The sequence below is a fragment of the Corallococcus sp. AB045 genome (genome assembly GCF_003668895.1).
Classification (GTDB): domain Bacteria; phylum Myxococcota; class Myxococcia; order Myxococcales; family Myxococcaceae; genus Corallococcus; species Corallococcus coralloides.
On sequence record NZ_RAWN01000004.1, the window covers coordinates 1 to 55,301 of the forward strand.

At 70.0% G+C, this 55,301-nt stretch carries 54 protein-coding genes and 1 tRNA gene (1 of these 55 running past the window's edge); 17 read left to right on the top strand and 38 right to left on the bottom strand.

The genetic code is table 11. From position 1 onward, the window contains the following. Positions 1-329: 329 nt before the first annotated feature. The 8 genes from D7Y21_RS01400 to D7Y21_RS01435 all read right to left on the bottom strand — a co-directional run bounded on the left by D7Y21_RS01400 (position 330) and on the right by D7Y21_RS01435 (position 6,419). Positions 330-893, bottom strand: coding sequence for a chalcone isomerase family protein (locus D7Y21_RS01400; protein WP_120564097.1), 564 nt, complete (start codon positions 891-893; stop codon positions 330-332). Positions 894-1,026: 133 nt separating this feature from the next. Continuing rightward, the gene (locus tag D7Y21_RS01405; protein ID WP_121710757.1) at positions 1,027-1,764 is read right to left on the bottom strand and encodes a DUF2063 domain-containing protein; all 738 of its coding nucleotides are present in this window, start codon (positions 1,762-1,764) and stop codon (positions 1,027-1,029) included. Further along, entirely contained in the window at positions 1,761-2,609 is an 849-nt protein-coding gene (locus D7Y21_RS01410; protein WP_120564095.1) for a DUF692 domain-containing protein, read from the bottom strand. The genes D7Y21_RS01405 and D7Y21_RS01410 overlap by 4 nt, the downstream gene beginning before the upstream one ends. Before the next feature lie 107 nt (positions 2,610-2,716). Further along, on the bottom strand, positions 2,717-2,968 hold the full coding sequence (locus D7Y21_RS01415; RefSeq protein ID WP_120564094.1) for a hypothetical protein: 252 nt from the start codon (positions 2,966-2,968) through the stop codon (positions 2,717-2,719). Positions 2,969-3,025: 57 nt separating this feature from the next. Then, positions 3,026-3,652, bottom strand: coding sequence for a YceI family protein (locus D7Y21_RS01420; RefSeq protein ID WP_121710759.1), 627 nt, complete (start codon positions 3,650-3,652; stop codon positions 3,026-3,028). Between the two features lie 94 nt (positions 3,653-3,746). Continuing rightward, entirely contained in the window at positions 3,747-5,168 is a 1,422-nt protein-coding gene (locus D7Y21_RS01425; RefSeq protein WP_233611907.1) for a hypothetical protein, read from the bottom strand. A 73-nt stretch (positions 5,169-5,241) separates the two neighbouring features. After that, on the bottom strand, positions 5,242-5,889 hold the full coding sequence (locus tag D7Y21_RS01430) for a TetR/AcrR family transcriptional regulator (protein WP_121710761.1): 648 nt from the start codon (positions 5,887-5,889) through the stop codon (positions 5,242-5,244). Between the two features lie 5 nt (positions 5,890-5,894). Continuing rightward, positions 5,895-6,419, bottom strand: coding sequence for a PaaI family thioesterase (locus D7Y21_RS01435; protein WP_120564091.1), 525 nt, complete (start codon positions 6,417-6,419; stop codon positions 5,895-5,897). 80 nt (positions 6,420-6,499) lie between these two features. Between D7Y21_RS01435 and fabF the strand changes: the two genes are divergently transcribed. The 3 genes from fabF to D7Y21_RS01450 all read left to right on the top strand — a co-directional run bounded on the left by fabF (position 6,500) and on the right by D7Y21_RS01450 (position 10,541). Beyond that, on the top strand, positions 6,500-7,750 hold the full coding sequence (gene fabF, locus D7Y21_RS01440) for a beta-ketoacyl-ACP synthase II (protein ID WP_120564090.1): 1,251 nt from the start codon (positions 6,500-6,502) through the stop codon (positions 7,748-7,750). 315 nt (positions 7,751-8,065) lie between these two features. Next, entirely contained in the window at positions 8,066-9,670 is a 1,605-nt protein-coding gene (locus D7Y21_RS01445) for a short-chain fatty acyl-CoA regulator family protein (RefSeq protein WP_121710763.1), read from the top strand. Position 9,671: 1 nt separating this feature from the next. Then, positions 9,672-10,541, top strand: a complete 870-nt coding sequence (locus D7Y21_RS01450; protein WP_121710765.1) for a tetratricopeptide repeat protein — start codon at positions 9,672-9,674, stop codon at positions 10,539-10,541. 35 nt (positions 10,542-10,576) lie between these two features. On the opposite strand, the gene D7Y21_RS01455 is transcribed toward D7Y21_RS01450, so the two are convergent. From D7Y21_RS01455 to D7Y21_RS01465, 3 genes are all read right to left on the bottom strand, one after another. Continuing rightward, the gene (locus D7Y21_RS01455) at positions 10,577-11,056 is read right to left on the bottom strand and encodes a hypothetical protein (RefSeq protein ID WP_233611909.1); all 480 of its coding nucleotides are present in this window, start codon (positions 11,054-11,056) and stop codon (positions 10,577-10,579) included. Continuing rightward, positions 11,053-11,835 carry a sulfite exporter TauE/SafE family protein gene (locus D7Y21_RS01460; RefSeq protein WP_120564086.1) on the bottom strand — a complete coding sequence of 261 codons (783 nt, stop codon included), beginning with the start codon at positions 11,833-11,835 and terminating at the stop codon, positions 11,053-11,055. Before D7Y21_RS01460 ends, D7Y21_RS01455 begins: the two co-directional genes overlap by 4 nt. A gap of 128 nt (positions 11,836-11,963) precedes the next feature. Continuing rightward, positions 11,964-12,860: a hypothetical protein gene (locus D7Y21_RS01465; RefSeq protein ID WP_121710769.1), complete on the bottom strand. Its 897-nt coding sequence runs from the start codon at positions 12,858-12,860 to the stop codon at positions 11,964-11,966. A 138-nt stretch (positions 12,861-12,998) separates the two neighbouring features. Here D7Y21_RS01465 and D7Y21_RS01470 point away from each other — a divergent pair, with 138 nt between their 5' ends. Beyond that, a complete protein-coding gene (locus D7Y21_RS01470; protein ID WP_121710771.1) occupies positions 12,999-14,618 on the top strand; it encodes a leucyl aminopeptidase in 1,620 nt (539 codons plus the stop codon). A gap of 57 nt (positions 14,619-14,675) precedes the next feature. Here D7Y21_RS01470 and D7Y21_RS01475 read toward each other — a convergent pair whose 3' ends face one another. From D7Y21_RS01475 to ruvB, 6 genes are all read right to left on the bottom strand, one after another. Continuing rightward, a complete protein-coding gene (locus D7Y21_RS01475; RefSeq protein ID WP_120564193.1) occupies positions 14,676-15,314 on the bottom strand; it encodes a hypothetical protein in 639 nt (212 codons plus the stop codon). A gap of 126 nt (positions 15,315-15,440) precedes the next feature. Beyond that, positions 15,441-16,679 carry a DUF4388 domain-containing protein gene (locus tag D7Y21_RS01480; RefSeq protein ID WP_121710773.1) on the bottom strand — a complete coding sequence of 413 codons (1,239 nt, stop codon included), beginning with the start codon at positions 16,677-16,679 and terminating at the stop codon, positions 15,441-15,443. A 28-nt stretch (positions 16,680-16,707) separates the two neighbouring features. Beyond that, on the bottom strand, positions 16,708-17,802 hold the full coding sequence (locus D7Y21_RS01485) for a thioredoxin domain-containing protein (protein WP_121710776.1): 1,095 nt from the start codon (positions 17,800-17,802) through the stop codon (positions 16,708-16,710). 56 nt (positions 17,803-17,858) lie between these two features. After that, positions 17,859-18,803 (bottom strand): UDP-3-O-acyl-N-acetylglucosamine deacetylase, encoded by a 945-nt coding sequence (lpxC, locus tag D7Y21_RS01490; RefSeq protein ID WP_120564081.1) that lies wholly within the window; start codon positions 18,801-18,803, stop codon positions 17,859-17,861. A gap of 448 nt (positions 18,804-19,251) precedes the next feature. Further along, complete coding sequence (locus D7Y21_RS01495) at positions 19,252-20,736, bottom strand: hypothetical protein (RefSeq protein ID WP_121710778.1); 1,485 nt, start codon at positions 20,734-20,736, stop codon at positions 19,252-19,254. 18 nt (positions 20,737-20,754) lie between these two features. After that, positions 20,755-21,792, bottom strand: coding sequence for a Holliday junction branch migration DNA helicase RuvB (gene ruvB / locus D7Y21_RS01500; protein ID WP_121710780.1), 1,038 nt, complete (start codon positions 21,790-21,792; stop codon positions 20,755-20,757). A 119-nt stretch (positions 21,793-21,911) separates the two neighbouring features. On the opposite strand from ruvB, the gene D7Y21_RS01505 reads away from it, so the two are divergent. Continuing rightward, positions 21,912-22,997, top strand: a complete 1,086-nt coding sequence (locus D7Y21_RS01505) for a hypothetical protein (RefSeq protein WP_121710781.1) — start codon at positions 21,912-21,914, stop codon at positions 22,995-22,997. Between the two features lie 9 nt (positions 22,998-23,006). Here D7Y21_RS01505 and D7Y21_RS01510 read toward each other — a convergent pair whose 3' ends face one another. From D7Y21_RS01510 to D7Y21_RS01530, 5 genes are all read right to left on the bottom strand, one after another. Then, positions 23,007-24,491: an ELWxxDGT repeat protein gene (locus tag D7Y21_RS01510; RefSeq protein ID WP_120564077.1), complete on the bottom strand. Its 1,485-nt coding sequence runs from the start codon at positions 24,489-24,491 to the stop codon at positions 23,007-23,009. A gap of 286 nt (positions 24,492-24,777) precedes the next feature. After that, positions 24,778-25,392 carry a Holliday junction branch migration protein RuvA gene (gene ruvA / locus D7Y21_RS01515; protein ID WP_120564076.1) on the bottom strand — a complete coding sequence of 205 codons (615 nt, stop codon included), beginning with the start codon at positions 25,390-25,392 and terminating at the stop codon, positions 24,778-24,780. After that, the gene (ruvC, locus tag D7Y21_RS01520) at positions 25,389-25,970 is read right to left on the bottom strand and encodes a crossover junction endodeoxyribonuclease RuvC (protein WP_120564075.1); all 582 of its coding nucleotides are present in this window, start codon (positions 25,968-25,970) and stop codon (positions 25,389-25,391) included. Before ruvC ends, ruvA begins: the two co-directional genes overlap by 4 nt. A gap of 37 nt (positions 25,971-26,007) precedes the next feature. Next, positions 26,008-26,757 carry a YebC/PmpR family DNA-binding transcriptional regulator gene (locus D7Y21_RS01525; RefSeq protein ID WP_121710783.1) on the bottom strand — a complete coding sequence of 250 codons (750 nt, stop codon included), beginning with the start codon at positions 26,755-26,757 and terminating at the stop codon, positions 26,008-26,010. Positions 26,758-26,844: 87 nt separating this feature from the next. Beyond that, positions 26,845-27,984 (bottom strand): response regulator, encoded by a 1,140-nt coding sequence (locus tag D7Y21_RS01530; RefSeq protein WP_121710785.1) that lies wholly within the window; start codon positions 27,982-27,984, stop codon positions 26,845-26,847. Between the two features lie 107 nt (positions 27,985-28,091). Here D7Y21_RS01530 and D7Y21_RS01535 point away from each other — a divergent pair, with 107 nt between their 5' ends. Then, positions 28,092-28,751 (top strand): hypothetical protein, encoded by a 660-nt coding sequence (locus tag D7Y21_RS01535; RefSeq protein WP_121710787.1) that lies wholly within the window; start codon positions 28,092-28,094, stop codon positions 28,749-28,751. Here the strand turns inward: D7Y21_RS01535 and D7Y21_RS01540 are convergent, their stop codons facing one another. The 4 genes from D7Y21_RS01540 to D7Y21_RS01555 all read right to left on the bottom strand — a co-directional run bounded on the left by D7Y21_RS01540 (position 28,752) and on the right by D7Y21_RS01555 (position 32,465). Then, positions 28,752-29,009, bottom strand: coding sequence for a hypothetical protein (locus D7Y21_RS01540; protein ID WP_167548185.1), 258 nt, complete (start codon positions 29,007-29,009; stop codon positions 28,752-28,754). A 20-nt stretch (positions 29,010-29,029) separates the two neighbouring features. Beyond that, positions 29,030-29,887, bottom strand: coding sequence for an Fpg/Nei family DNA glycosylase (locus D7Y21_RS01545; RefSeq protein ID WP_121710789.1), 858 nt, complete (start codon positions 29,885-29,887; stop codon positions 29,030-29,032). Positions 29,888-30,024: 137 nt separating this feature from the next. Continuing rightward, positions 30,025-31,041, bottom strand: a complete 1,017-nt coding sequence (gene rtcA / locus D7Y21_RS01550; protein WP_121710853.1) for an RNA 3'-terminal phosphate cyclase — start codon at positions 31,039-31,041, stop codon at positions 30,025-30,027. Positions 31,042-31,229: 188 nt separating this feature from the next. After that, a complete protein-coding gene (locus D7Y21_RS01555) occupies positions 31,230-32,465 on the bottom strand; it encodes an RtcB family protein (protein WP_120564070.1) in 1,236 nt (411 codons plus the stop codon). Between the two features lie 145 nt (positions 32,466-32,610). On the opposite strand from D7Y21_RS01555, the gene rtcR reads away from it, so the two are divergent. Continuing rightward, on the top strand, positions 32,611-34,242 hold the full coding sequence (gene rtcR, locus D7Y21_RS01560; RefSeq protein WP_121710791.1) for an RNA repair transcriptional activator RtcR: 1,632 nt from the start codon (positions 32,611-32,613) through the stop codon (positions 34,240-34,242). A gap of 47 nt (positions 34,243-34,289) precedes the next feature. On the opposite strand, the gene D7Y21_RS01565 is transcribed toward rtcR, so the two are convergent. From D7Y21_RS01565 to D7Y21_RS01600, 8 genes are all read right to left on the bottom strand, one after another. Beyond that, positions 34,290-34,919, bottom strand: a complete 630-nt coding sequence (locus D7Y21_RS01565) for a hypothetical protein (protein ID WP_121710793.1) — start codon at positions 34,917-34,919, stop codon at positions 34,290-34,292. Positions 34,920-34,921: 2 nt separating this feature from the next. Then, the gene (locus D7Y21_RS01570; RefSeq protein WP_120564067.1) at positions 34,922-35,941 is read right to left on the bottom strand and encodes a hypothetical protein; all 1,020 of its coding nucleotides are present in this window, start codon (positions 35,939-35,941) and stop codon (positions 34,922-34,924) included. A gap of 11 nt (positions 35,942-35,952) precedes the next feature. Continuing rightward, complete coding sequence (locus D7Y21_RS01575; RefSeq protein WP_121710795.1) at positions 35,953-36,723, bottom strand: hypothetical protein; 771 nt, start codon at positions 36,721-36,723, stop codon at positions 35,953-35,955. A gap of 85 nt (positions 36,724-36,808) precedes the next feature. Next, positions 36,809-38,155 carry a M24 family metallopeptidase gene (locus D7Y21_RS01580; RefSeq protein WP_121710797.1) on the bottom strand — a complete coding sequence of 449 codons (1,347 nt, stop codon included), beginning with the start codon at positions 38,153-38,155 and terminating at the stop codon, positions 36,809-36,811. A 287-nt stretch (positions 38,156-38,442) separates the two neighbouring features. Then, complete coding sequence (locus tag D7Y21_RS01585; protein ID WP_121710800.1) at positions 38,443-38,694, bottom strand: hypothetical protein; 252 nt, start codon at positions 38,692-38,694, stop codon at positions 38,443-38,445. A gap of 70 nt (positions 38,695-38,764) precedes the next feature. Continuing rightward, positions 38,765-39,613, bottom strand: coding sequence for a zf-HC2 domain-containing protein (locus D7Y21_RS01590; protein ID WP_121710802.1), 849 nt, complete (start codon positions 39,611-39,613; stop codon positions 38,765-38,767). A gap of 146 nt (positions 39,614-39,759) precedes the next feature. After that, on the bottom strand, positions 39,760-40,239 hold the full coding sequence (locus D7Y21_RS01595; protein WP_120564063.1) for an anti-sigma factor: 480 nt from the start codon (positions 40,237-40,239) through the stop codon (positions 39,760-39,762). Next, entirely contained in the window at positions 40,236-40,817 is a 582-nt protein-coding gene (locus tag D7Y21_RS01600) for an RNA polymerase sigma factor (RefSeq protein WP_120564062.1), read from the bottom strand. The genes D7Y21_RS01595 and D7Y21_RS01600 overlap by 4 nt, the downstream gene beginning before the upstream one ends. A 495-nt stretch (positions 40,818-41,312) precedes the next feature. Between D7Y21_RS01600 and D7Y21_RS01605 the strand changes: the two genes are divergently transcribed. Together D7Y21_RS01605 and D7Y21_RS01610 are read left to right on the top strand one after the other, a co-directional pair. Then, positions 41,313-41,864, top strand: coding sequence for a hypothetical protein (locus tag D7Y21_RS01605; protein WP_014395291.1), 552 nt, complete (start codon positions 41,313-41,315; stop codon positions 41,862-41,864). Continuing rightward, positions 41,861-42,451, top strand: coding sequence for a tRNA-uridine aminocarboxypropyltransferase (locus D7Y21_RS01610; protein ID WP_121710804.1), 591 nt, complete (start codon positions 41,861-41,863; stop codon positions 42,449-42,451). The genes D7Y21_RS01605 and D7Y21_RS01610 overlap by 4 nt, the downstream gene beginning before the upstream one ends. 16 nt (positions 42,452-42,467) lie before the next feature. On the opposite strand, the gene D7Y21_RS01615 is transcribed toward D7Y21_RS01610, so the two are convergent. Beyond that, positions 42,468-43,892 (bottom strand): protein-disulfide reductase DsbD, encoded by a 1,425-nt coding sequence (locus D7Y21_RS01615; protein ID WP_121710806.1) that lies wholly within the window; start codon positions 43,890-43,892, stop codon positions 42,468-42,470. A 70-nt stretch (positions 43,893-43,962) separates the two neighbouring features. Beyond that, a complete protein-coding gene (locus D7Y21_RS01620; RefSeq protein ID WP_121710807.1) occupies positions 43,963-45,576 on the bottom strand; it encodes an SPFH domain-containing protein in 1,614 nt (537 codons plus the stop codon). 370 nt (positions 45,577-45,946) lie between these two features. On the opposite strand from D7Y21_RS01620, the gene D7Y21_RS01625 reads away from it, so the two are divergent. The 7 genes from D7Y21_RS01625 (at position 45,947) to D7Y21_RS01655 (ending at position 51,288) form a co-directional block, all read left to right on the top strand. Then, a complete protein-coding gene (locus D7Y21_RS01625) occupies positions 45,947-47,308 on the top strand; it encodes an IscS subfamily cysteine desulfurase (RefSeq protein WP_233611912.1) in 1,362 nt (453 codons plus the stop codon). 118 nt (positions 47,309-47,426) lie between these two features. Further along, on the top strand, positions 47,427-47,819 hold the full coding sequence (gene iscU / locus D7Y21_RS01630) for a Fe-S cluster assembly scaffold IscU (protein WP_120553652.1): 393 nt from the start codon (positions 47,427-47,429) through the stop codon (positions 47,817-47,819). A gap of 40 nt (positions 47,820-47,859) precedes the next feature. Then, positions 47,860-48,243, top strand: a complete 384-nt coding sequence (locus D7Y21_RS01635; RefSeq protein ID WP_120564057.1) for an iron-sulfur cluster assembly accessory protein — start codon at positions 47,860-47,862, stop codon at positions 48,241-48,243. A 106-nt stretch (positions 48,244-48,349) separates the two neighbouring features. Then, complete coding sequence (gene hscB, locus D7Y21_RS01640; RefSeq protein ID WP_121710855.1) at positions 48,350-48,898, top strand: Fe-S protein assembly co-chaperone HscB; 549 nt, start codon at positions 48,350-48,352, stop codon at positions 48,896-48,898. Next, positions 48,895-50,739, top strand: a complete 1,845-nt coding sequence (gene hscA, locus D7Y21_RS01645) for a Fe-S protein assembly chaperone HscA (protein WP_121710811.1) — start codon at positions 48,895-48,897, stop codon at positions 50,737-50,739. Before hscB ends, hscA begins: the two co-directional genes overlap by 4 nt. Positions 50,740-50,742: 3 nt before the next feature. Continuing rightward, positions 50,743-51,120 (top strand): 2Fe-2S iron-sulfur cluster-binding protein, encoded by a 378-nt coding sequence (locus D7Y21_RS01650; protein WP_120564055.1) that lies wholly within the window; start codon positions 50,743-50,745, stop codon positions 51,118-51,120. Between the two features lie 84 nt (positions 51,121-51,204). Continuing rightward, positions 51,205-51,288 (top strand) — tRNA-Leu (locus tag D7Y21_RS01655). 76 nt (positions 51,289-51,364) lie between these two features. On the opposite strand, the gene D7Y21_RS01660 is transcribed toward D7Y21_RS01655, so the two are convergent. Together D7Y21_RS01660 and D7Y21_RS01665 are read right to left on the bottom strand one after the other, a co-directional pair. Beyond that, positions 51,365-52,447, bottom strand: coding sequence for a lysylphosphatidylglycerol synthase transmembrane domain-containing protein (locus D7Y21_RS01660; RefSeq protein WP_120564054.1), 1,083 nt, complete (start codon positions 52,445-52,447; stop codon positions 51,365-51,367). 20 nt (positions 52,448-52,467) lie between these two features. After that, positions 52,468-54,060 carry an alkaline phosphatase family protein gene (locus D7Y21_RS01665; RefSeq protein ID WP_121710857.1) on the bottom strand — a complete coding sequence of 531 codons (1,593 nt, stop codon included), beginning with the start codon at positions 54,058-54,060 and terminating at the stop codon, positions 52,468-52,470. A gap of 153 nt (positions 54,061-54,213) precedes the next feature. Here D7Y21_RS01665 and D7Y21_RS01670 point away from each other — a divergent pair, with 153 nt between their 5' ends. Beyond that, positions 54,214-55,301, top strand: partial view of a BamA/TamA family outer membrane protein gene (locus tag D7Y21_RS01670; protein WP_120564053.1) — the 5' portion only. Its footprint extends 91 nt past the window's final position; 1,088 of the gene's 1,179 nt are visible here — the first part of the coding sequence; it begins with the start codon at positions 54,214-54,216; the stop codon falls past the right edge of the window.

A 55,301-nucleotide genomic window follows, 5' to 3' on the forward strand; every position in this document is an offset into this window, starting at 1 on the left:
ACTTCTACCAGTACGCGTGTGGCGGCTCGGGGGTGGGCTCCGCCGTCTTGCAGGCGGCGCCAAGGACACAGGAGGCGGCGAAGAGGGCCAGTCGCTTCAAAGCGTTCTCCAGCACGGACAAGGGGTGAGAATCCGGCGCGCATCAACCCCTGATGCGCGGGGGCATTCCAGCGTCAACTCATGCGCGTGTGACAGGGGCGCCGTCCGCTGTCCACCATTGAAGCAATGGCGTGGCCGCCAGAAACGACGACGCCCCACGAAACGCCCCTTCCGTGAAGAAGGGACGCTCCGGGGGCGCGCGCAGGACTCCAGGTGAAGCGAGAGGAGCGTCAGTCCTCCTTGCCGAGGATGCCGTCCTTCAGGCCGCTGTCCACGGGGTCCTTGCCCAGCCACACGGAGAAGAGCGCGTCCGCGAAGTCCTTGCCCTCCACGTCGATGGACTGGCCGCCCGTCACCTGCACGGTGGTGCCCTTGCCCGGCACGTAGGTGAGGTTGAGTTCCTGGCCCTCCTTCACCTCCGCGGGGATGGCGGCCTTGAAGGCGTCCAGGCGCGCCTGGAGCTTGGGCATGTTCGCGCCCGCGCTCTTCTTGAAGCCGTTCTCGATGGCCTCGGTGATCTGATCCTTCTTGAGGTCGCGCTTCATGAACATGCGCACGCGCTTCACTTCGTCCGCGTTGAGCAGCGCGGTGGCGTCCTGCGTGGGGTTCTCCACGTAGAGTCCCAGCGTGTAGACCTTGAAGATGGCCTTCTTGCGCAGGCCCACGCCGTTGAGCTTCAGCTCCTTGCCGGCCACGGTGGCGGTGTCCGGGTACTTCACACCCGCGATGTCCTTGGCCATGACGGGCGCGGCGAGGGTCAGCGACAGCAGCACGGCAGTCAGCGTCTTCTTCATGGGGAAAACCTCCGGGTCGGTTTCTGCGCGATGTTGGACGCAAACCTAGCCATGCGTCTTCACGAAAGGATCCATGAAGGACATCCGGGTCTTGACGTGCTGCGGCGAAACCGCCCGAAAGACAACAGGTTCTTCAGTGAAGGCGGGATGCCGGAGCCAGCACCAGGCCGTCCTTCGTGAAGCGCACGACCTCCGCGTGGAGGTCCGCGGCGGACATGCCGGTGGCCTGGACGACGGCCTCTTCGGACAGGCCCTCCACGGCCATCTTCAGCACCAGCAACGCGGGCGGAGTGGCCGCCATGAAGAAGGTCACCAGGCGCTCCGGGTGGCGCCAGAGCAGCGCCAGCTCCTCGCCTTCCGCCGGCACGCTCTCCGCGCCCCGGGCCCGCACGAACGCGCAGAGCTGGTAGGGATTCTCCAGCACCGTGAGCGTGGGGTTGGGCGTCAGGCGATCCACGGCGTCCGGGAGGTCCTCCTCGGAGGCGAACACCGCGAAGTCCGTCCACTCGAAGCGCGCGAGCGCGGGCAGGAATGGCGGCAGTCCCTTCTCGGCGGCGGCATCCGAGACGAAGGGCGCGAAGCCCTCGCCCAGGCGGTTGAGCTCGTAGTGCCGCGCGGGCCGCGTGCGGGTGTAGCCCTCCACCAGCGCGTCCCACGCTTCCGGCGTCACCGCCTTACGCGTCAGCGGGAAGAGCTTCTCCAGCGTGGAGCGCACGTGGCCGCGCACGAACTGGCCGTAGAGCGCCATGCGCTCCGGATCCACGTCCCAGCCGGGGTGCGATGCGGACAGCTTCAACAGCCCCTCCGCACCGGGCGGCCCGGCGAGGTACGCGTCCATGCTGTCGAAGAAGTGCTTCAGCGACGACTTCATCGCGCACCCTCCGCGAGCACTGCGCGCGCCTGATCCGCCTCGTCCAGCACGGCGTCCAGGGACGGAATGGCCTGGTCCCACTCAATCAACGTGGACACCGGTCCGGTGCGCTCCAGCGTGTAGCGGTACAGCGACCACACGTCGTCGCAGACGCGGTCTCCGTGCGTGTCGATGAGGACCGTCTCGCGCACGTCGTGGCCAGCCAGGTGCACCTGCACCACGCGCTCCAGGGGCAGCGCGTCCACGAAGGCGCGCGGGTCGTAGCCGTGGTTCCTCGCGTTGACCCAGACGTTGTTCACGTCCAGCAGCAGCCCGCAGTCCGAGGCCTCCACCACCTGGCGCAGGAAGTCCGCCTCCTTCAGCGTGCCGCCCGGCATGGCCGCGTAGTAGCTGGGGTTCTCCAGCAGGAAGGGACGCTCCACGCGCGCCATGACTTCGCGCACGCGCGGCACCACGTGCTCCACCGCGGCCTCCGTGAAGGGCAGCGGCAGCAGGTCATGCAGGTGCACGCCGCCCAGGCGCGAGTAGCACAGGTGGTCCGAGAAGAACGGCGCGTCCAGGCGCTTCACCAGCGCGGCCAGGCGGGTGACGTAGTCGTCATCCAGCGCGTCCGGTCCACCGATGTTGAGGCCCACGCCGTGCGGCAGCAGCGTCCAGCGCTCGCGGCACGCGTCCAGGGCGCGCTGGGAGCGGCCGCCCAGCGTGAGGAAGTTCTCCGGGATGATCTCCACCCAATCCAGTTCGCGCGGCGTGCGCGGCAGCGCTTCGTAGAAGTCGCGGCGCAACCCGATGCCCGCCCCCAGCGGCTTCAATCCATGGCGGTCTGTGTAGCGGGGGGACGGCATGCGGCGCTCCTCCTGGGGGTGGAAACAACACGGGCGGCAGGAAGGACTCTTCCCGCCGCCCGCGAGCCTGGGAGGAGACCTGTCACGCAGGCCCTCCCGGGGGATGACTACTTCTTGCCGCTGCAGGAGCCAGCGCCGCAGGAGCCGGCGCCACAGGAGCCCTCGGCGCCCTTCTCCGGGGCGGCGGCGGGAGCAGCACCCTCGGCGGCAGGGGCCGTGCTGGCCTCGGAGGCCTCGGGGGCGCCCGGCGACGCGGCGTGCACCTTGCTGCCCTCCGCCGCCTTGTTGGACGCGCAGCCGGTGGCCAGCGCGCCGAGGGACAGGGTGCCGACAACCGCCGCAAGAGCCTTGACGTTCATGTGTTGCTTCCTTTCGTACCGCTTGGGGGTGTGACTACGGGGGACTGACAACAATCGCTACGGCTTGAACTGCGTGGAGCCCCAGGCGTCGACCGTGACTTCGGCCCGCTCGCCCACCTTCAGCAGCAGCGCTTCGGTGCGCTGGATGCCGTAGGCCTCCAGGGGAATCTGGAACTTCGCGCGCACGCGCAAGAGCTCGCCCGCGGCGCGGTTCTTCGTCTCGGCCGTCTCCTGGAGGTACGTGGCCGTCACCTCCACGGGCTCCTCGCGCGTGACGCCGTGAATGGTGAAGGTGCCCTTCGTCTTCAGCACCACCGGCTTCGCGTTGGCGAGCGGCGCTGGCAGGGCCACGTCCTTGAACTCGAAGACGATGTCCGGGTGCTTCGCCGCGTCCAGCCAGCGGTCGTTCTGCAGGTGGCCGTCGCGCGTCTCGTTGCCCGTCTTGATGGACTTCACCGGCACCTGGAAGCGGCCGCTGGCCTTCTGGCCCTTCACGTCCACGCGGCCAGTGACCTGGTTGGACAGGCCGTTGATGACCTCCAGCGGCGCGTCCAGCACGAACATCACCGTGTCGCGGCTGTTCGGATCACGGAAGACGAAGTGCTTGTCTGCGGTGGCGGTGGGCTCGGCGGCGGACGCGGACAGCGACAGGGCGGCGGCGAGCATCAGGACGCTGCGGAACATGGCGGACCTCATCTACGGGAGCCGCGAACCTCGCGGGTGCATGCGATACGCGACAACCGGGAATCGGTTACGCCACGCTTCCTTTTCCAGGTGCTTACCTCGCGGCATTCGGGCTCCGTGCGACGTCCAGGTCCTCTCGCAACACACTGCCCGGCGCAGCATGGAGCGTGACGCCGCCTGGGTCAATTCGGACGCCCAGGCTCTCCAGCAAGGGGGCCAGTTCGGAGAAGGCGGGCTTCGGCAGATGGCGGGCGAGCAGCGCACCGAACAGCGGCTGGCCCGCGACCGTGTCCACGGCGTTGCCGAAGCTGGCGAGCGTCGCGGTGGGGCCGCGCGTGGCGAGCAGCTCCAGCACGTCCTCAAGCCGTGCGCGGCCTTCCGTCACGCGGCGCAGCTCCACGTCCAGGTGCAGCGCGAAGAGCGCGCCGGTCCAGTAGATGCCCATGTAGTTCCCCTCCTCGGCGACGACCTCCTTCATGGGGCGTGAGCCCGCGGCGGCCTGGCCTCGCGCGAAGCCGTTCGTCAGTTCCCGCCAGGTCTGCTCGGACGTCTGACGTTTGGAACGCGCACGTACGATCTCCGTGTAATAGGTGGCCAGCCCCTCGGAGAGCCAGGCCTCCCGGGGCACGAAGGCCGGATGCGTGAGGTGGAGCATCTCGTGGACGGCGACCCAGTCCTTCGCGAAGGACTCCACGGTGGCGTCCTGGCCCACGAGGATGGAGATGCTGGGCGGAGAGCTCCACAGGGTCATGCCGAATTCGCCGGGCGTGCTCTTGCCAGGCACGGGCACGAGGCGCACGGTGACGCGCGGATACGGGAAGGTCTTGCGCACCGTGCGCACTTCACGAGCGGCCTCCATGATCCACGTGCAGAGATTCCCTGCGGACAGGTGCGTGAAGCGGCCCAGCAGCGCGACCTCCAGCACGGACTCACCGACGTGCGCCGTGCACCGATTGCCGCCAAAGGCATGGAAGCCCGCGTCGATGAGGTCCGCGCCACGCAGGTGGTAGACGCCGTTGTCGTCGGGCTGCCAGGGCAGGAGCGCCTTCGCGCCGAACACCTTGATTTCCGCGCGCATGCCGGGCGTCACATGGCGAGGGGTCAGCAGATAGGCCTTGCCGGCCACGTGCCACGCGTCCCCCTCCCCCATGCCTCCAAACATGTGCCGGCCGCGCTCTCCCGGAGAGGAGACCAGTGGATAGCGGTAGCGGAGGACGGTCGTTCGACTGGGCAGGTTCAGCGCGCCATCCCTGGGGGTGATGTCGAACTGGTTGCCGTTGATGTCCGTGGCGATCACGGACGTCACCCGTCCCGGCTGACGAAAGAGGAACTGTGGCGGAAACGACCGCGAGGGGAAGACCTCCACGTTCAGGCCCGGCGTGGGGCTGCGCGTGTACGTGATGCGGTAGGAGAGGGGCGGTTCGTCCTCCCAGGGAGCCGGGGCTGGCAAGGACGCACACGCGCCCAGCGTGAACGCGAGCCCCAGGAGCCACGCGCGAGCCACCCACATCTTCATTGCGTCCACTTCGTCCCCACGGTCCGTTGTCGGCGCGCAAAGACTCCACGGCGGCTCCCCCGCCGTCCAGTGATCAGTGGGGCTTCTTCCGCGATGCGAGCGCACGGCGCTTCCGGGGTGGGGCCTTCTTCACCTCCCCTTCCACCGGAGCCCCCGCGACGAGCAGCGCGCGCGCCGCGTCCAATATCTCCCCCGCCAGCGACTGGGACGCGGTGGCGCGCGCGAGCGTCATCGCTCCGAAGCACAGCGCCACCGTGGCCAGCATCTGCTGCCGGGGCGTGGCGCCTTCGCGCGCAGGGAGGTGCGTCTGCGCCTGGCCCACCAGGTCCTCCAACCCCTGTCCGAACGCGGCCTGCACCTCCGGCGCCGCGCGCGTCAGGTCCGACAGGAGCGACGGCATCATGCAGGTCGTATCGCCCGTGTCCCGGTCGAACTGGTCCAGGTAGCGCCGCGCGAAGCGCCCCAGGAACTCCGTGCCCCGCGCCGCCTCCAGCCCCGCGAGCCAGGGCGTCCTGCGCGCCGTCATGAAGGCGCGCAGCGACTCCGCGAGCAGCGACTCCTTGGAGGTGAAGTGGGCGTAGAAGCCGCCCACCGTCAGGCCCGCGGCCCGCATCACCCGCTCCACGCTCGCACCGCTGAAGCCCTCCGCGCGGAACAGCTTCTCCGCCGCCGCGAGGATGCGCGCGTGCGTGGCCTGCTTGTGTTCAGCGGTGTAGCGCATCGCCCCTACTCCTTGCCGCCCGCGCCCGGCGGCCGGAACACCATGCACGTCGTGGTGCCGTGCGCGTAGAGCGTGCCCTTCTCGTCCACCAGCCGCCCCTGCGCCGTCGCTACGCGGCCACCCAGGTGGATGACCTCGCCCTTGCACAAGAGCTGTCCCGTGTCGTGCGCGATGCCCTTCACGTAGTTCACGTGAAGCTCCAGCGTCGTGTAGCCCGCGCCCACCGGCAGCATCGTGTGGATGGCGCACCCCATGGCGGAGTCCATCAGCGTCGCGGCCAGCCCGCCGTGCACCATGCCAATGGGGTTGTAGTGGTGCTCGCCCGGCTTCACCGCGAACACCACCCGGCCCTCCTCCACTTCCACCGGCGTGAAGCCCATCAGCTCCGCGATGGGCGGCGCCGGCAGCTCACCACGCTGGATGGCGCGCAGGTACTCCAGCCCCGACAGCTTCTTCGCCGCGGAGGCCCCCTCCCTCGGGTCCCCCCACGTCACCGTCCGCGTGCGCGGATTGTCTGCCTGCTCGCTCATCGGGGCTCCCTATCGCTTGAACTCATGGAAGGATGGTCATAATACCATCCCGTTCAACGAACAGGGTCAAGGAGTGCGCGATGGAACAGCGGCGCGTCGTCGTGACGGGAACGGGGCTCATCAGCCCTTGTGGCATCGGCGTGGAGAAGAGCTGGGACGCGCTGGTGAATGGCAAGAGCGGCGTGGGGCCCATCACCCTGTTCGACGCGAGCGCGCTGGACTGCCGCTTCGCCGGCGAGGTGAAGGGCTTCAACCCGGAGGACTACATCGAACGGCGCGAGGTGCGCCGCATGGACCGCTTCGCGCAGTTCGCGGTGGCCGCGTCGGACATGGCCCTCGAGGACTCCGGGCTGGTCATCACCGAGCAGAACGCGGAGCGCGTGGCGGCCATCATCGGCTCCGGCATCGGCGGACTCAGCAGCCTGGAGGAGACCCACCGCAAGGCGCTGGAGAAGGGGCCGGACCGCATCAGCTCCTTCTTCATCCTCCAGATGATCATCAACATGGCGCCCGGCTACATCTCCATGCGCCACGGCATCAAGGGCCCGTCCTGGTCCACCAACTCCGCGTGCTCCACCAGCGCGCACGCCATCGGAGAAGCGATGCGCGGCATCCAGCGCGGCGAGTTCGACGTGGCGCTGGCCGGCGGCGCGGAGGCCCCCATCTCCATGCTGGGCGTGGGCGGCTTCGCCGCGATGAAGGCCCTGTCCAACCGCAACGACGCGCCCCAGGCGGCAAGCCGCCCGTTCGACAAGGACCGCGACGGCTTCGTGCTCGCGGAAGGCGCGGCCATCCTCATCCTGGAGGAGTACGAGCACGCCCGCGCCCGGGGCGCCCGCATCCTCGCGGAGCTCACGGGTTATGGCGCCAGCTCCGACGCCTACCACGTCACCTCGCCCGCGCCCGGCCACGAGGGCGCCCAGCGCGCGATGAAGGCCTCCCTCAAGGATGCGCGCCTCAATCCCGCGGACATCGGCTACCTCAACGCCCACGGCACCTCGACGGACATCGGCGACCTCCTGGAGATGGAGGGCATCGCGAAGGTGTTCGGCGACGCGGCGAAGTCGCTCGCCATATCCTCCACCAAGTCCATGACGGGCCACATGAACGGCGCGGCCGGCGCCGCCGAGGCCGTCATCAGCATCCTCGCCCTCACCCGCGGCGTGCTGCCCCCCACCATCAACCTGGAGAATCAGGATCCGCGCATCCCGCTGGACTGCGTGCCCAACACCGCCCGCGAGGCGCGCGTGAACGCCGTCATGAGCAACTCCTTCGGCTTCGGCGGCACCAACGTCGCGCTCGTCTTCCAGCGACTCCCGGAAACGCGTTAATTCTCTGTAAAAAATCTGGCGCCCGTTTACTGACTTTTCCCCAGCCACGCCGCGCCGCGTCAGTCAAGGCTTGACAACGCGGTGCGCGAGCGCCACCGCCGCACACGGGGACTGCCTGAAAGCCCTGTGATTACATGGGATTACGTCCCTGCAAGGCCAGGGTGGGGGCAGTCAACCCTTCGCGCGTCGCCTGCGGGACAGCGCTGCGGCGATCCGAAAACGTTGATTGCAAATCGGTAAATCGGTTTGCAGAGTGGATCCAGAGACCCGGTGTCGGAGCGCGGCTCCTGACGCGGCCCACCGGGGGTTGGAGCCATGAACAACGACAACGCGCTGAACGCGAACGTGGGGCTGAAGCTTCGAGGCCTGCGCTTGCAACGCAACATCAAGCAGGCGGACGCCGCGAAGGACCTGGGTGTCTCGCCCGCGTACCTGAACCTCATCGAGAAGGGCAAGCGCGTGATGCCCTTCCCGCTGCTGTGGAAGGCGCTGCGCTACTTCGAACAGGACCCCGAGCAGTTCATGTCCACGCTGGGCGAAGGCCGCGTGGACGAGGCCCTGGCGAAGCTCTTGGATGAACCGCTGCTCAAGAGCCTGGACATCGACTCGGAGTCGCTCCAGTCGCTGTCCGCGGAGCCGAAGCTGGCCGGCACCGTCGCCGCGCTGTTCAACCTCTACAAGAACACGCGCACGCAGCTGGAGAACGTGCTCGCGCAGCTCAACGTGGAGGAGCGCACGCGCACGCAGGGCTCCACCTCCGGGCTGGGCAGCACGCCGGGCGTGCGCTTCGACTACTCGCCCTTCGACGAGGTCAGCGACTTCCTGGAGAAGCACCGCAACTACTTCCCGGAGCTGGAGGAGCAGGCGGAAGGGCTGCGCCGCGACTTCCGCCTGGAGCAGCAGCTCACCAGCAGCAACATCATCCGCATGCTGGAGGAGCGATTCGACTTCAAGGTGCAGATTGAACGCGCGGCCAGCGGTTCGTCCGTGGTGCGCCGGTTGGATCTGGACACGCGCACGCTCACGCTGTCGCCGGACCTCACGGAGCAGCCGCTGAAGTTCCAGGTGGCCGCGTCCATTGGCCTGATGGTGATGGACCGCGAGAAGCTGGTGGAGCGCATCCTGGGAGCCGGGCGCATGCGCCACGGCGAGACGGAGCGCCTCATCAAGGTCAACCTGGCGAACTACTTCGCCGGTGCGCTGATGCTGCCCTACGGCGAGTTCTTCAAGGAGGTGCAGCGCACGCGCTACGACGTGGAGCTGCTCTCCAACATCTTCGGCACCACCTACGAGACGGTGGCCCACCGCATCTGCAACCTGTCCGACCCCAAGCGCCAGGGACTGCCCTTCCACTTCCTGCGCGCGGACATCGCGGGGAACATCTCCAAGCGCTACAGCGGCACCGGCATCCGCTTCGCGTCCGGCGGCGGCTCCTGCGCGAAGTGGGCGGTGCACCTGGCGTTCCTCAACCCGTCCCAGATTACGCGGCAGTACTCCATCATGCCGGACGGCACGACGTACTTCTGCTTCGCGAAGGTGCAGCTGCAGCCCATTGAAGGCTCCATCGTGAAGGGCACGGCGTACTCCATCGGCCTGGGCACGCACGCGGAGAACGCGAAGTACCTGGCGTACGGCCTGCCCACCAACGACCTGCGCAAGGACGCCATCCCCAGCGGCATCTCCTGCCGCTTCTGCGAGCGCACGGACTGCAACCAGCGCGCGGCGGCCAGCTACCGCTTCGCGTTCGCCTTCGACGAGTACACAAAGAAGGACTGCTTCTTCTCCCCGCTGCTGGTCCACGAGAAGGAGAAGGCCGAGCGCAACGGAAACGCCGAGCCCGATGGCAACGGCGCTGAAGGGGGCGAGAAGCACGATTCGCTGGACAGGGGCGCCCGGCGCCGCAAGGTTCACGAGAACTGACATGCACCCGTCCGACAACGAACGCGCCCACATCACAGACGCCATCCAGAAGCAGAAGAACGCGCTCGCCCCGCTGCGCATCACCGGCTCGCCCTCCGAGGTGGGCCAGGGGCTGGTGGCGCTGGCGGAGCTGTACGGGATGCTGGAGGACCACGCGGCGAGCCGCGAGCACTACGAGGAGGCCTTCGGCTTCTTCAAGACCGCGGGCAACAAGCCCGGCCAGGCGCAGGCGCTCTTCGGCCTGGGCGTGGTGAAGGCCTACTTCGAGGATCACAAGGGCGCCATCGAGCACATGGCCACCGCCGCCCTGCTCTTCAACGAGGCGCGCGACCGCGAGGGCGAGGCGCTCACCCGCGCCTGCATCGGCGAGTCCCTGCGCGCCATGGGCGAGGCCGACGGCGCCGAGGAGAAGTACCAGGAGGCGCTCATCCTCTACCGCCAGACGCGCAACACCGAGCGCATCGCGCGGCTGCTGCTGGACATTGGCGATTTGCGCATGGCCAAGGGCGAGTACGAGCCCGCCCGCAAGCGCTTCCTGGAGGCCGTGCCGCTGCTGGAGCAGGGTGAGGACGCGGAGGCGCTCGCGCTGGGGCACCTGCTGCTGGGCGAGTCCGAGGGTCTGCTGGGCCACCACGACAACGCGCGGCCGCACCTGTTGCGCGCGGTGGACGTGTACGGCGAGCTGCACGACCACGTCTACGAAGCCCGCGCGCGCTGGGACCTGGGGCTGTCCTGCTACTACCTCCAGGACTACGCCGCGGCCCGCGAGCAGTTCGAGTCAGTGCTGCCCATGTACGAGGACCTGAAGCAGCACGATGAAGTGGCGAAGGTGAAGAACGTCCTCGCGCACTTCGCCGCGCGCGGCGTGTAGCCCCGCGCGCGGTCTTACTCGCGTCTGACGCCTCTTCAGGCCTGGAAGCCCGCGCCCACCGCCAGCGCGAGCAACCCGATGACACCCGCGGCGATGGCGGCGTAACGCCACTCGCCGCGCAGGCCCAGCAGCGTTCCCGCCATCGCCAGCCGCGCCACCGGCGTCACCAGCAGCATGGACGCCGCGCCCTTGCGCAACAGGTCGATGGCCACGTGCACGGACTCGTCGCGCGGCAGCAACTCCAGCACGAGCGACGTGACGAACATGCAGCCACTGGTGATGGCCCCGGTGCGCAGCATGCGGGCAATCCATCGCTCTCCGGCGGCGAGCCTCCTGGCCCCCCGGCGCTCACGTGGGAGCACCTCCGGTTGGGTGATGGGTTCCCGCGGGAGCTCCTCGTGGAACTCCGCGTCCAACGCCACCGACGTCGCCTGCACGTTGCGACGTGGGGGTCCTGCCTCCGGCACCATCATCGACGGATGGACACCGGGTGGTTCAGGCTCCGCTTCACTCATTTCCATACGCTCGGCCACAGCCCCTCCCCTCCCTTCCACAACATCTGTCCGGCCACAATCAACAGGACCGCCGCGAAGAGCTTCTTGAGCACCGCGGTCGGGGTCCTCAGCATCAGCTTGCTGCCCACGGACGCGCCGCCCAGCACCCCTACGACCAACGGCGCCACGAGCCCGAGATTCAATTGGCCGCGCCACGCGTAGGCCGCGACGCTGGCGGCCCCGGTGACACCCACCATCAGGTTGCTGGTGGCGCTGGCCACCTTGAAGGGCACGCGCATGCCGTAGGTCATCAGCGGCACCTTCAGCGGGCCGCCGCCCACGCCCAAGAGCGCGGACAGCCCACCCGCCACGAAGGAGCCGGAGATGCCCAGCGGGTAGTTGCCGGGCTCGTAGTTGGCCGCCGTCGCCGGCTCCTGGACGGGGCGGCGCATGAGCAGCATCTGCAGCGCGACGAAGAGCGTGAAGAGGCCGAACACCACGGCCACCATCGCCTCCGCGACAAAGGCCGCCACCAGCCCCCCGACGATGGCGCCCATCACCGTGGCCAGCTCCAGGGTGAGCCCCAGCCGCAGGTCACTCAGTTTGTTCTCCACGTAGCTGGCGGCGGCGGCGCAGGAGTTGGCCACCACGCACATCAGGCTCGCGGGGACGGCCTGCTCCAGCGGGATTCCGAATCCCAACACCAGCACCGGCACCAGGACGATGCCGCCCCCGATGCCCAGGAGCGCCCCCAGCCCACCCGCCAACACACCCGCCGCCATGAGGAGCAAGACCGTCATTCCCTATCGAGGATAGGAGGCACTCCCCGCTTCGGATAGCGCCACGCCCTGGAGGGCAACCTGCTCGATCGGTTGGATGCCCTGCACGCGGACACGGCCCTGCGACGCGGGCCGTGAGCATCCGTTCACTACGCGGCGGTGGCGCCCAGCGTGCCCTCTGGAAACTCCTCCAGGAAGCGCGCGCGTGTGCGCGGCGTGTAGGTGCCGCGCGCCATGTAGCCGTGCAGTCTGCGAATCAGCCCGCGCGTCACTTCCAGCGCGGCGTCCAGTTCCACCGCGAAGTCGAAGTGATCATTGCGGTACAGCTCCTGGAAGGAGAGCTGCGAGTACGCCGGGAGCGCCCGCATGCGGCCCAGCGGACTGGAGAGGAAGAGCCCGGAGACGTAGAGCCCGCGCACCCAGCCATCCAGCTCCGCCTTGGTGGGGGCCTGTCCCACGCGGTCCTGCGACGCCAGGCGCACCAGCTCGTAGATGCCCCGGCCAATGCCTCGCAGCGGGATGCCGGAGCTCTTCACCACCTGGAACTTCTCGCGGATGCGGGCGGTGCCCACGCCATCCGTGCCGTCCTGCTGGCGCAGGAAGAAGAGCGTCTGGGCCCACTCCACCTGACGCCGTGCGTCCCAGGCCCGCTCGCCCTTGCGGCGGTGGCGCAGCACCAGCTGGTCCACCAGCGGGTGGAGGCGCCGGTCCAGGCTCAGGTGCATGAAATACCCCGCGAGGATGGCCAGGCCCGCCTCCGTGCCCACGAGGGCGCCGGAGGCGACGAGCTCCGCCATCTTCAGGCCCAGGCCCACCGGGGCGCGCTCGTGGTACAGCCGCGCGAAGTGGGGCCAGCCGGCCTCCGGCTGCATCATCACCCCCAGGCCCCCGCGCACGCCGGCGCACAGCGGCAGGTCCGGCAGCGCCGCGCCAAAGCGCGCGTACGGCAGGTCCTCGGACAGCGCACGCACCCAGTCGGAGGGGAGCCCGTCCGGGTGGGCCGCCAACCGTTCGATGGCCGTCAGATGCAGCAACAGGGTGGGCATTGGGAGTGCACAGCTATCCAGCGCGCCGGGGCATTGCAATGCCCGAGTGGCAACCAGCGCTTTGCGAGCAACACGCGGCGCGTCTACAGTCACGCCCCTCGGATCACCCCCTCCCTCTGTCCAGGAGTCCAAGTCGCCATGCAATTCAGTCTCGTCTCCGGTGAAGCCGCGCCGGTGAGCGGTGAGCTGCTCGTCATCCCCCTCTTCGAGGGCGAGCTGGGTGATTCCGCCCCCGCGCCGCTGACGGCCGCGGATTCGGCGCTGGACGGCAAGCTGCGCGCCGCCGCCACCCAGGAGGGCTTCAAGGGCAAGGTGGACCAGTCCTTCCTGGTGCACACCCTGGGGAAGCTGGGTGCGGACCGCGTCCTCTTGCTGGGCCTGGGCAACCGCGCGCGCTTCCAGCCGGAGGTGCTGCGGCTGGCCGCGGGCCGCGCGGCGAAGACGGCGCAGCGGCTGAAGTCCACCGCCATCGGCTTCCGCGTGCCCGCCACGGACGACGCGGCGCTGGCCGTGCGCGCGGTGGTGGAGGGCCTGGAGCTGGGTGTCTACCGCTTCGACAAGTACAAGTCCTCCGCGCGCGAGGACAAGGGCAGCCCCAAGCTGAACCGCGCCACGCTGTCCCTGCCGGAGGGCACGGAGAAGTCGCGCGCGCTGGACGACGCGCTCCACCTGGGCCTGAAGCTGGCGGAGGCCGTCAACTGGGCGCGCGACCTGGTCAACGAGCCCCCCAACGTGGTGACGCCCACGAAGCTGGCGCAGGCCGCGCAGCAGGCCGCCAAGGAGGGCGGGCTCACGGCGGAGATTGGCGGGCGCAAGGAGATTGAACGCCTGAACATGGGCATGTTCCTGGGCGTCACCGCCGGCAGCGTGCAGGAGCCGCGGCTCATCCATCTGGTCTACACGCCGAAGAACACGAAGGACGCGAAGCGCGCCCCGCTGGCGCTGGTGGGCAAGGCCATCACGTTCGACTCGGGCGGCCTGTCGCTCAAGCCCACCGAGGGCATGGTGGAGATGAAGACGGACATGGCCGGGTCCGCCGCGGTGCTGGCCGCGATGAAGGTCATCGGTTCCGTGGTGAAGCCGCCCTTCCCCGTGCACGCCTTCATCGGCGCGTGCGAGAACATGCCGTCCGGCACGGCGTACAAGCCGGGTGACATCCTCACCGCGCGCTCCGGCAAGACGGTGGAGATCACCAACACGGACGCGGAAGGCCGCCTGGTGCTGGGTGACATGCTCACCTGGGCCGGCGAGCACGAGCCGTCCGCCATCATCGACCTGGCGACGCTCACGGGCGCGTGCATGGTGGCGCTGGGCAGCTACATCGTGGGCGCCTTCGGCGACGACGACGACACGGTGAACAGCGTGCTCACCGCCGCGCGCGCCGCGGGCGAGGAGATGTGGCGCCTGCCCGTCAGCGACCTGCAGAAGGACGCGCTGCGCTCGGAAGTGGCGGACATGAAGAACTCCGGCGAGCGCTGGGGCGGCGCCATCAACGCGGCCCTCTTCCTCAAGGAGTTCGTGGGCGACACGCCCTGGGTGCACCTGGATATCGCCGGTCCGTCCAACAGCCCCAAGGAGCGCGGCTACCTCAACAAGGGCGGCACGGGCGTAGGCGCGCGCACGCTGGTGGAGCTGGTGCGCCAGCAGGCCGCGCGCATCGCCTCGCAGCCGGAGCCCACCAGGGCCGAGGCGCCCGCGAAGGCCCCGAAGGCCGCCAAGGCTTCGAAGGCCGCCAGGGGCAAGCCGGCCCGCGCGTAGTCCCCGTGGAACCTCCGGGCCCCGCGTGGGGCCTCGGGGCCCGGTTGCTCGCGCCGGCTAGCGCGGGTCGCCGGGCTCCTTCTCAGGCGCGCGGGGTCCCCGCACCGCCACGCTCGGCTCCGGGAGTGGACGGACGCCCGCCATCAGGGCGTCCACGCTCTCCGTGATGCCAGCGGTGGCATCCGTGGGCCAGGTGGCCAGCATCATCAACACGCGGCCGGAGTTGCCCTCGCGCACGGCCACCTTGCCGCGCACGCCCTCCCCCACCTGGAAGTCGAACCCCACCGCATTGTCCGACAGCGCGATGGGCTGCGGATCCGTGGTGGTGAAGCCCGGCTGCTGGCGCAGCCCCTGCGTCAGCCGCTCCGCGAACTGCACGGGCGTGGCCACGCCGGGCGCCACCTGCAGCACCACCTGCGCGCCCGTCACGCGGTGGCGCAGGATGACGGGAATCGCCAGCCCCTCCGGGGTGCGCTCGTTCGTCTCATCCAGCTGCCACTCCGCCGTGGGCCGGATGATTTCGAAGCCCAGGTCCTCGTCCACGTAGCGCCGCGTGGTGGACGCGACCGCGGACTCGTCCGACGCCGCTCCGGAACCGCCCGTGCCGGGCTCCGCCTTCGTCACCGCCGTCCGGGACGCGCCACACGCCGTGCTCAGCAGAAGCACTCCCCAACCCAACATCCGCATCGCGCCCATGTCGCTCGTCCCCCGCCAGCCGCCAGCCGTGGGGAGGAACGTGGACACCCACCTCCGGGCCCGCCAGGGGCACACGGGGGCGGTGTGTGCTGTCAGACGGAGGAAACTTCGCGCCCGGGCCCGGCCCTACGACAGGCCGCCCTGGAGGGTGCGGTAGGTGTTGGCCAGCCGCTCGGCCACGTCCGCGGGCAGCACGTTGCGCGCGGAGAACAGCGCGTAGGACACGAACGCGTCCAGCGCCTCCAGCGCCATGGCCCGGCCCACCGCCTCACCGCCGCTGGTGGACACGTTGGCGCGCAGCCGGGCCACGTCCACCCGGCCGTCCGGCCCCAGCGTGACGCCGTGGTAGGCCTCCTCCAGGCCCGGCGGAGGCGACTCCACGAAGCCGCGCAGCAGGTCCACGTCGCGGCCCGCCTCGCGCAGCGCGCGGTGCACCAGCGACAGGAGGAGGTTGTAGCGCTCCTCCGCGGACAACAGCTCCCAGGCCATGCCCTCCACCGCAGGGCCCGGGGCAGGAGCCGGCTCCGCGGCCTGGACGGACAGGTGGCCGCCCCGCACCGCCTCCTCCACACCGCTGAAGAAGGCGTACTGGCTGCCCGCGTAGGCGGCCCGGAGCGCGCCCAGCGTCGTGCCCTCGCCCAGCTTCGCGAACAGGGCCTCCTCGCCGGGCAGCGCGCCCTGGGGGCCGGGCGTCACGCGCATGTCGTCCGGGAAGCGGCGGCCCAGGCGGCCCGTCTCCTCCGCGCGCTTGATGCCGGTGAGCACCAGGTCGCGCGTGCGCTCCGGCAGCTTCACCGCGTCCACGGCGGGGGACTTCGCCTCCAGGAAGAGGAAGCTGCCCTCCACCATCTCGAAGAGGTTGAGCACCACCTCGCGCACCACGAACGTCATGGCGCTGTAGAGGCTGGCCTCGGAGACCAGCCCCTGGGACGTGAGCACCTGGCCGATGCGGCGCGCGGGCGTCACCTGCGCCAGCGCCTGGGTGAGCCGCGCTTCCGTCAGAAGCCCCAGCCGCACCATCACCGCGCCCAGGCGCTCCCAGCGCTCGCTGGAGGTGGCGAACACGACCTGCCCGTCGCGGAAGGCCACCGTGCGGCGCACGCTGCCGTGCTGCACGACGAGCTGTCCGGTGCGGATGCCCGAGAGAATCTGGGCGAACACCTCCTCGACCGAGAGCGTCCCCAGGCTGCCGGCGAAGAAGCCGGCCGCGCCGTGGGACTCCGGGAGGAGCACCAGCCCCTCCGGCGCCAGGAAGTGCGCCGAAAGGGGCCGGGTGGGAGAGACGACAGCGGCGAGCGGCCGCTCCAGTTCGAGCGAAGCCGCCTCACCGCTCACGCGGGGCGTGGCCCTGGGTTTGGACGCCACCGCATCCCTCCCTGCAGGTGCTGCCGGACTACTTCGCGCCCTTCAGCTCATCGTCGATGACGCTCTTGAACTCGGAGATGGGCTGCGCGCCCGACAGCATGATGCCGTTGATGAAGAACGCCGGCGTGCCGCTGACGCCCACCTTGGAGCCGTCCGCCATGTCCGCCTTCACCTGCGCGGCCGTCGCGCCGGAGTCGAGGCAGGTGTTGAACTTGGCCGTGTCCAGCTTCAGCTCGCCCGCGTACTTCTTCAGGTCATCCACGCCCAGCGCCTTCTGGTTGGCGAAGAGCTTGTCGTGCATCTCCCAGAACTTGCCCTGCTCGTTCGCGCACAGCGAGGCCTCGGCGGCCTTCTGCGCCTGCTGGTGGAAGTCCAGCGGGAACTGGCGGAACACCAGGCGCACCTTGTCGCCGTAGAGCTTCGTCACCTCGTCCACCGTGCCGATGGCGCGGCTGCAGAACGGGCACTGGAAGTCGCTGAACTCCACGATGGTGACCGGCGCGCTCTCCGGGCCCTTGGACGGGCCGGTGGCGGCGACCTGCTTGCGCTCCGCGGGCGGGCGCGGGGGCTCGGGCAGTTCGTACTTCACGTTGGCGCCCGCGCGGAGCGAGTCGAAGAACTTCTGGGCCTGCTCCTGCTTCTGCTGGCCGGACAGGAAGTCCACGATCTGCGGCTTCATCTGCTCGTAGGTCGCGCCCGGGGGCAGCTGACCCTTGGCGCCCTCGAAGACCTCCTTGATCTTCTCTTCCGGCGGCGCGGGGATCTTGTCGTCGATCTCCGCCTTGAGCAGCTGCTCCTCGGTGAGGTTGCGCTTCGTCGCCTCTTCCTTCACCAGGCGCTCGGTGACGAGCCCTTCCAGGCCGCGCTTGCGCAGCTGGTACTTCTGCTTGTCCAGGTTCGCCAGCGGCTCCTTGATGCGCTCGTTGAGCTCACCGAAGGTGACCTTCTGGTTGGTGCCGAAGGTGGCCACCACGGTGTCCGGCGACGGCTCGGCGGCATTGCCAGCCTGGGCCTGCGCGGCGGGCGCCTGGGCATTGGCCGGCGCCTTCTCCTTGTTGCAGCCGGCGGTGAGGGATGCCGCGAGGAGGGCGGCCAGGGCGATGCGAGTAGAGCGCATGGACATAGCCCGCCGACTTAATAGAGGTCCTCGGGACTGGCAAGGAATTGCCAGTCTGTCGTTCAGGCGACCAGGGGCTCCAGCTCCAACGCGCCCGCGAGGCTTCCACGGCCCGGCTCACGCCCCTCCACGTCCCGGCGGCGCGCGGTGACGATGTCGAAGCTGGAGGGGTCCGCCAATACCTTGCGCACGAGCTTGTGATTGAGCGCGTGGCCCGTCTTGAACGCCGTCATGTGGCCAATGACAGGCCGGCCGAACAGCGACACGTCGCCGATGGCGTCCAGAATCTTGTGGCGAACGAACTCGTCCGGGAAGCGCAGGCCGTCCGGGTTGAGGATGGCGGCCTCGTCCACGACGACTGCGTTCTCCAGCGAACCACCGCGCGCCAGGCCCAGCGTCTTGAGCTTCTCCACGTCGCGAAGGAAGCCGAAGGTGCGGGCGCGCGAGATTTCACGCGAGAAGCCCCGGTCGTTCACGTCCACGTCGAAGGACTGGCCCTGGATGACGGGGTGCTCGAAGTCGATGGTGCAGCTGATGCGGAAGCGCCGGGCGGGGGTGAGCGAGGCCTGCTTGTCGCCGTCCGTCACCGCCACGCTCTTCTTGATGACCAGGTACTCGCGCGGCGCGTCCAGCTCGTGCGAACCGGCCTCCATGATGGCGTGCGTGAAGGGAGCCGCGCTGCCGTCCATGATGGGCACTTCCGGCCCGTCCAGCTCCGCGCGCACGTTGTCGATGCCCAGCGCCGCCAGCGCGGACATCAGGTGCTCCACCGTGCCCACCTTCACGCCGTCCCGGCCCAGGGTGGTGGCCAGCGACGTGTCCACCACGTACTCCGCCAGCGCGGGGATGCTCACCGGGCGCTCCAGGTCCGTGCGGACGAAGACGATGCCATGCCCCGCGGGCGCGGGCTTCAGGGTCAGCGTCACGGGCAACCCGGAGTGGAGCCCCACACCGCGGCAGATGGCCGGCTGGGAAAGGGTGCGCTGGAAGTCGTTGAACTGGAGCATGTCGGTGTCGCCTCTAGGGACTGCTTCGTACTGACATACGCGGGGTATGGCCCCGTCAGGCCGTTCCACGGCGGTCTGACGCGCTGCACATAGGAGCAATCAACATGCCACGCGGCCGTGACACAAGAATTGCCTGATGGGGTGGCCCTGCCCTTCCCAACCCCCTGGAACTGCTGGCACAAGGGCCTCAGGGACGGGGGATGGCCTGGGCTGGGGCCCGGACACCCCTCTTGGGAAACCCACCACTGCTCCTCCCACCGTGACAGCGATGTCCGGAATTCATCCTTCGAACTCCAGGGCCCCCGAATGGTTTCGCGCCAACCGGGAGTGCGTGTCACCCATGTGACAGGGGCGCGTCTCTATCGCAGGCGAGTGCCCGGAAGCAAACGCACATCCCGGACATACCGGGAGTCCGGGGCTTGACGGGAATCGTGACTGAGAGGGTGGGTCAGCGAGCAGGCGGCAGGAAGCGGTCGCGCAGGGCTTCCGCGTCCGGCCGGTCGAAGCCACGACCCTGGAGGAGCGAACGGCGGCTGACGGCGTGGAAGGTGGTCTCCAGCGTCTGTGAAAACCGCCGGAGGTCCTCCGCCAGGCGGCTGCGGATGCCGGGCCCTTCCGGGGGCCAGGGCAATTCCACCAGCAGCGAGGTGAAGCGGTCGAAGGCGTCGTAGTCCGCGTAGCGCAGCAGCTGGTAGCCGCCGTCGTGGAAGTAGTCGAGGAACGACTTGAGGGCCTCCAGCACGCACTCGGCGGCGGGCACGTCTTCCGAGCGCAGGTGGCTTTCGGCGGCGCGGCACAGCTGGGCGTAGACCCACAGGTCCTTGCGCAGGCGCAGCGCGGCGTCCTGGGCGCTGGTGAGGTGGCCGAAGGCCTCATCCCCCAGCGAGCCGTTGGGGGCCAGCGCGTCCACCAGCGCGACGACCTGCTGGCGCAAGAGCGTGGTGAAGGCCTCCGCGGCGCGAAGGGGGGCGGCGGGGTCTCGGTCCAGGTCCACCAGCACCTCGCGGGAGATGCGGTCCGTCTCGCGGGCCAGGTCGCGCGCGGCGCGCAGCGTGGCGGCCTGCAGGTGCTTGGGGCCGGCCTTGGGGGACAGCTCCGTGTGCAGGTAGCTGGCGACAGCGGAGACTTCACCGCGCACCAGCGACAGGAGCACGCGCACGCGGCGCGGCACGGGCGGCTGCGACTCCGGATCCACGTGCGTCAGGTAGTGCAGCACGCGGAAGAGGCCCAGGAACGCGGTGGTGAAGAGGGGCCGCGTGTCCGCGGGCAGCGTGCCCAGCACGTCCAGCAGGCGCACGGAGCGCAGCCGGTCGTACTCGACGCGGAACTCCAGCGGGCGGAAGGGGCGGAAGTAGCGGTTGAGGACGATCTCCCGCAGCGTCAGCTTGCCCACGTCCTGGAACAGCGACAGGCCGATGAGCGGCAGCTGGAGCAGGTTGTCGAGCAGGTTCTTCAGCGCGTCGAACGCCTCGCGCACGACGAAGAGGCTCTCCGGCGGGGTCTCCTGATCCAACTCCTCTTCGATGAGCAGCCGGCGCACGCGGTCGTCCGCGAGCTGGGTCTCCACGTACTTGCGGAAGACCATCTTCGGGTCGCTGTCCGGATCCTGCAGGTGCCGGGCGACACGCACGGCGCGCTCCATGGCGTCGCGCACGTCCACCAGCTCCTCGTGGAAGTCGCGCGTGACGAGCGGCCGGGCCCGGGCATCCACCACGGAGTTGTGGAGGTTCAGGTAGCGCTCCACGGCGCGCAGCCACATCTCGAACTCGAAGAGCAGCTCCTCGCGGCCCTCCACCGGGACGCCCCGGAGCCAGCGCTCGCGCTCGGCGAGGAAGCCCGCGCGCGTGGCCTGCGAGGCGCGCATCAGGTCGCCGTAGTAGTCGCGGGGACTGGGGAGGACCGTGGGCACGGCGGGCGCGGAGGCTTGGCTCATGGCGGAAAGTGGTGCGGGCTAGAAGAGCGCCCCTTGCGGGGAGCTGGGGGGCGGCGTCTTCTTGAAGTACTGGTAGGTGCGCAGCGTGGCGGTCCGGCCCCGGGGCGTGCGCATGAGGAAGCCCTCCTGCATGAGGAAGGGCTCGTAGACGTCCTCGATGGTGTCGCGCTGCTCGCCCACGCTCGCGGCGATGGTCTCCACGCCCACCGGACCGCCGCCGAACTTCTCCAGGATGGTCAGGAGAATCTTGCGGTCCATCGCGTCCAGGCCGCTGGCATCCACGCCCAGGCGGCTCAGCGAGTCGTGCGCCAGGTCGTAGGTGATGCGGCCGTTGCCCTCCACCTGGGCGAAGTCGCGCAGGCGGCGCAGCAGCCGGTTGGCGATGCGGGGCGTGCCGCGCGAGCGGGTGGAGATTTCGCGGCTGGCGGCGCGGTCCATGGGCACGCCCAGGATGCGCGCGGAGCGGTCGAGGATCTGCTCCAGGAACTTCGGCTCGTAGTACTCCAGGCGCTCTTGAATCTGGAAGCGGTCGCGCAGGGGGGACGTGAGCAGGCCCGTGCGCGTGGTGGCGCCCACCAGCGTGAAGGGCGGCAAATCAATCTTCATCGCGCGGGCGGCGGGCCCGGTGTCGATGGTGATGTCCAGCCGGAAGTCCTCCATCGCCGGGTAGAGGTATTCCTCCACGGCGGCGTTGAGGCGGTGGATTTCGTCGATGAAGAGGATGTCCCGCTCGTTGAGGTTGGTGAGCAGACCCGCCAGGTCGCCCTTGCGCTCCAGCGCGGGGCCGCTGGTGACGTGGACGCCCACGCCCAGTTCGTTCGCGATGATGTGCGCGAGCGACGTCTTGCCCAGGCCGGGGGGGCCGGAGAACAGACAGTGGTCCAGCGCGTCACCCCGGCTCTTCGCCGCGGCCACGTACACCTTCAGCTTTTCGACGACCGCACCCTGCCCCACGTACTCGTCGAAGGTGCGTGGGCGCAGGGAGGCCTCCAGCCGGATGTCTTCCGGCTGAACATCTCCCGAGAGGGTGTCGTCGGACTTCCTCGCCATCGCCATTCCGACCCTATACAGCGAAGGGGGCGCGTGTCGCTGCCCTTCTGGCGGCGCTAGAATCGGAGCGGCACGCCGACCGGCCAGCCAGGGGGCACGTCCCCCTGCACGAAGGGAGTCGCGTCATGATTTCCGCTTCTGCCCCGTTCCGTCCCCTGCCCCTCCTGCCCGAGGCCCGCGCCGAGCGTTCGCCCGGCCCCCGTCTCCAGAAGCTGCGCCGCGCCGCGCAGGAGGCCCGCGAAGCCTTCGTCCGGGAGGGCCCGGTGGCGGCGGTGGCCACGTGCGACCTCATCACGTTCCCCTACCCCACGCTGTTCGCCTTCAGCGGGGCGGCGCTGTCACCGGCGCCCTACGTGATGATGACGAACCGCATGCAGGTGGTGCAGTTCGCGGAGGCCAGCACCGGCCAGCGGCGCACGCTGCTCTTCAACCCCACCGACTACGAGCGGGGCCACGCGGCGCCCTTCTACCGCGCGCTGCGCGAGCGCTACGGCGCGTTCCTCTCCGACAAGGTGATGTCCACCCGCCACGGCACGGTGCAGGGCTACCTGGAGCAGTTGGGGCTGACACCGTCGGACGTGGACTACCTGGCCTTCGACCACCTGCACATCCAGGACCTGCGCGGCTGGCTGGGCGGTGACGGCGCCCCGCCCGTCTTCCCCCGGGCCAGGCTGCTGGTGCAGCGCGCGGAGTGGACCATGGTGAAGCACCTGCACCCCATGCAGCACGTGTGGTTCGTGCCCGGCGGCGCGGACATCCCCGACGAGCGCGTGGTGCTCCTGGACGGCGACACGTGGCTGGGCCAGGGCGCGGCGCTGCTCAGCACGCCCGGCCACACGCAGGGGAACATGTCCCTGGCGGTGGCCACCGCGAATGAAGTCTTCGTGGTGAGCGAGAACGGCGTGAGCACGGAGAGCTACACGCCGCTCTTGTCGCGCATCCCCGGCGTGCGCCGCTTCGCGGAGCAGATGGGCTGGGAGGTGGTGCTCAACGGCAACACGCGCGAGGACTCGCTGGAGCAGTACGCGTCCATGGTGGTGGAGAAGCTCTTCGCGGGCCCGTCCGCGCATGACCCGTCGTTCGTGAACTTCCACCCGTCCTCGCTGCTCACCGCCCACCTGCTGGCCCCGGGCCTGGGGCCCACCGTGGTGCTGCCCGCGCCGAACACGGGCGGGCTGCACCCCACGCCCGCGCTGCGGCGCGCGGCGTAGCCGTCGCCCTCAGGGCTCCAGGCGGGCGCAGCGGGCCGCGGGGAGGAAGGGCAGCGCCCAGGGTTCCTCCCCCTGGGCCGGGTCCGTGGCGATGAAGAAGACGGAGCCCCCCGCGCGCACGAACCCGTGGGGGTTCGCGTCCAGCCCCGCGGGCGCGATGTCGCGCATCGGATCCACGTGGCCCGGGTCGCCGTTGGAGTACCAGCCCTCGCGGCCCCGGCCGGCCGTCGTCGCGGAGAAGAAGAGCCACCCGTCCACCACCGCGAAGGCCGTGGGGGTGCTGCCCGCGGGGCCCGGCTCCACGTCCTGCACCAGCACCGTGCCCTGCGCCGTGCCGTTGGAGCTCCACAGCTCGCGGCCGTGCACGCCGTCATCCGCGGCGAAGTACAGCCGCCCGTCCAGCACCGTCAGCCCGGAGGGCAGCGAGCCGTGGGGCCCCGGCCGCACGTCCTTCACCAGGCGGGTGCCCAGGAGCGTGCCGTCGCTCTTCCACAGCTCGCCGCCGTGGAGCAGGTCCCCGGGCTCGCCGAAGAAGCCCTCCGCGCCGGCCATGAAGTACACGGCGTTGCCCAGCGGCGTGAGCTCCGACGGGTAGTCCCCCGCGAAGTGCCTGAGCGGGAAGGTGAGGAAGGGCTGGCCCCGCGTCACCCAGAGGTCCGCCTCGCCGAAGCCCAGGTCCACGAGGAAGAAGAGGCGGTCCTTCCCCACGGGCGTCAGCGAGAAGACGACGGACTGCTCCGGGCCGCGGAAGAGCGCCCGTGCGGAGCCGGAGCGCCCCTCCACCACCCACAGCGTCACCGCGTCGCCGTACGCCACCAGCGCCAGCTTCCCGTTCCACTCCGTCAGGTCATCCAGGAACAGCGAGCCCGGCCCAGGCGCGAACTCCTGCGTGAGCTGCGTGCCCTTCGCCGTGCCGTCCGTGCTCCACAGCTCACGGCCGCGCACGCCGTCATCCGCGGTGAAGTACAGCCGGCTGCCCACCACCGTCAGCCCGTCCGGCACGCTGCCCCGCGCCCCGGGCCGGATGTCCGCCACCAGCACCGTGCCCTTCGCCGTGCCGTCCGACACCCACAGCTCCGGCCCGTGCGCGCCGTCGTCCGCGACGAAGAACAGCCGCCCGCCCATCCGCGTGAGGAAACGCGGCGTGCTGCCGTACGCCCCGGGCCTCACGTCCTTCACCCGCCGCGCTTCCGTGGCGCCCCCGTCCGTCACCCACAGCTCGAGGCCGGACACGCCGTCGTTCGCGGCGTAGAAGACCTGCCCGCCCACCTCCACCAGCGTCTCCGGCGCCGAGCCCTCCGCGCCGCGCCGGACATCCCCCACGGACCGCGCCGACGGACCACACGGCTGCGGGCCTCCGGAGGCCGCCGACCCCAGCGCCGCCGACACGTCATCCACCGCCGACACGTCCTCGCCTTCGGCCGCGCCGCACCCCACTCCGATGACGCCGGAGAGCAGCAGCACGACGACCGGAACACCACGCCACGCCGCCATGACACACGCCTCCTCGGCGCGGCGCGGTCCTTTCGGGACCACCGCACCTGAGCTGGAAATTGATATTTGCAGCGGAATGGGCCAGCTCACGGCCGGCCAGGATTGCTCAGGGGTGTCAAACCGTGAGCGAGGTGGATCACCAGATGATGGCAGGCGAACGGCAGGAGCGTTCGCCGTGCGACGACAGCGGATTCCTACAGGAAAAAGCCTTGCGCGTATTTTCCGAGGATTTCCCACCCCAGGAAGCACCGCGTCTCGCCCTGGAGGGCGGAGCGGTGTCCGGAGGTCACGGACTGGAGCGCAGGGCCTTGAGGGCTTCGCGGAAGAGAGCCTGGAAGGAGGCGTCGGGGCCCAGCTGCTCGATGACGACGTCCGCGGCCTTCTCCGCCTGGGGCTGCTTGTAGCCCAGGTTGAGCAGCGCGGAGACGAGGTCCGCCTTGTTGCCGGACGTGACGGGCGCGCGGGGGGTGGTGCCGCGCGCGATGCCCTCCGAGTGGAGGTTGCGCACCTTCTCCTTGAGTTCCAGGACGAGCCGCTCCGCGGTCTTCTTGCCCACGCCGTGGATCTTCGCGAGCCGGCTCGTCTCACCGCGCGACAGCGCCGCGATGAGCTCGCCCACCTCCATGCCGGACATCACACCCAGGGCCATGCGCGGACCGACGCGGGACACGGTGTTGAGCAGCTGGAAGAGCTCCTCCTCCGCTGGGGAGAGGAAGCCGAAGAGCTCGAAGGCGTCCTCGCGCACCACGGTGCGGATGCGCAGGTCCACCGGCTGGCCGTCCGCGGGCAGCTTGCCCAGCGAGACGGTGGACAGGTTCACGCGGTAGCCCACGCCGTGCACGTCGATGACGGCATCCTCGGGGCCCTTCTCCAAAACGTTGCCACGCAGCCGGGCGATCATCGGCGGGTCTCCGGGCGCTGGTAGGCGGACGACAGGCGGTCCGCGAGCACCGACGCGGCCCCCTTGCGCTTGGCGTTGCCGGGAGCGCTGGCGCGGGGCATGCCCACGCGAAACTGGTTCAAGTGGCACACTGCGACGGCGAGCGCGTCGCTGGCATCCGCGCGCTCCAGCGTCGCTTCATCCACACCGAGCAGCGTGCGCACCATGCGCGCCACGGCGTCCTTGCCTCCCGCGCCGCTGGCCCCTACGGACTTCTTCACGCTGGCGGGGGCGTACTCGTGCACGGGCAGGCCCGCCTGCGCAGCGGCGAGCAGCGCCACGCCGCGCGCGTGGCCCAGCACCAGGGCGCTCCGGGCGTTGCGGTGGGTGAAGAGGCCTTCCACGGCGACGGCCTCCGGTTGGTAGCGCTGGAGCGCGGCGCTCAAGGCGGCGTGCAGGTCCCTCAGGCGTTCAGCGAGGGGCGCGGACTCCACCACCTTGATGACGCCATGGCCCAGGTGCACGAGCTTTCCCTTCTTCTCCTCCACCACCCCGAAGCCCATGAAGCGGCTGCCAGGGTCCACGCCGAGTACCCGCACCGGCCCGTTCCTTTCCCACGCGCCCCTTGCTGGGGCTTTACGTGGACAGCGACTCCATCAGGGACTCGTCGATTTCGAAGTTGGCGTGCACGTGCTGCACGTCGTCGTTGTCGTCGAGCGCGTCCATCAGCTTCAACAGGCGCTTCGCGTTGTCGCCTTCCACCTTCACGGTGTTCTGCGGCACGAAGGTCCACTTCTGTTCGCCCAGGGGCAGTCCCGCGGCCTCCAGCTTCGCGCCCACCGTGTGCAGGTCCGCCGGGGCGGTGCGCACCTCGAAGCCGTCCGGCCCCTGGTCCACGACGTCCTCCGCGCCCGCGTCCAGGGCCTGCTCCATCACCTGGTCCTCGGTGGGGCCGGGCTTCACGGTGATGACGCCCTTCTTGTGGAACATCCAGCCCACGGCGCCTTCCGCGCCCATGTTCCCGCCGTAGTTGCCCAGGAGGTTGCGCACGTCGCTGGCGGAGCGGTTCCGGTTGTCGGTGAGGCACTCGATGATGAGCGCGACGCCGCCGGGGCCGTAGCCCTCGTACGTCACCTCTTCGTAGGACTCGCCGGCCAGCTCGCCCGTGCCCTTCTTGATGGCGCGCTCGATGGTGTCGCGCGGGATGTTCGACTCGCGCGCCAGGGCCACGGCTACGCGCAGGCGGGCATTGCTGGACGGGTCACCGCCGCCCAGGCGCGCGGCGACGGTCATCTCCTTGATGGCCTTGGAGTAGAGCTTGCCCTTGGCCACGCCCAGGACGGCATTCCGGCGCTTGAGTTTCGACCATCGGTTGTGACCAGACATGGGGGCGGCTTCGGCGTGGGGTGGACGGGCGTTCAGCCCGTGGCGTTCCCGGCCTTGTGCCCCGAGCAGGCCGCCCGAGTCAAACCCTCACGACGCGTCCGGCCCGGGCTCCGACCCGGATTCGGGAGCCAGGACGGGCTCGAAGAGGCGGGGCGGTCCCGCGGACTCCCGGGCGCGCTCTCGCTCCTCCACCAGGATGGCGGGCACCAGCACACCCAGCATGAACAGGCGGGTCGCCGCCTCGTAGGCCAGGGCCTCCGGGAAGCGGCACTCCAGGAGCATCGCGCGCACGGTGCGCCGCCCATCGAAGAGGCGCACCACCTGCTCCACGTCCTCCGGCAGCGAGGGCAGCTCCTGCGAGAGCCGGTTGAAGTCCACCGTGAGCCGCGCCGCCAGGGGCAGGCCCTTGACGCGCAGCTGTTCGAAGCGCTCCAGGGCGGGCACCACCTGCTCGCACAGGAACGGGCGGTCCATGGAGAAGCAGCCCCGCTGCAGCTCCGGGCCGAACGTCACCGTGTACGCGCCCGCGCCGAAGCACAAGAGGCGCCGGAACGCGAGGATGCCGCGCTCGCCGTGGAAGGCCGCGTCCACCACCAGGCCATGGCGGAAGAAGAGAGCGCCCGAGTCCTCCGACAGCACCACCCGCCCCGAGCGCACGCCGGACAGGAGGGCGCGAATCAACGCCACGAGCGGCAGCGTCGCGGTGTGCGCATCGTAGACGTCCTCCTCGCCGCGCCGCCCCGCCTTGAGCCGCGCGAGCACCGCCACGTCGCGAGCGTCCACCGGCTCCACCAGGTACTCGTCCGCGCCCACGCCCGCGGCGAGGTCGCGGTGGAACTCCTCCGCGTGCTTCGCCACCAGCAGCACCGGTAGGTGCGCGGACTTCGGGTCCGCGCGGAGCACACCGCAGAGGCTGAAGCCGTCGCCGTCCGGAAGGTCGGCGTCGATGATGACCAGCCGGGGCAGCTCGGCCTTCGAGTCCGTGGGCGCCGCGTCCGGCAGCGTCCCTCCAGCCTCCACGCCCAGCCGCTTCAGCGCCGCGCGTGCCCCATCCACATGCACGGGCTCGAAGCCTTCGCGGGCGAGCGCCTCCGCCACCGCGGGCCGCGCCGCCTCACCCACGAGCAGCACCCAGCCCCCGGCCCCACCCGGCAGGTCGAGTGCGTCACGACCTCCCGCGGGCGTGGAGGTTTCAGGAGGCGGTGCGGCGTGCAGGTAGGCAACCATGGATTCCCCATTCTTCCAGGGATCCCGCGCGAATGCACAACCTGCCCCCAAGTCCCTGGATTCGTTGGGTTTTGGCCAGGCTGCATCCCAAGCTAGGGTGCGCGCCCATGACGCGCCTCGGACTGTTGCTCGCCCTCCTCGTCGTGCCCGGACTGGCCTCCGCCCAGGACGCCGAAGTGTCCTTCTCACAGGAGGACCCGCTGGGCTCCGTGGTGGCGCCGGTGATGCTGCCCGCGGGGGCGACGGCGCTCTATGGCTACACGGGCGCGCCGGAGGTGGGCCTGGGGTTCCGGCAGGGACTGGGCGCGCTGGAGGTGGAGGCACGGGCGCGCTTCGACTGGTTCAAGCTGGGCGCGTCGCTGGAGCTCGTGGGCCGCAAGGAGGTGGTGCGGAGCGGGGCGTTCAGGCTGGCGCCGACGCTGGGCGTGGGCCTGGTGCTCAACTCCGGCTCCACGTACATGGACGACGACAACTTCTCCGGTGTGCTGGTGCGCATCCTGCCGGGGATGGTGGCGGGCTACCGCGTGGCGGACACCGTGGTGGTGCTGGGCCTGGTGGACCTGCCCATCGACCTGGGGCTCTCGGGCGACAAGCAGCGGCGCTTCCAGGCGCTGGGAGGCTTTGGCGTGGAGGTGTACCTGGGCGGCAACCTGTCGCTGCTCGCGGCGGGACAGGTGGGCGTGGAGACGTTCCAGGAGCGCGCGGGCGCGGGCCACACGCGGCTGGGGCTCACGGGGCGCGTGGGCCTGGGGACGCGGCTGTTCTGACTAGAAATCCGGCGGAGGGCTCTGGCGCGGCGTGCCCATCAGTTCCAACGCGCGCAGCGCGACGCGGATGAGCGTCTGGGCGCACGGCTCGCAGCCTCCGCCGCAGCAGTGGGGCCAGCGCCCTTCCGGGTTGCGCAGGAGTGGCCGCACGCTGGACTGGTAGTAGCTGGGGAACTGCAGCTCCTCGCTAGCTCGCGCGAGCGCGTCATCGAGGGACAGGGGTGAGGGGGCGGGAACGTCGGACACGCTCCCGTTCATACCAGCCCCCCGGAGCCTTGTCAGAGCAGTGACGTCTGCGCCGGGGCCTCTGTCGCGGCGCCGTTCTCGGGTTGGCAGTGCGAACACCAATGCGTGTTGCGGCCGCCGATGCGCAGGTGAGACACGGGCGTGGCGCAGCGGGGACAAGGCGCTCCCGTCTTGCCGAAGATGTTGCGCCGGTGCTTCGCCTGCCCCTGCACACCGAACAGGTCGCGCTGCGTGCCGCGCAGCCGCAGGCCTTCCTCCAGCACGTCGCGGATGCCCTGGTGCAGCCGGACGATTTCAGCGGGAGACAGGGACGACGCCAGCCGCCGTGGGTCGATGCCCGCGCCCCACATGCTCTCGTCCGCGTCGCGGTTGCCCAGCCCCGCGAGCACGCGCTGATTCAAGAGCACTGTCTTGAGCGGACTGCGCCTGCGGCGAAGCTGCTTCGCCAGCACCTCCGGAGTGAAGGTCTCATCGAGCGCCTCCGGTCCCAGTTCCTCCAGCTTGAGCTGCGAGGCCAGCAGCGCCGTGGGCCCCAGCGCCACGCGCGCGTAACCCAGCGTGTCGGTGAGCTGGAGTTCTTCATTGCCCTCCAGCGTGAGGACGACGAGCGTCTCGGGAGGCCGCTCGCTTCCCACGGGCCGCAGCTGAAGTTCGCCCCAGAGCATGAAGTGCAGCGCGAGCGTCTGCCCGTCATCCAGCGTGAGCAGCATGAACTTCGCGCGCCGCTCGGCCGCGAGCACCTTGCGGCCCTGGAGGTTCTGGATGAAGTCCGGCGGCGAGGCGAAGCGCACCGCCGCGGGCACCAGCACCTCCGCGCCCACGAAGCGCCGGCCCACGACGGCCTGCTTCAGGTCACGGACGATGATTTCGACTTCAGGGACTTCCGCCACGCTCAAGCCTCCCCCACGGGTCACAACGTAGGAAGGCTGCGAGGTAACGCCATGGGTTGGGCCCTGCTGAACGCGTGCCTCGTCCGACCGCCGGGCGTCCGGCCGGACAAGGGTGCACCGCCCTGCCCCGCCCTACGTCAGGCGCGCACCGTCACCTCATGGACGTCGCGCTCCAGCTCCCGCACGTCCACCTTCACGTCGAGGAAGTGCGCCATCGTCTCGCGCTGCGTGAGCGAATGGCTGTCCAGCGCCACCGTGCGGAAGTGGCCACCCTTCGCCAGGGCGCACAGCAGCAGGAGCTGATCACACAGGTGTTCGCCCACGGGCACGCCCGCGTCCAGGTAGCGCCTCACCTTCGCGGCGACCTCCTCGGCCACGACTTCCGCGCGCTTGCCACGCTCGCCGAAGCCGGTGAAGACCTCCGTCACGTGCTCGCACTCCACTTCGACGCGCAGCACGTTGCCCGGACCGTAGGCGCGCTTGAGCTCTTCCGGCCGCTGCTGATCCGGACGCAGCTTCAGCACGGCGGCCACGGTCTCCAGCTCGCGCTTCGCCACGTCGAAGGGGATGGACGCCACCTGGGCCACGGCCTCCGTGCGCAGCACCCGGCCGCGCTCCAGCAACTGGAGCGGCTGGAGCTTCGCGGGATGGATGTCCACGCGGAACCGTCCGCCGCCCGCCGGATAGTAGCCGGGCCGCTCCAGCGCCACGTCCACGCGCGGGCCCATGCGGCGCAGGAGCGGCAGATACGCCTTCTCCAGGAACTCGAACGGCGGCGCCGCCGGGTTGTGCGTCCCCCCCTCCAGCATCAGCGTGGAGGCCCCTTCCGCGTGCAGGAGCGCGGGCAGCACCGTCTGGAGCACCAGCGTCGCGCTGCCCGCCGTGCCCACCGCGAAGTGGTAGTTGCCCGCGGACAACGCGCGCGGATGGAAGGACAGCTGCTTGGAGCCCAGCTCCGCGCCCGTCACCTCCGCGGCGCCCACGGCCTCCGCGGCCTTGAGCGCGGTGAGGTGCTGGCGCAGGAGGCCCGGCTTGGCGCGGCCCGCGCGCACGTTGACCATCTCGAACGGCGTGCCCGTCACCAGCGACAGCGCCAGCGCGGTGCGCAGCACCTGGCCGCCCCCCTCCCCCTGTGAACCATCGATGCGAACCATGTGCGTGGTGCTCCTTTGCGCGCTCGCGGACGTGTGCAGCATCCCATCCCTGATTTCAAAAAATAGCGGCGCCCGCTCCCCCACCCTTAACGGCCGCTTTCGCGGACCTCTTGGGGGGAACGGGCGCCTCGGTGTCTTCATCCCGGCATGAGCACCTCCGCAGGACGGCGGGTGGGGTTTTCCTTCGCTTATCCCTTCACGCACACCACCTGCTTGAGCGTGTGGACGACCTCCACCAGGTCCGCCTGCGCGGCCATCACGGCGTCGATGGACTTGTACGCGGCCGGCGTCTCGTCAATCACGTCCACGTCCTTGCGGCACTCCACGCCCGCGGTCGCCTTCTCGTGGTCCTCCAGCGTGAAGCGCTTCTTCGCCGCTTCGCGCGACATCACCCGGCCCGCGCCGTGGCTGCACGAGTGGAAGGCATCCGCGTTTCCCTTCCCGCGGACGATGTAGGAACGGGCCCCCATGCTGCCGGGGATGATTCCCATGTCGCCCTCGCGCGCCCGCACCGCGCCCTTACGGGTCACGAAGCAGTTCTTTCCGAAGTGGTGCTCGCGCGAGATGTAGTTGTGGTGGCAGTTCACCGCGGACTCGGACAGCTCGAACGGAGGCAGCTCACCGCTCGCCTTCAGGGCCTCCACCGCCGAGTGCAGCATGAGCTCGCGGTTCATCGCCGCGAAGTCCTGCGCCCAGCTCACCGCGAACACGTAGTCGTCGAAGTGCTCCGTCCCCTCCGGCAGGTACGCCAGGTCCGCGTCCGGCAGGCGGATGAAGAAGCGCTCCATGTCCTGCTTCGCCAGCTCGATGAAGTGGCTTCCGATGCGGTTACCCACGCCGCGCGACCCCGAGTGCAGCATCAGCCACACGCCGTCCGACTCATCGACGCACAGCTCGATGAAGTGGTTACCCGTTCCCAGCGTTCCCAGGTGCGCCAGCTCCGGCCCACGGCCGATGCGCGGGTGCTTCGCGACGATGCGCGCGTACCCTTCCGCCAGGCGGGCCCAGGCACCGGTATGCGTCGCGGGCGAGTCCTTCCACGCGCCACGATCATTCCGGCCACCGTTGTCCGTACGGCCGTGCGGCACCGCCGCCTCGATGGCCGAGCGAACCCCGCGCAGCGAGTCCGGCAGCTGATCCGCGCGCAGCGTCGTGCGCACGGCGATCATCCCGCATCCGATGTCCACGCCCACCGCCGCCGGCACCACCGCGCCCACCGTGGGCACCACGCTCCCGACCGTCGCGCCGTAACCGCGGTGCACGTCCGGCATCGCGGCGACCCACTTGTGGATGAAGGGCAGGCCGCGGAGGTTGCGAAGCTGCTTCTTCGCCTCGTCCTCGAACGGCACCCCCACCGTCCACGTCTTGATGGGGCGGCCCGCTTCGTCCGACATCACTTCGTAGTTCGCGTTCGTCCGGTCCATGGCGCTGCACCTTTCGGTCGTTCGACCGGGCTCTGTATCCCGGTCACGTGGGGGAGCTAGAGCAGCCGGCGTGCCAACGCCGCTCCCGAGGGAGACACTGGGGCAGGCTGGAAATCCGTATCCCATGGGATAAATACGTATCCTGATGGCTCAAAAGGCGAAGGCGCGGCGGACGGTCGTCATCGGGATGCTGGGGACGACGCTGGACACGGGGATGGGGGCGCACCGCTGGGCGCGGTGGCGGCCCACGGTGTCGCTGTGTCAGCAGGAGGACCTGCTGGTGCACCGGCTGGAGTTGCTGCACCCGCCTCACGGGACGTCGCTGGCGGCGGTCATCCGGGACGACATCGCGCAGGTGTCGCCGGAGACGCAGGTGCGGCTCACGTCACTGCCCATCCGGGACCCGTGGAACCTGGAGGAGACCTATGGCGCGCTGCTGGACCACGTGCGCGCGCAGTCCTTCCATCCGGAGGACGAGGACTACCTGGTGCACATCACCACGGGCACGCACATCGCGCAGATCTGCATGTTCCTCCTGGTGGAGAGCCGGTTGATTCCAGGCCGGCTGGTGCAGACGTCCCCGGGCAAGGGGAAGGACCACGGGGCGGTGGGCACGCACGCCATCATCGACCTGGACCTGTCGAACTACGACACGCTGGCGGCGCGCTTCCGGCAACAGCAGCGCGAAGGCCTGTCATTCCTCAAGTCCGGCATCGACACGCGCAACGCCGCGTTCAACCGGATCATCGAGCGGATTGAACAGGTGGCGGTGCAATCCCGAGCGCCGCTGCTGCTGACGGGCCCCACGGGCGCGGGCAAGTCACAGCTCGCGAAGCGCATCTACGCGCTGAAGAAGGCGCGCAACCAGGTGACGGGACCGTTCGTGGACCTGAACTGCGCCACGCTGCGCGGCGACGGCGCCATGTCCACGCTCTTCGGCCACGTGAAGGGCGCGTTCACGGGCGCGGTGGGAGACCGGCCCGGATTGATGCGGCAGGCGAACGGCGGCGTGCTGTTCCTGGATGAGATTGGAGAGCTGGGCGCGGACGAGCAGGCCATGTTGCTGCGAGCGCTGGAGGACAAGCGGTTCCTGCCGGTGGGCGCGGACAAGGAGGCGGAGAGCGACTTCCAGCTCATCGCGGGAACGAACCGCGACCTCCAACTGGACGTGGAGCGGGGACGGTTCCGCGAGGACCTGCTCGCGCGCATCAACCTGTGGACCTTCCGGTTGCCCGCGCTGCGCGAGCGTCCGGAGGACATCGCGCCCAACCTGCAATACGAACTGGATCAGGCGTCCCAGGCGTTGGGGACGCGGGTGACGATGAGCAAGGAGGCGCAGGAGTATTTCCTGCGCTTCGCCACGTCCCCTGAAGGCCGGTGGAGCGGCAACTTCCGGGACCTCAACGCGGCGGTGCTGCGCATGTCCACGCTGGCGGCCGGTGGGCGCATGACCCGCGACGTGGTGGACGAGGAGTTGGACCGCCTGCGTTCGCAGTGGCGGCCCGCGGGCGCGGCGGCGATGTCAGCAAGTGAGGACGTCTTGGTGGAGGTGATGGGAGCGGCGCGGGCGGCGGAGCTGGACCGGTTCGACCGCGTGCAGCTCGCGGATGTGGTGACGGTGTGCCGCTCCGCGCGCTCATTGTCGGACGCGGGCCGGATGTTGTTCGCGCAGTCACGAGCGCAGAAGAAGAGCGTCAACGACGCGGACCGGCTCCGGAAGTACCTGGCGCGTTTCGGGCTGGCGTGGGCCGACGTGAGTGGTCGCGATGCGGAGTGATGCCACCCCGTGGGCCCTGTTGGATGGACCCACGGGGAGGCCCGGCGTCAGCGGAAGGTGTCCGCGATGGACCGGCATTGCTTCGTGGCCAAGGCCTCATCGAGCACCCGGACCTCGCCCTCCTCCGGAGAAGCCGGAACGGGCGCGTTCGAGCCGCCCAGCCACGCGGGCGGCACCATGCATTCGAAGGTCAGTGGTCCCTCGAACGTCGCACGCACGCGCCCGTCCTTCATCCGGACCTCACCCTTCGCCTGCTTCCCGGTGACGGTCAGCTCCAGGGTGCCCTCGTCCATCATCATCGCGGGCTCCCCAGCCAGTTGGTAGTCCACCACCGCCAGGCCCGCTCCCAACGCCGTCTGTGGGATGATTCGAGCGGTGGCGTGCTTCGACGTGACGAACTTCTCATTCACAGGCATGCGGAATCGCCAGGTGCCCCCGTCCTGCGACTGCGCGCTCAGCGCGACCATCCACAAGGTGACGGGTGGATCCACCAGGAAGTCGGCGCTGAACCGGACGGACGGGGCGGAGTAGGCACGGTCGTCAGCCCGCACCGTGGCCGCGCCGCGTGGCTGGGGGAGCTCCGCCGCCGTGAGGGCACCACGCGACGTCACCCGCTCCTCTCTCGGCTTCGAGCAGGCGCCCAGGAGCAGCGCCACCATCAGGACCCCGTGCCGCATGCTCAGCACCCCACCCGCAGGACCATGGCGCTGACGGTGGTGTTGTCGTTCTCCCGCAGCTCGTCCACCGCGCCCGCCGGATCCATGTCCAGGTAGACGTAGTACGTGGTGAACGGCAGCGTCGAAGGCACCGTGAAGCCCAGCGAATAGATGCCCTCCGAGAACGCGCCCAGCGAGTGGTTGAACGTGCCCACCACGTTGGTGGACTCGTAGTAGCCATTCGGCGGCGCCGTCGGACTCAGGCGCACGCGCATCGAGTAGGACGACACGGCCGCGTTGCCCAGGTTGCCCACGTAGAACTTCACGCTCTGCGCCGTGCCCCGGCACACCGACTTCGTTCCAGCCGGGTCCAGCGTCTGCGCCACGTCCCCCACCACACCCATGGCGGACGGCAGCAGGTTCGGCTTCGTCACCGAATAGCCGTACAGCGTGTTCATGCCCTGCGCGTTCGTGGGCCACAGCGTGGAGGACTCGTAGCCGCCCGTCACCAGGTGCGGCGGCGAGGTGCGCAGGATGCTGTGCCCGCCCTCGTGCTTGAAGCCGAAGAAGTGCCCCGCCTCGTGCACGAACGTGCCCCGGCCGGACGTGCCGAACGCATTGCCGGTGCGCGGCGTGAAGTCCAGGTCGCTGGCGATGCAGACGTCCGCCTCGTCGATGCCGTTGCTCCCGATGAAGCACAGCCCCACGACGGAGTACGTCACGCCGTTGTTCCCGTCGATGGACGCCCGGTCACACAGGCCGATCTCGTTCTGTCCGTCGCTGTGGTCCAGCGAGCAGTCCGTCGCCGCGTTCACGTTGAAGCCACTGACGATGTGAGACAGGTCGTCCCACTGCCGCAAGCCGTTCCAGTACGCCGTGTTGACGTTGCCGGAGTCCGGGATGCTGCACCGGTTCCGGTACACGGCCGGCCCGCTGTACCACTTCACCGGCGTCCCATTGCACGTGTCCCAGGCGGCGGCGCCCGCCTCCATGCCGCCCAGCACCAGCGCCGCGACGACGCCCACGAATGTCGTTGTCTTCATGGCGGACCTCATCACGGCTGGCCGGGCGGGATGTCCCGCTCGGGCTGGAGGGGAACGGCACCCGGCACCACGGACGCGCCCGCGGCGGGCGTCACCGGCACGGACAGCGACGACGCGGTGGTGACGGGCTCCTCGCGGAACGCCCCCGTCACCGTGAGCCCACGCGCGCGCAGGTGGCTCTGGAGCAGCGAGAGGAACGCCTCCCGCTCCATCCCCTCCGGAGCTCCCCGGGCTTGCGCATCCTTGAGCAGCGCCGGACGGACGCCCATCAGGTCCACCGTCTCGAACACCGGCGCCGTCTGCCGCACCCCCGCCGAGCCCAGGCCTGCCACGAGCCCGCCCTCTGCCCCCACCAGCACCTCGCGGCCCGCCACCGACTCCACTCGGAAGGCGTGCTCGTCCAGCACCGGCGACAGGCGCCACCCGGTGTTGCGCAGGAAGACCACGTAGCGCGCGCCCCGGACGAAGCGGGGCACATGGCTCACCACGAGCTGCCGTCCATCCGGCAGCATCCCTCCGGCCTGCTTGAGGCGCAGCTCACGCGGAGCCGCGCCCAGGTGTGCCCGCACGTTCCCCAGCGTCACCACCGTCCACGGGCCCGTGCGCGGCGAGTACTCGCTGCGCACGTCCGTGACTTCACCCTCCACCACCGAGGCCGTCTGGTCGAACAAGCCGAGCAGGCTGTCCACCGCGCGCGGCGGCCGCAGCGACGCTTCCGCGGACAGGGGGCTCTCCTGCCGCGCGGGGGCTTCGTCCCCACTGGCGGCGCTGCACCCCGTCACTCCCAGGAGGAGCAGTGCGCACGCCCCCCTACTGAACGTCGTCCTTGGTCTGCCCACGCGCATCACGTCCGCTCCCTTCGTGTCGTCAGTGGATGAGATAGAAGGCGTCCTGGCGCGGCACGAAGAACCGCCAGCCTTCGTCCGTCAGGTACGCCGGATCTTCCTGCATCACCGCCACCTGCTGCCCGCCCCACTCAGGCACGGCGGTGGTGGTGCTGAGCTCGACGGCGAGGTACGAGCCCTTGCGCAACAACCGGGGCGCCTCCGAGCGCGACGCCGCGCGGAAGTCGATGGATGAGCCCAGCGCATGGCCCTGCGCGCCCAGCGGATGGCTGTAGACCTTGGCTTCGATGCCCCGCTCCTTCATCTCCGCCATCGTCGCGTCGTAGACGTCCGCCGACGAGCGCCCCGGCCGCGACGCCCGCAGCATCAGCGCGTCCTGCAGCGTCCGCGTGTTCTCCAGCGCGCGCTTCAGCCCCTCCGGTGCGTCCTGCTCGCCGTCCTTCAGCACGTACGCCATCTTCTGCCAGTCCGTGCTCAGCCCCAGCGCCGAGACGCCGAAGTCCACGTGCAGCAGGTCGCCGCGCTGGATGACCACCGCCTCGTCCGCCACCGCCAGGAAGCCTCGGGAGAAACCGTCCTTCATGCCCTGCCGCTGCACGCGCAGGTCCGGCTGGAACCACGTGCCCACGCGCGCCTCGAAGAGCGCGTCGTAGAGCCAGCGGCGCACGTCCCCCACCGTCGTCTTGCCGGGAACCACCACCTCATTGGAGAGCGCCCGCTTCACCAGCGACTCCGTCAGCACCACCAGGTCGCGGTAGGGCGTGAGCTCGCCGGGCAGCCGCGTGTCCAGGTACTCCTCGATGAGCGGCGCCGCGCTCACGAAGCGCGCTTCCGCGGACGGGCCCAGCGCCTCCACCAGCCACTTGTAGGTGTCGTGCGTCAGGCTGCGCGTCACGCCCCGCCGCCCGTCCATGGCCAGCGCGATGGTGCGAGGGTGGTAGCGCGCGTCCAGGTCCGCGAGCGCCTCCGTCTGCTTGCGCTCCACCGGGGGCGCCTGGAAGAAGCGCGCCACCGCCTCCGTGGCGTAGCCCGTCAACGCGACCTTCTGGAGCCCCGCGTCGCCCGCGTCCACGAAGACGAACACGTCGCGGTTGCCCGCGTACGGCAGCGGCGGCGCGACCCAGGCCGTCAGCGGATCATCGTGGAACTCCTCGTTGACCACGACCCACATGGCCACGCCGTGCCGGCGCATCATGTCCAGCAGCAGCCCATGCCGCTCCTTCAGCCAGGACTCGCGCAGGGCCCGCTCCTGGGACGGCGGCGGCACGGGTGGGGTCGTGAGGGCGGTGGGGGCGCTCATGGGAACGGTGGCACACGCCACCAGACAGCCCAGGCTCAGGGCGGGCAGAACTGCGCGCCAATGGTTCATGTCGGGAACTCCGGGTCGGGAAGGAGGTGGAGCAGCCTAGCGCGCCCGAAAAACCGAAGCCCCCCGCTCCCGGAACCCATGGGGTCCGGGAACGGAGGGCCTGGGGCGCATTCCCACCTGCTCACCCGCTCGGATGTCCTCGCTCCCACACGCTTCCGGATCCCGTCCCCCCCGGTCCGGGACACCTGGAATCCGGCAGGCCTCACGGCCCGCGAATCCACTGGAAGCGGCGGCCCTCCCCCGAAGGCCGCGTGGAGCGCGGACATCCAACCGCGCGCGCCGTTACCTCAGTAGCTGGCGACCCAATCCAGGTCGCTTTCCTCGAAATCGAAGAGCGATTCCTCGCCTTCGTGCCGGGAGTCCTCATCCCCGTCCCCCTCTTGCTCCTCGACCCGGTACCCCCTCGGCTCCCGGACCTCGTCCTCCAGCCGCACGCCCGCGCCCCCGTTGGAACCGGGCGCCCACAGCTCGCCGTCCCCCTGGCTCCACGCATCGATGCGGTACATCGCGTCCCCCCGGTGCGGTGTCTTGCCGTCCACCCCGCCGCCGCCGCCACGCCGCGCCTCGATTAATAGACGCCGATCGCCAGAATCCTTGGGTCGCCCCCGGTCATTTCAGGAACGAGCCCCCCTGCCGGAGCGCCAGGGCCCGGATTCCGGCCTCTTCGCTCCACCCCGGCTCCCCCCGGCGGGCCACGGCCTCGAAGGCCTCCGCCGCCTGGAGCGGGAGCCCCATGGCCCGGAGCACCAGCGCCCGGTTCCACAGGGCCTGGGGATGGTCCGGTGCCTGACGCAACACGCCTTCGAGCAGCGCCAGGGCGCCCCGCCAATCCCCCGCCGCCATCGCCACCACGGCCCGGTCGCTGTCCCGGTCCAGCGAGGGGGCGCTGCGCGCCAGGAAGTCCGACGCCTGACGCAATTCGCCGCGCACCAGGTAGGCCGCCGCGATGCCGTGCAGGTCCCCCCGCTCCTCCAGCGCCGCCAGGGTCCGCAGGGGCACCGGCGGTTCGGTCGCGAGCGTCGCTCCGCCCCTCGCCCCCGTCCGGACCGGGACGTAGGGGAGGTAGCGGTCCGCGGCCGGGTACGCGATGCGCGCCTCCAGCTCCCGCGCGGACGCATCCGCCCGCCACGCGTCCCCCGGCCGGAAGCCGTCCCCGGTCATGAACGCGGCGAGCGCGCCCAGCCCCATGGCCATCACCGCCCCCAGCGCATGCCGCCACCGGCCGCGCGGCAACGAGAAGCGGAACGGCAAGCGGACGGGGGCAGGCGGTGGTGGCGCGTCGTTGTGGGCCACCGCGCCACACAGGGCCTGGACGCTGAGCATCTCCAACTGCATGGCATCATGCAGCCCGCTGGCGCACGCACGGCAGAGGGCCAGATGGAGCCGGAAGTGCTCCTCGTCCCCCGATTCCAGCTCCCCATCCAGGAACCGGTAGAGCTTCTTGCACCAGAGATCCATCAAGCGTCAGGGCCTGGAGTCGCGAGGCCGCCTCCCGTCCCTTGCGAAACGCGAGCGGGAGCAATCCTTGGTGGATTCCGCTGGCAGCGTTCGCCGCTGGCTCCCTCGCCTGCCCCCCAGGGAGGAGCAGGCGGCGAGCGCCCTTTTCAGCGGCGCGTGCGGGGGCGCAGCAGCGTCGCGCCGGAGCGGCTGGTGCGCGGGCACGGAAGGCGCGGCGCGCTGACGGCCTCCACGGCCTCCGTCTCCGCGAACCAGGGGCAGCAGTTGGCGCACCCCGGACAGCGGCGGCGGAAGCGGCGGGCGCCCTGGTGCCAGGCGCGGCCCTCGCGCTCCGGGGGCAGGGGCGCCTGCGCGGCGAGCACGTCCCCGGGCCAGCTCTCCGGCACGTCGTCCCAGTCGGACCCGGGCACCGTCTCGCGGGCCTGGCGGGCGGACACCCAGCGCTCGCTCTCCGCGGGATCTTCCAGCGCGAGCCTCGCGAGCATCTCCAGTTGCAAGAGGTCGTGGAAGCGGCGGGCGCAGACGTCGCAGGTGGCCAGGTGGCCCCGGACGCGGCGCTGGTCCTCGGCGGACAGGCTCCCGTCCAGGAAGGGCTGGAGGTCCTCACACTCACACGCGGTGCTCATCGTTCCCTCTCCTGGCGGCGGCGTTCCGCGGTGTCGTGGAGCATGGCCTTGAGGCGGCGGCGGGCGTGGAAGAGCCACGTGCCCACCGTTCCCGCGCTGGGGGTGTTCATCCGCCGGGCGATCTCCGCGTGGCGCAGGCCCCGCGCGTGCAGTTCGAACGCCTGGCGCAGCTTCTCATTGAGCCGCGCCACGGCCTGGCGCAGCTCGTCCTCCGTGACGCACTCCCACTGCTCGGGCTCCGGCGCGTCCTCCGGGTCCTCGAAGAGCATGTGGACGTTGTGCAGGTCCACCCGGCGGTCCGTCTCCGCGCCCTGGCGGCGGCACTGGTCCAGGAACCGGTTGTGCAGCACGCGCACCAGCCACGCGCGGCGTGCGGGCTCCGGCCAACGCTTGAGCCGCTCCCATTGCAGGAGCGCGCGCAAGAGCACGTCCTGCACCAGGTCGTCGCAATCACTGGCACTCTTGCCGCAGACATTGCGCGCGATGGCGACCAGCACCGGCTGATGGCGGATCGCGAACGCGGCGAACTCCCCTCCAGAGCCCTCCCGGACTGGCGGCTCCTCCCTCCCTGGCACCATGCGACCGCCTCCCTTCCCTCCAGAGAACGCCGAGGGCCGGATTCTTTTTTTCTCACGGATGCGACAAACGCTGTCGCGCTTCTTTCCGCGTCACGGCGACCAGTACGGCTGAAACACTTCAAGCAGACGCCAATTCCTTGCATGGAATAGACAGACATCCAGGGACTCCCCGGTTCAATGCCTCTCCATGGGTGTGACTTGCCTCCGGGGTGGCGCGTGCCGGACCCTGCGTGAAAAAGGGGGGCGGAAAATGGGCGTCCAGCATGCCCCAGGGGCTTTCCGGCGGCTGGAGCGTTTTCGTGAACGCGCGGATCCGCGGTGTGCGCGGGTCGCGGTGGCATCTCCTGGTGCGTCAGGCGGGGGGACGTGTCCCGCCGCGTCGTGTTCCGGGCCTGGAGGAGGCCCCTGGGTGCACGGGGAAGCGTCCTCGGGTGTAACTCCCCCCTTGCGTGCCTGGGGAGTCCTTTGGTCCTCTTGGGTCACCGCCGTATGCCCATGGAAACCGCCGCCGACAGCCGAGAGTACCGCGTGGTCTTCTTCTGCCCCGCGTCGAACGCCCGGCTCGAGCGGCTGGAGGTCCCGGTGCGCCGGCTCCTGTCGCGCATCCAGGCACCGCCGGCGGAGCTGGCCCCGCTGAGTGAGGCCGGGGCGCTCACGGAGGCCGGGTGGCAGGTCTACCTGGTGCGTTCGCTGACGGAGCGCAGCGCGGCGCAGGCCATGGCGGCCTACGTCAGCGAGGCCACCTGCGCGCTGGCGGCGGAGGTGGACGCGGAGGTGCTGGGGCTCTACGTGGACGTGTCCGGGGACTCCGCGCGCATCTGCCGGTGCGGCCCGGAGGACGGGCCGGAGACCTTCGCCGGGCGGAGGCAGGCCGCGCTCACCCGCACGTCCGAGTGGCTGGAGGTCGCCCCCGCGAGCCTGTCCGCCCTCTTCCAGTTGGATCCGCCGGACGCCGAATACGAGCCGGACGCGGACGACCGCTTCGTCGAGGAGAAGCTGCGTGAAGCGCGGGCCTTGATGGAGCGCTACCGCACCGCGGCGAAATGAGGTCGAGCACCCCGGAGGACCTGTCGGGCCGTTGTGAGCGGTGCTACCTGCCCACGGCCCTGTGCCTGTGCGCGGACGTGCCCGTCATCCCCACGCGCACGGAGCTGCTGATCATCCGGCACAACAAGGAGTCGCAGAAGAGCACCAACACGGCGCGCATCGCGGCGCTGGCCCTGCCCCGCTGCCACATCGTGTCCTATGGCGCGCCAGGGGCCCCCTTCGACGCGTCGGTGCTGGACGCGCCGGACACGTGGCTCCTGTTCCCGGACGCACCGGAGGCGGAGGGCCCTCCGCCGAAGCGGCTCGTGGTCATCGACGGGAGCTGGGCGCAGGCGCGGCGCATGGTGCAGCGCGTCCCTGCACTGCGGCGGCTGCCGGGGATGAGGCTGCCGCCGCCCGCGCCGGATACGCGCCGGCTTCGCAAGCCTCCGCACCCGGACGGGATGTCCACGCTGGAGGCCATGGCCGGTGCGCTCGCGCGGCTGGAGGGCGAGGAGCTCGCGAAGCCGCTGCTCACGCTGCACGAGCTGATGATTGAACGCGTGCTCGCGAGCCGCGGCCGGCTGGGGTGGGAGAACTACCTCTGACGCGCTGACGGGCCTCCTACTGGAGGACCTTCTGCATCTCCGCCGCGAAGGGCACGGGCTCCAGGAAGCCCGTCACGCGAGGCTTCGTCAGCACGGTGCCGTCCGGGTTCACGAAGGCCACCGTGGGCAGGCCCTCCACGCCCAGCTGCTCCATCAGCGCGTCCAGGCGGTCCTCGCTGTTCGTCGCGTCGATCTTGATGGTGAGGAAGCGGCTGTCCTCGGCCTGGGAGATGACCTCCGTGGACGGATACGTCAGCCGGTCCAGCTCCTTGCAGGCCGCGCACCAGTCCGCGAAGAAGTCGATGAGCACCGGACGGCCCTCCTTCTTCGCCGCCGCGAGCACCTGTTCGAACTGGCTCGCGTCGAACGTCGCCTTCTTCTGCGGCATCACGTGGTGCCACTGCCAGGACGGCGCCACCGGGTGCTCCTGGAGTCCCATGCGCACCCACAGCTCACCCGTGGGCCGCGCGTCCAGCGCTCCGCCGCGCATCACCAGCGCACCCACCACCAGCGTCACGCCCAGCGCCTTGAAGCCGAAGTCGCGTGCGCCCTCCTTGAACGAGCGGTGCACCGCGCCCACCAGCACGCCCACCACCACCAGCACCGCGGCCAGCACCGCGCCGGGCACCTGCCCCACCTCGGCGCCCAGCGCCTTCACGGTGTCGCGCGCCCAGGGGAAGGCGTCCTTCACGTACGAGAACGCGAGCGCCACCAGCATGATGCCCAGCACGCTCTTCACCCACTCCATCCACACGCCACCGCGCGGCAGGCGCACGGTGAAGACGCCGATGAGGAAGAACGGCACGCCGATGCCCAGCGCGTAGATGAACAGCAGCGTCGCGCCCAGCGTCGTGTTGGCGGACTTCGCCACGAAGGCCAGGAGGCCCGTGAGCACCGGCCCCGTGCACGGCGCCGCCAGGAACCCGGACACGCTGCCCATCACGAACGCGCCCGCGATGCCCGCGCCGCCCACGTTGCTCAGCTTCGTCTGCATGGACGACGGCAGCGCCAGCTCGAACGCGCCGAACATCGACGAGGCCAGCAGTAGCAGGAACAGCGCCAGCCCCAGCACCACCACGGGGCTGCCCAGCATGGAGCCGAAGGCCTGGCCCGTCTTCGCCGCCAGGACGCCCAGCGCGCTGAACACCACGCCCATGCCCACGATGTACGACGTCGTCAGCGCCAGCGAGCGGCCCCGCGACTCCGCCTTCCTCGCACCGAACACCGACACGGTGATGGGGATGAGCGGGTACACACACGGGGTCATCGCGGTGAGCAGGCCGCCGGCGAACACCACCAGCGCGCCCCACGCGAGGTTCCCGGACTCCAGGAACCGGGCCGCGTCCAGCCCGGCGCTCGGGCCCGTAGGCAACAGCCACGGCACCACCACCACCGCCATTCCCGCCACCACCGCCGCCAGCGTCAGCTTCTTCGTGTCCATGCGTGCCTTACGCCTCCGCGCGTCCGGACCTTCGGAGGCTCCCTTCTATATGCGGAGGCCGGGGACGCGGCTACCCCGCCGGCATCTGCGCAGGGGAGGCAGGCACCTTCAGTCCCGCGGAGCGTGCCAGCCCCATCACGCCCTCCACGGCGGCGGCGATGTAGCCAAAGGGGTTCGCTCCATCCACCGCCGTCACGTGCACCTCGCCCATCTGCTGCTGGAAGGCCGCCGCCACCTGCGGCAGCTGCCGCGCCAACGTCAACTGGATGACCTCCGGGCTCACCGAGTTCTCGATGTCGCGCAGCGTCTTCGCCCGCTCCAGCTCCAGCCCCTGCTGCGCGCGGGTGCGCCGCAGCTCCAGCTCCGCGATGCCGGCCTCCGCCTCCGCGATGGACTGCTTCGCCAGCAGCACCTGGAGCCGGGCGGACAACTGCTCGGCCTCCTGCCGGGCCTCGGCGAGCTGGACCTCATGACGCGCGGCCTCCGCCTCCTGCTGGCGGCGCATCCGCTCCAGCTCCACCTGCGCCTTGGCGGCCTCCGCCTCCTGCTCCCAGCGCAGCTCCTCCAGTTCCCCCTGCGCGCGGTTGTACGCGAGCTGCCGTTCGCTCGTGAGCCGCGCCTCCTCCAGCCGCGCGTCCGTGGCCAGCGCCTCCAGCCGGGCCTGCTCCTTCAGCGCCTCCGTGCGTGTGCGGACCTCCTCCTGCGCGGTCAGCTTCGCGAGCGCCACTTCGCGCTCCACGGAGGTCCGCTCCTGCTGCTGCTGGCGCGCCTGCTCCATCTTCGCCTGGGCCAGCCGCGCCTCCTGCGCGAGCTGCTCCATCTGCGCCTGCTCCTCCGTGGCCTGGGTGCGCTGGCGGACCTCCTCGCGCGCGGCGAGCTTCTGGAGGTTGAGCACACGCTCGGCCTCCGTCTCCTCGCGCCGCACGAAGCGCTCCTTGGCCAGCTCCGCCTCGCGCGCCTGCCGCTCCTGCTCCCGCCGGAAGCGGGCCTGCATGTGCTCGAAGACAGAGGAGGACAGGACGCGCACGTCCTGGATTTCAATCGTGTCCAGCAACACACCCCAGCCCGTGTCGGTGCGGTCCTCCAGCCGGCCCCGCCCGGAGAGCACCGGGGCAATCTCGCGCATCAGCTCCGCCGCGATTCCCTCCTTGCGCCGGGTGAGGCACTCCTCCACGGTGAGGTTCGCCACCAGCCGGCGCGCCGCGCCCACGAACATCTCCCCGAGCAGCTCCGCCAGCTTCTCCTGCGCGCGCTCCGGATAGCTGAAGTTGAGCATCCGGAAGGCCACCAGCGGATCCGCGATGCGGTACACCGCCAGGCCCGTCACCGCCACGCCCACCTTCTCGCTCGTCACCTGATCCGCGGTGAACTGGAACCGCTGGATGCTGGTGGGCACGATGGCCACCGAGTCCCCCGGCAGCTTGAAGCAGCTCGCGCCCTGGCCGCTCACCTCGCGCACGCGCCCCCGGCGCATGTGGATGAGGAACTCGCTGGGCCGCGCGGTGATGAGCCCCCACTTCTTCACCTTGTCCGGATCCTCCGCGGGCTTGCCCGCCCGCCAGCCGTCCGCGTAGCGGGAGCGCTCCAGGCCCCCCTCCAGGCGGATCAGCGACGGCCGCCCCGTCCCGTCCTGCTGCGTGTCCTGGGCGTTGCTCCGGGCCTGCGACTTCGCGTTGGCGCTCATGTGGTGGCACCCTCCGCGGCTGCTCCAGTGCAGGCGCCCGGCCATGCCCCGGGGTACCGCGAAACGGGCACTTATGGGCGCGCGAAGCGCTGTTTCGGATCACCCCGCTCCAATCCGGCGCAGTTGGAGTGCTCCACTCTGGAGGTGCGTTGAACCAGCCCGGTGCACTCCACGACCAGATGCGTCGCGGACAGGGGCCTCGGACCCCATGTTCCCTTGACCCGAGGGGGGTCGATTTTATAATTGACCAGTCCGGTCCACATTCGTGTGGGCCCATGTAGACCCTGCCGCTGCGCGCGGACCCACCGCGTCGCCGGGGAGCGGAGGGGTGTTCCACCCTCCTGCGTCACTTCTTCCTGAGGACTTCATGCTGAGCCTGCCCATCTACATGGACAACCACGCGACCACCCCGCTCGACCCGCGGGTGCTGGAGGCGATGTTGCCCTACCTCCGCGAGGACTTCGGCAACGCGGCCAGCCGCAATCACGCGTTCGGCTGGAAGGCCGAGGCCGCGGTGGAGAAGGCGCGCCGGCAGGTGGCGGACCTCATCGGCGCGTCGGAGAAGGAGATCGTCTTCACCTCCGGCGCCACCGAGTCCGACAACCTGGCCATCAAGGGCGTCATCGAGTTCTACAAGTCCAAGGGCGACCACATCATCACCCTGAAGACGGAGCACAAGGCCGTCCTGGACACCTGCAAGCGCCTGGAGCGCGTACGCCAGGAGCGCCTGGACGAGCTCAAGCTCCTGCGCCTGGGCCAGCTGGCCGAGCGCGACGTCACGCCGGAAGAAGTCCCCGAGCTGGCCGCGAAGTTCAACCTGGACGCGGACGACACGTACAAGAAGTGGGCGGAGATGCCCACGGGCGGCGCGCGCGTCACCTACCTGGACGTGGAGAAGGACGGCCGCGTGAGCCTGGAGAAGCTGGCCGCGGCGATGACGCCCAAGACGGTGCTCGTCTCCATCATGTTCGCCAACAACGAGATCGGCGTGGTCCAGCCGGTGGCGGAGATTGGCAAGCTGTGCCGTGAGAAGGGCGTCCTCTTCCACTGCGACGCGGTGCAGGGCGTGGGCAAGGTGCCCTTCGACGTGGAGAAGATGAACGTCGACCTGGCCTCCATCAGCGCGCACAAGATGTACGGCCCCAAGGGCGTGGGCGCCCTCTACGTGCGCCGCAAGCCGCGCGTGCGCATCGCGCCCATGGTGGACGGCGGCGGTCACGAGCGCGGCATGCGCAGCGGCACGCTGAACGTGGCGTCCATCGTCGGCTTCGGCGCGGCGGCGGAGGTGGCGCGGCAGGACCTGCCGGAGGAAGCGGCGCGCCTGTTCCGCCTGCGTGAGCGGCTGCGCACCGGCATCATGGAGCAGCTGGACATGGTGACGGTGAACGGCAGCCTGGAGCACCGCATGCCGGGCAGCCTCAACATCTCCTTCTCCTACGTGGAGGGCGAGGCCCTGATGATGTCCATCAAGGACGTCGCGGTGTCGTCCGGCTCCGCGTGCACGTCCGCGTCGCTGGAGCCCTCCTACGTGCTGCGCGCGCTGGGGGTCGAAGAGGACATGGCGCACAGCTCCATCCGCTTCGGCCTGGGCCGCTTCAACACGGAGGAGGAGGTCGACTTCGTCATCCGCCTCGTGGTGGACAAAGTCCGCAAGTTGCGAGACATGAGCCCCTTGTACGAGATGGCCAAGGAAGGCATCGACCTCAAGAGCATCGAGTGGACCGCCCACTAAGCGCTCCCCTCCCCTCAAGACTTCCCGCCGGGCACGGAAGCCCCCGCCCGCCCGGCCGCGCATCGGTTGTCTCCGAAGCGCATCAGTTCAAGCGTTGTGCAGAAGGAGCGTGAGACGCATGGCTTACAGCGAGAAGGTCATCGAGCACTACGAGAACCCCCGCAACGTGGGGACGCTCGACAAGAACGACCCGAACGTCGGCACCGGCCTCGTGGGCGCCCCCGCCTGCGGCGACGTGATGCGCCTCCAGCTGAAGATCAGCGACTCGGGCGTGATTGAGGACGCGCGGTTCAAGACCTTCGGCTGCGGCTCCGCCATCGCGTCCAGCTCGCTCGTCACCGAGTGGGTGAAGGGCAAGACGGTGGATCAGGCCATGACCATCTCCAACAAGGACGTGGCCCGGGAGCTGGCGCTGCCCCCGGTGAAGATCCACTGCTCCGTGCTGGCCGAGGACGCCATCAAGGCGGCCATCGAAGACTTCAAGAAGAAGCGCGCGTCGCGGCAGGCCTGAAGTCCCGCGCGGCACCTCTTCCAGGATTGAGGACGACCCCATGAACGAGCAGGCCCAGACGACCCAGGCCCCTCAGACGCCCCCCAAGCCGGCCCCCAAGGGCATTGGCCTGGCGGACAGCGCGGTGGCGCGCCTCAAACAGCTTCTGGCGGAACGGCAGACGCCGGACGCCGGTCTGCGCATCGCCGTGAAGGGCGGCGGGTGCTCCGGCCTCCAGTACTCCATGGAGTGGTCGGAGAAGTCCCGCGAGCGCGACAAGGTCTTCGAGCGCGACGGCGTGCGCGTCTTCGTGGACCCGAAGAGCTACCTGTACCTCATCGGCACGGAGCTGGTGTTCGAGCAGACGCTGATGGCGTCCGGCTTCAAGCTGAACAACCCCAACATCAAGGCCGCCTGCGGCTGCGGAGAGAGCTTCTCCGTCTGAGCCTGAAGTGGCCTTCCCGCCCGCCCCGTCGGTCAGGGAGCGGGCAGCAGGGGTCCGGCCCGGTGCCGGGCCCCTTTTTCGTTTTCCCCATGAGGATGTGCGCACCGTGAGGACCCACTTCGACGTGTTCGGGCTGCCCCGCTCCCACGCCGTGGACGTGCCGGCCCTGGAGAAGCAGTACCGGGAGCTGTCGCTCCAGCTGCATCCGGACCGCGTCGGACCCGGTGACGCGAAGGCGCGCCTGGCTGCCGTGGAGGGCACCACCGCCCTCAACGGGGCCTTCAAGACGCTGAAGGACCCGGTGCGCCGCGCCTTCTACCTGCTCAAGCTCCACGGCGTGGACCTGGACCGCGAGGACGCGGGCGCCCAGAAGGACATGCCCCTGGAGTTCCTGGAGGAGGTCATGGAGCTGCGCGAGGCTTTGGATGAAGCCATCGCGGCCAGGGACCTGCCGAAGGCCCAGGCCATGGCGAAGGACGTGGCGGGCCGCAAGGCGGCGGCCCTCCAGGAGGCCGTGGCGGAGCTCGGTACGCTGGAGGGCGCCGGGGATTCTCCGGACGGGGTGAGAAAGGCATCGCACGCGCTGGGGCGGGTGCGCTACTTCACGCGCTTCCTCGAGCAGGTGGACGCGTTCGAGGAGGAGGTGCTCGCGTGAGCAACAACGGCTATCTGCAGATCCACGACCCGCTCAAGCCGAAGGGCCACGTGGTGGGCATCGACCTGGGGACCACCCACTCGCTGGTGGCGTCCGTGTCCCAGGGCAAGCCCCGGTGCGTTCCGGTGGACGATGGCGACTCGCTGCTGCTCGCATCGGTCGTGCACTACGGTAGGGACGGCGGAGTGGTGGTGGGCGCCCGCGCGCGCAAGCTCGCGGCCGAGGCCCCCACGGACACCATCGTGTCGGTGAAGCGCTTCATGGGCCGCAGCCCGGACGACCCGGAGACGCGCAAGCTGGGCCACTACGACTTCGCCCCCGGCGCCAACGTGGTGCGCTTCAACGTGGCCGGTGGCCAGCCGGTGACGCCCATTGAAGTGTCGGGCGAAATCCTGCGCGCCCTGAAGCGCCGCGCGGAGGCGCACTTCTCCGGCAAGGTGGAGCAGGCCGTCATCACCGTGCCCGCCTACTTCGACGACGCCCAGCGCCAGGCCACCCGCGACGCGGGGAAGCTCGCGGGACTGGAAGTCCTGCGCCTGCTCAACGAGCCCACCGCCGCCGCGCTGGCGTACGGCCTGGACAAGGGCAGCCAGGGGATGTTCGCCGTCTACGATTTGGGCGGCGGCACGTTCGACATCTCCATCCTCAAGCTGGAGGACGGCGTCTTCGAGGTGAAGTCCACCGGCGGTGACTCCGCGCTGGGCGGCGACGACTTCGACCGCGCCATCGCGCAGCACGTGCTCCAGAAGCGGGGCGTCCAGGCCCCCACTCCCGCGCAGGTGGCGGAGCTGATGGTCGCCGCTCGAAAGGCGAAGGAGGCGCTCACCGACGCGGCGGAGGTCACGCTCAGCGTGGAGGGCCATTCGCAGCCGCTGTCCCGCGCGGACTTCGAGGCGTGGATCCAGCCGCTCGTGGCGAAGACAGGCACGGTGTGCCGGCGGGCCCTGAAGGACGCGGGCGTGGCGGCGGGCGAGCTGGACGGCGTCATCCTGGTGGGCGGCTCCACGCGAGTGCCCGCGGTGCGCCGCTTCGTGGCGGAGCTGTTCGGCCGCGAGCCCCTGGGCGACATCGATCCGGATCAGGTCGTGGCGCTGGGCGCGGCAGTGCAGGCGAGCCTCCTCACCGACGGCGACCGCCAGGACGAGGTGCTGCTGCTGGACGTCATCCCCCTGTCGCTGGGCCTGGAGACGATGGGCGGCATCACGGAGAAGCTGATCCCCCGCAACTCCACCATCCCCACGGCGGCGGCGCAGGTGTTCACCACGTTCAAGGACGGGCAGACGGGCCTGGACGTGCACGTGGTGCAGGGCGAGCGCGAGCTGGTGCAGGACAACCGCAGCCTCGCGCGCTTCACGCTCTCCGGCATCCCCACCATGGCGGCCGGCATGGCCCGCGTGGAGGTGCGCTTCCAGGTGGACGCGGACGGCATCCTGTCCGTCACCGCGAAGGAGCAGAGCACCGGCGTGGCTCAGGCCATCACCGTGAAGCCCAGCCATGGCCTGACGGAGGAGGAGATCGAGAAGATGCTCCTCGACTCCATCGACTTCGCGGAGGACGACATCCAGGCCCGCCAGCTGCGCGAGCAGCAGGTGGAGGCCGAGCGCGTCCTCTCCGAGGCCGACCGCCAGCTGCGCGAGAACGCCACGCTGCTCCAGGCCGGCGAGCCGGAGGCCATCCAGGCCGCCATGGCTCGCGTGCGCGAAGCCGCGCAGGGCAAGGACTACCTGGCCGTGAAGGAGGCCCTGCACGCGCTGGACGAGGCGTCCCGGGCCTTCATCGAACGGGTCATGAACCACGCCATCACCCAGGTGGTGTCCGGCCATTCCGTGGAGGAGTACTGAGCCGTGCCCAAGGTCACCTTCAAGAGCCCCCTGGCCGAGGTCGCCGTGGACGTGCCCCAAGGCACCACCCTGCTGGACGCCGCGGAGAAGGGCGAGGCCCAGGTGGGCCACAGCTGCGGCGGCGTGTGCGGGTGCTCCACCTGCCATGTCTGGATCCGCAAGGGCCTGGACTCGCTGAGCGAGCAGCGTGACGACGAGATGGACCGCCTGGACATGGGCTTCGACGTCCGGCCGTACTCCCGCCTGTCCTGCCAGACGGAGGTCGGCGGCGAGGACGTCACGGTGGAGATCACCGAAGAGTCGCTGGTCGCCTTCATGGACGAGAACCCGGCCATCCGCCGCAAGCTCGAGTCCGAGGGCCGCTGGCCGCTGAAGAAGTAGCCTGAAAAAGGATGCTTGACCGGGCGGGGGAGGTTCTCTATACGTCTCGCCCATCGCGGCGCCGCAAGGCACCGCGAGCCACCTGCCCAGGTGGTGGAATTGGTAGACACACTAGATTCAGGGTCTAGCGCCTGCAAGGGCATGGAGGTTCGAGTCCTCTCCTGGGCATGAAGTAATCGAAGGGCCCCGACCACAAGTCGGGGCCCTTTTTGTTTTCCGGCCCTGCCCTCTTCGCACGGGCGGCTCAGGGTGGCGCGGGTTCCACGGACTCATGCGCCACGTGGTGCGCGGCGGCGTTGGCCAGCCGGCCGCCCTTGCGCAGGTCGCGGATCCGCAGCTTGGAGCGGTGCACGCACCAGGCGCCCACGGCCACCTGGCTGATGACGGTGCCCAGGTGGGTGAGCGTGGCGAAGGCCGCCGCGTCCTCCGGGTGGGAGCCCAGCGCGCGCGCCGCCCAACTGGTGACGAAGTAGTAGATGCCCATGCCCGCCGGGACGCCCGGCAACGACTGCCCCAGGGAGATGGCGCCCAGCACGACGGCGCCCGCGAAGAGGCCCCCGGGGATGTGGACGCCGTGCAGCGCCAGGCCGTACGCCAGCGCGGAGGCGAACACCGGGAAGATGGAGAAGAAGAACACCTTCGCCATGCCCTTGAAGGAGCGCGCGGTGCCCAGGCCCTCGCCCACGTGATTCAGGAAGCTGTCCACGCGGGGCATGGTGTGACGCTGGTGCAGCCAGCGGCCCAGGGGCGCCGCCCAGTGGGCCAGCAGCACCACCAGCGCCACCAGGCCGATGCACAGCGACAGCGCCACGTGCAGCTCCGTCCGGAAGTGGGCCATGGTTTCGCCGAAGGGGCCCAGGAAGGACAGGGCCACCAGCAGCATCAGGCAGGCGAACTCCATCAGCTTGCACACGCCCACGGAGCCCAGGCTCCGGATGAAGGGAATGTTGTGCGTGCGCGACAGGAGGAAGGAGCGCGTCACCTCGCCCAGCTTCCCCGGCAGCGCGTTGTGCACGAAGGCGCCAATGCCCACCAGCTGGAAGCGGTCCTTGAACGGGATGGGCTTGCGCAGCGTGGCCTGCCACTGCACCGCCCGGAGCGGCACCAGCGACGCCTGCAGCAGCATGAACGGCACCAGCCACACCAGGTGCCCCGGCAGGTCACGGACGAACTTGTCCAGGGGGAAGCGCGGCGTCAGCAGGTCCCCGGATCCGCTCAGGTTCCACTTGAAGAACGCGGTGGAGAGCAGGAGCAGGGACAGGACGAGCCCCACCACTCCGCCCAGCACCTTGAGCCACGTGCGTCCACCGGCGTTGGGAAGCCGCATGGTCCTCCCCTTCCTCGGTTTCAATGGAGAATCCGCGGTGAGCCGGTGTCCAGGTAGGCCTCCGCCAGGCGCTCGTGCAGCCGCGCGCAGTGGCTGAGGCCAGACAGGTCCACCGGGCCGTTCGCGGGCCACATCACCAGGCTGTCGGACTCCACGCGCGTCAAGCCGCCGTGCGAGCCGAACTCCCACGCGAAGCCCACCGTGCCGCCCTTCTGCACGGCATCACCGAAGAGGACCAGGTCCCCCGCGGTGTCCATGCGCGGCAGTCCGTGGAGGAAGTCCGCCACGGCGCGCTTGCTGTACTCGGTGGTGAGCGGCGCGCGGTCCAGGTCCTCCGGGCCGTAGACGCCCCCGCCCATCACCACCACCGCCTCCGCGCCCCGGCGCATCGCCACCATGCCGATGTCCGGGTTGTTCGTGGCCCGGGCCAGCACCTCCGGATGCCGCGCCAGCAGCTCGCGCGCCTCCAGCGGCGCGGGACGGCCGCTCAGGTAGACGTGGGCGAAGTTGCCGGCCTCCACCACCACCGGGATGAAGGGCTCGCGCGCGGCGGTGTCCGGGGCGGGAGGCTGGCGCCCGTCCAGCAGGCCGCGGTGTACGTCGGCGCGCAGCGGAGGCACCTCGCCCTCGAAGAGGACGGCCTCCAGGCGCCGGCCCTGGCGCTGCTCCAGGGGCAGGCTGTCCACGTGGCCGTGATCCGACAGGAAGATGACGTCGTAGGGCTCCGGCGCGGCGCGGGCCACGGCGAACAGCCCCGCCAGCGACGCGTCCACGCGGTGCAGCTCCTGCATCGCCAGCTCCGAGCGCGGGCCCCGGCGGTGGGCCACTTCATCGTAGTTGCCGTAGACCAGGTAGATGAGCGGCACGCCGCGCACCATGTCCACCAGGGACTTGGTGTACGCGAAGCTCCAGCCCAACCGCTGGAGGAGGATGCGGCTGACGAGGAAACCCTGCTCGTGGCGCCAGTCATTGAGCGAGCGCGCCCACTGGCGCACCTCGCGCGCGGCCTGCCAGGACTCCATGCCGAAGGAACGCAGGAAGTCCCACGCGCCCTTCGTGCGCGCCGACCCCAGGCCCTGAAGCTCGTACGCGAACGAGCGCGCCATGAGCTTGAAGCTCGACAGCGTGCTCATGCACATGCGGTTCATGGCGCCCGCGTGGAAGAGCGAGAAGTACGTGTGGCCGCCGTGGTCCAACAGGCTCGTGCGGCCGTGGCCTCGCAGGCGCGCGTCGATGGCCATCGCGTCGCCCGGGGTGTTCATCTGCACCTTGCGGCCGAGCGCCCGGTCGTACCAGCTGTAGCCCGGCAGGTTCGGGTGTTGCAGCCCGTAGAGCAGCCCCGCCTGGAAGAACGGCGTGGACGTGGGCGCGCCCCAGAATGCGTTCTCCAGGTGATACGCGCCAGAGCGGACCAACTGTGAAACAAAGGGCATGCGCCCTGTGACAATGGCCTCGTCGAGCAGCGCCTTGGGCACACCGTCCAGGTGGACGAGCAGAGCGTTCCGAGGCCGACGCGCCGCCACGGGCGGAACTTTCGATCCAATCCTCCGGACGAGGGTATTCGCCCAGTTTCGTGAATTCTCGCTGACGAGCTCGTTGAGACTTTCGCGCACGTTGACGGCTCCCCCATCCCCCAAGGCAAAATGGGCATTCAGGGGGACAGGAGCTTCCGGGGCCGTGTTGCTCTCTTGGAGAGCAGGCGGGCGGATGAGCTGGCTGTCCCGGGCTGGAATCGATGCGCCCCCTCGGGGCTTCACGGGGTTTCGATGCTGGCTCCAGTCGTCTTCCTCTTCTTCATGCTGCTGTCGCTGAGCGCCGTGGCGGCAGGCCGCTCCGCGCCCGGGCTCGTGCCGGTGAAGCGGACGCCGACGATGGACGGCATCGCGCTGCCGCTCGTGTCCTTCAGCTCGGATCAGGGCTTCGGCTACGGCGCTGTCGGCGGCATGTACCTCTATGGCGACGGCACGAAGACGCCCTACGCGCATGCCCTGTCCGCGCAGGTGTTCTTCACCGCGCGCGGCGCCATGAATCATTACCTCCGTTACGACGGCCCGCAGTTGCTGGGGCCCCTGCGTTTGGAGGGACGGCTGGAGTACCGCCAGGAGAAGAGCAGCCCCTTCTTCGGCGCGGGCAACCTGTCCGCCCCGGACTTCCGGGGTGACGTGGATGACCAGAAGTACAACTACGACAAGGGCTCACCGGGCCTCTGGGTGCGTCTGCGCGGGCGGCCCTTCGGTGAGAAGCACCCGTTCCAGTCGTACGTGGGCTACGGCTGGCGCTACACGAGCGTGTCACCCTACGCGACGTCCATCCTGGCGCAGGAGAAGCCCATCGGCATCGAGGGTGGGCCCAGCGGGCAGCTGCTCGCGGGCGCGCTCTGGGACACGCGCGACGACGAGTCCGACCCCACGTCCGGCGGTGTGGAGGAGATAGCGCTGCGTGTGTCGGGCCTGGCCACCTTCAGCCGCTACCAGTACGCGGGCGTGACGCTGAGCGAGCGCCGCTACATCCGCATCACCCCGCGGCTCGTCTTCGCGCAGCGGCTCACGTTGGACATGCTCTTCGGGGAGGTGCCGTTCTTCGAGTGGATGACCACGGGCGGCGTCAACGTGTCCGAGGGCATTGGCGGCATGAGCAGCGTGCGCGGCATCGAGCGCAACCGCTTCGCCGGCAACGTGAAGGCGTTCAGCAACTCGGAGCTGCGCTTCCAGGCGGCGCGGATGGGCTTCTTCGGGCAGCCGCTGACGCTGGGCGCGGTGGTGTTCCTGGACCTGGGCCGCGTGTGGCATCCGGGTGTGACGGACGGCAAGTGGCATGAGTGGCACCCGGGCATCGGCGGCGGCCTGCGCTTCTC

Coding starts and splice junctions, on each gene's coding strand:
- D7Y21_RS01400 (WP_120564097.1), bottom strand. CDS start 893: ATGAAGAAGACGCTGACTGCCGTGCTGCTGTCGCTGACCCTCGCCGCG.
- D7Y21_RS01405 (WP_121710757.1), bottom strand. CDS start 1,764: ATGAAGTCGTCGCTGAAGCACTTCTTCGACAGCATGGACGCGTACCTC.
- D7Y21_RS01410 (WP_120564095.1), bottom strand. CDS start 2,609: ATGCCGTCCCCCCGCTACACAGACCGCCATGGATTGAAGCCGCTGGGG.
- D7Y21_RS01415 (WP_120564094.1), bottom strand. CDS start 2,968: ATGAACGTCAAGGCTCTTGCGGCGGTTGTCGGCACCCTGTCCCTCGGC.
- D7Y21_RS01420 (WP_121710759.1), bottom strand. CDS start 3,652: ATGTTCCGCAGCGTCCTGATGCTCGCCGCCGCCCTGTCGCTGTCCGCG.
- D7Y21_RS01425 (WP_233611907.1), bottom strand. CDS start 5,168: ATGAAGATGTGGGTGGCTCGCGCGTGGCTCCTGGGGCTCGCGTTCACG.
- D7Y21_RS01430 (WP_121710761.1), bottom strand. CDS start 5,889: ATGCGCTACACCGCTGAACACAAGCAGGCCACGCACGCGCGCATCCTC.
- D7Y21_RS01435 (WP_120564091.1), bottom strand. CDS start 6,419: ATGAGCGAGCAGGCAGACAATCCGCGCACGCGGACGGTGACGTGGGGG.
- fabF (WP_120564090.1), top strand. CDS start 6,500: ATGGAACAGCGGCGCGTCGTCGTGACGGGAACGGGGCTCATCAGCCCT.
- D7Y21_RS01445 (WP_121710763.1), top strand. CDS start 8,066: ATGAACAACGACAACGCGCTGAACGCGAACGTGGGGCTGAAGCTTCGA.
- D7Y21_RS01450 (WP_121710765.1), top strand. CDS start 9,672: ATGCACCCGTCCGACAACGAACGCGCCCACATCACAGACGCCATCCAG.
- D7Y21_RS01455 (WP_233611909.1), bottom strand. CDS start 11,056: ATGAGTGAAGCGGAGCCTGAACCACCCGGTGTCCATCCGTCGATGATG.
- D7Y21_RS01460 (WP_120564086.1), bottom strand. CDS start 11,835: ATGACGGTCTTGCTCCTCATGGCGGCGGGTGTGTTGGCGGGTGGGCTG.
- D7Y21_RS01465 (WP_121710769.1), bottom strand. CDS start 12,860: ATGCCCACCCTGTTGCTGCATCTGACGGCCATCGAACGGTTGGCGGCC.
- D7Y21_RS01470 (WP_121710771.1), top strand. CDS start 12,999: ATGCAATTCAGTCTCGTCTCCGGTGAAGCCGCGCCGGTGAGCGGTGAG.
- D7Y21_RS01475 (WP_120564193.1), bottom strand. CDS start 15,314: ATGGGCGCGATGCGGATGTTGGGTTGGGGAGTGCTTCTGCTGAGCACG.
- D7Y21_RS01485 (WP_121710776.1), bottom strand. CDS start 17,802: ATGTCCATGCGCTCTACTCGCATCGCCCTGGCCGCCCTCCTCGCGGCA.
- lpxC (WP_120564081.1), bottom strand. CDS start 18,803: ATGCTCCAGTTCAACGACTTCCAGCGCACCCTTTCCCAGCCGGCCATC.
- D7Y21_RS01495 (WP_121710778.1), bottom strand. CDS start 20,736: ATGAGCCAAGCCTCCGCGCCCGCCGTGCCCACGGTCCTCCCCAGTCCC.
- ruvB (WP_121710780.1), bottom strand. CDS start 21,792: ATGGCGATGGCGAGGAAGTCCGACGACACCCTCTCGGGAGATGTTCAG.
- D7Y21_RS01505 (WP_121710781.1), top strand. CDS start 21,912: ATGATTTCCGCTTCTGCCCCGTTCCGTCCCCTGCCCCTCCTGCCCGAG.
- D7Y21_RS01510 (WP_120564077.1), bottom strand. CDS start 24,491: ATGGCGGCGTGGCGTGGTGTTCCGGTCGTCGTGCTGCTGCTCTCCGGC.
- ruvA (WP_120564076.1), bottom strand. CDS start 25,392: ATGATCGCCCGGCTGCGTGGCAACGTTTTGGAGAAGGGCCCCGAGGAT.
- D7Y21_RS01525 (WP_121710783.1), bottom strand. CDS start 26,757: ATGTCTGGTCACAACCGATGGTCGAAACTCAAGCGCCGGAATGCCGTC.
- D7Y21_RS01530 (WP_121710785.1), bottom strand. CDS start 27,984: ATGGTTGCCTACCTGCACGCCGCACCGCCTCCTGAAACCTCCACGCCC.
- D7Y21_RS01535 (WP_121710787.1), top strand. CDS start 28,092: ATGACGCGCCTCGGACTGTTGCTCGCCCTCCTCGTCGTGCCCGGACTG.
- D7Y21_RS01540 (WP_167548185.1), bottom strand. CDS start 29,009: ATGAACGGGAGCGTGTCCGACGTTCCCGCCCCCTCACCCCTGTCCCTC.
- rtcA (WP_121710853.1), bottom strand. CDS start 31,041: ATGGTTCGCATCGATGGTTCACAGGGGGAGGGGGGCGGCCAGGTGCTG.
- D7Y21_RS01555 (WP_120564070.1), bottom strand. CDS start 32,465: ATGGACCGGACGAACGCGAACTACGAAGTGATGTCGGACGAAGCGGGC.
- rtcR (WP_121710791.1), top strand. CDS start 32,611: ATGGCTCAAAAGGCGAAGGCGCGGCGGACGGTCGTCATCGGGATGCTG.
- D7Y21_RS01565 (WP_121710793.1), bottom strand. CDS start 34,919: ATGCGGCACGGGGTCCTGATGGTGGCGCTGCTCCTGGGCGCCTGCTCG.
- D7Y21_RS01570 (WP_120564067.1), bottom strand. CDS start 35,941: ATGAAGACAACGACATTCGTGGGCGTCGTCGCGGCGCTGGTGCTGGGC.
- D7Y21_RS01580 (WP_121710797.1), bottom strand. CDS start 38,155: ATGAACCATTGGCGCGCAGTTCTGCCCGCCCTGAGCCTGGGCTGTCTG.
- D7Y21_RS01590 (WP_121710802.1), bottom strand. CDS start 39,613: ATGGATCTCTGGTGCAAGAAGCTCTACCGGTTCCTGGATGGGGAGCTG.
- D7Y21_RS01595 (WP_120564063.1), bottom strand. CDS start 40,239: ATGAGCACCGCGTGTGAGTGTGAGGACCTCCAGCCCTTCCTGGACGGG.
- D7Y21_RS01600 (WP_120564062.1), bottom strand. CDS start 40,817: ATGGTGCCAGGGAGGGAGGAGCCGCCAGTCCGGGAGGGCTCTGGAGGG.
- D7Y21_RS01605 (WP_014395291.1), top strand. CDS start 41,313: ATGGAAACCGCCGCCGACAGCCGAGAGTACCGCGTGGTCTTCTTCTGC.
- D7Y21_RS01610 (WP_121710804.1), top strand. CDS start 41,861: ATGAGGTCGAGCACCCCGGAGGACCTGTCGGGCCGTTGTGAGCGGTGC.
- D7Y21_RS01615 (WP_121710806.1), bottom strand. CDS start 43,892: ATGGACACGAAGAAGCTGACGCTGGCGGCGGTGGTGGCGGGAATGGCG.
- D7Y21_RS01620 (WP_121710807.1), bottom strand. CDS start 45,576: ATGAGCGCCAACGCGAAGTCGCAGGCCCGGAGCAACGCCCAGGACACG.
- iscU (WP_120553652.1), top strand. CDS start 47,427: ATGGCTTACAGCGAGAAGGTCATCGAGCACTACGAGAACCCCCGCAAC.
- D7Y21_RS01635 (WP_120564057.1), top strand. CDS start 47,860: ATGAACGAGCAGGCCCAGACGACCCAGGCCCCTCAGACGCCCCCCAAG.
- D7Y21_RS01660 (WP_120564054.1), bottom strand. CDS start 52,447: ATGCGGCTTCCCAACGCCGGTGGACGCACGTGGCTCAAGGTGCTGGGC.